We start from the raw sequence: 53,635 nt of genomic DNA on the forward strand, positions 1-53,635 counted from the left end.
CCGCTCCGGCACATCCATCAGGAAGGGGCGAAGATGCGCCGGCTGTTCGTTCGCCGCCGCGGCCACCCGGTGCCCTTCTCCCGCGGCGGCCCGCACCAGTGTCTCGGCCACCTCCTCGGGGCAGGAGAGCATCGGCCAGTGCCCGGTGTCGAGTTCGAAGAAGCTCACCCGCGGGTCGGTGAGCACTTGGAAGCGCGGGTCCCCCAGTCCCACCAGGGCCTTGACCATGGCGATGCTCGAACCGTTGGCGGTGCACAGGACGCCGGTGTTCGGCAGCTCGGAGACCGCTTTCGACAGGCGGAGCGGCTGGGTGAGCGTGCCCACCGGCTGCGGTACGGCGTGTGCCGCCAGCCGAGCCAGCACGGCGGGCGAGAGGCCGGCAACGCTGCCCCAGCGCTGCCACTCCTCAAGCGGCGGTTCCCGCCCTCTCCCGGCGGGACTAGTCTCAAACGAGGGTGCCTACGATGAATCAGCGGCTCCTGGCCAAGACCTTCGTCGAGCTGGCCGACAACCTGGTCGCCGACTTCGACCTCATCGACTTCCTGCGCCTGCTGACCGACCGCTGCGTGGGCATGCTCGACGCGAGCGCCGCCGGGGTGCTGCTCGCCGACCAGGACGACAAACTTCGCGTCATGGCCGCCTCCGACGAACAGGTACGTCTGCTGGAACTCTTCCAGCTCCAGAACGACGAAGGCCCCTGCCTGGACTGCTTCCGCACCGGCACCCCGGTGATCGTCCCCGACCTGACCCGGGAGATCGACCGCTGGCCACGCTTCGTCACGGCGGCCCACCGCAGCGGGTTCGGGGCCGTCCAGGCCCTGCCCATGCGCCTGCGGGACGAGACCGTCGGTGCCCTGAACCTCTTCCGTGCGACCCCCGGCCCCTTCGACCTGGCCGCCACGCCGCTCGCCCAGGCCCTGGCCGACGTCGCCACCATCAGCCTGCTACAACAACGTTCCAGCCAGCGCAGCACCGTCCTCAGCGAACAGCTGCAGACTGCGCTGAACAGCCGCGTACTGATCGAACAGGCCAAGGGAAAACTCTCCGAACGCCAGAGCATCGACATGGAACAGGCCTTCACCGCCCTGCGTGGCTATGCCCGTTCCCACAACCGGCGCCTGTCCGACGTGGCCCGCGCCTTCATCGACGACTCCGAACCCCTCCCCGGCCTGGGCACCTGACCACCCGGGACCGCTACCGTTCTGCGCGGTCGTCGATCAAACGGCTGTGGAGTTCCGTGGTCATGGCATGGATCGCACGGGTCAGCTCGGTGTTGGTCTTGAGCTCCAACTCCTGCTCGACGAAATCGTGATCGGCCTTGATCTGCTGGAAGGCAGCCTGCCGGTTCTGGCCGATCATGACGAACGCCGACAGGAAGATCGCCTCCAGTGACACCACGAGCGTCAACGTGGGCCAGGGGTTGGCCTCGAAGAACAGCATCCACAACGCGAAAGCGACCGCGTGGATATAGACGAACGGCATTGAACCGGCGAACTTGGTGATGGCATCGGCGACACGCAGTTGGACGTCCCCGGCACGGGTCTGGTGGTGCGCGACCACTGCGGGATGGTGTATGGCCTGGTTGTCCTGCTCGCTCATCGCAGCGTGCCTCTCGCAGATAGGAGTGCCCTCGGAGTCAACCGACGGCAACAGTGGCCTCGTGGGGCCCCGTCAACCCGATTGTCGCCCGTGCAGCCGGGACGTCCTCACGATGCCCTCCTGGGATCGTGGGCGTCGGCCGTCACCTGGTCGCGCAGACGTGCACAGGTGCGGGTGATCAGACGGGAGACGTGCATCTGAGAGACGCCGAGCTGTAGGCCGATGCGAGCCTGTGTCATTGCGCAGAAGAACCTCATGTACAGGATCTGCCGCTCGCGTTCGGGCAGCGCCCGCAGCAGGGGTCGGAGCGCCTCACGGTCGACGACCCGGTCGAAGCCGGGCTCCATGCCACCGAGGGTGTCGGCCAGCGGGTGGCTGCCCTCGGAGCGGCCGGGCACGGCGTCCAAGGATCCAGCGTGGACCGTCACCGTGCCGCAGGCCTGGTCGATGACCATGCGACCGGCCGGCGCCCGCCACAGCTGGTCGTTCTCGGCGCGGCCGGCTGGGCTGAACCTGCCCAGGAACCCCTGCTGGACGGCGGGTCATCTCCTCGGTCACCCGTGGTGTTCGTCCCAGCCCCCGTCGTCACCATGGCGACCGTATTGGGCGGCGCCGAACACCAGCACGGCCGCGGCCACCCACCAGATGGGGCGGAGGAAGCCGAAGCTGAAGCCGAACAGGGCCACGAGGAGAATGAGAAGCGAGACGAACACGGCGGGCCTTCCCGGGGCGGAACAACGCATCACTGCCGGGGGCCGGGGCCTGTTCGAACAGCGTATCCCTGCCCAGAGGTTGCGGACAGCACCCCACGACAGCGCCTTCCGCCGGAACTGGATGGCCACTTGGCATCTGTTCAGGGAGTGCGGCGAGGGCTGGCGCGCCTGGTGCGGCCCGTGCCCCCGGCAGCGTCGATCACCTCTCGCGCTCCTTAGAGGGCGCACCTCGCGCATCAGTGTCGGAACCTGCCCCGCCACCAACGGGCCGCTCCCGCACTCGCCGTCGCTACGCGATCCAGACGCAGCCTCGATGCGCCCCATGCGGGTAGCGATCTACTGCCCGCCGCGTCGCACGCATTCCACCGCAGGCGGTACGCATGTACGCGCTGATCGTTCCGGCTTCGACCCCCTTCGTCCTGCTCGCCACCGTCATGGGCCTGTCCTGGTGGGAGGACCATGTTCTGCTGTCGGCCGAACCGGTCGAAGCCCCCGCCGAGGCTCCGTTCACCCCAGCGGCCTCTGCCCAGCCCCCGGAACTCTCGCGTGTCGACGTGACGTTGACAAAGGAAGTGGCCAGGCGTTGACTGACAGCAGGTGTGGGGCTGCATCGCTCCGGATATCTCCGGGCAAAGCCTTCCACCTTCCGCTTCGCCCGGCCCCCGCGGAACGCAGGATCTGTCCCTGTGACCGTGTGGAGGCCCGGCCGTGCCGCTCTGGATCCCTTTCCTTCCGCCGGTCTTCGGGATTGTCGGCTTCGTCGGCGTGGACGCAGCCGTGGCGGCCACCGGCACCATCGACCGTATTCCATATTCGGGGCCCGATCCCACCCCGCGGTTCGCGTGGGTGCCACCCGGCAGGCACCGACGCTCAATGAACCGACAGGAATTGACGGCAACGAGGCGGACCGACCTGCGAACCGAGAGCCGAAGAGGGCAGTCATGATCACCGTCGTAGTCATCGCCGTGCTCGTCATGGGCCTGGCCGCTCTCCTCCACACCGGACGTGGGCGAGCCCGGGGCAGCGGCGGGCGCGGGCTGAAGTGGCGGTTCGGGCCCGAGTACGAGCGTGCCGTCGCCCTTCAAAACGGTGATGTCCGGGCTGCGGAGCGGGAACTGGGCGAGCGCGTGCGGCGCCACGGCTCCCTCCAGGAACAGCCGCTGTCGCCCGAGGTCCGCGAGCAGTACGTGGCTCAGTGGGCCGCCGTCCAGGAACAGTTCGTCGGCTCACCGCAGAAGGCGGTCACCGAGGCGGATGCGCTGTTGGCGCGCCTGGCAAGAGACCGTGGTTTCCCGGACGGTGAGCAGTTCGAGGAGCAGCTGGCCGCCCTCTCGGTTCACCACGCCTACGTCGTCCAGGGCTACCGCAGTATGCACGCGGCAGCCCGCGACCAGAGCGGCACCGAGGAAATGCGGGAGGCCCGGCATCAGCGCTGACCACCCCGATCACCCGCCAGGCGCGGAACTGGTCCCGCAGGGCGAACGGGACAAGCTCACCCCGCGAGCAGCACGTGCTGCTCGCAGTGGACACCTCGCACGCCGCCGGTCCGCTCCGCTCCTGGCGCGACTCCCGTAGACCGCCCGCCGATCGCACCCACCAAGGCGAGACCGTTTGACGGCCCCGCCGCCCACCTCCATCGTCGAAGCCAGTCGAAACCCTACGTAAGCCCCACGTATCCACTGCCCGTGCGACACGCATCCGCTTTCAGCGATGCCGTTCGCATCCACCGTCGAAGAGGCGCAGCCCAAGACCCCGGCCGCACTGTCGTCACCGAGGTCAAGGACCGCCCATGTCTTTCCAGTCCCTCCGTTCCCCGTCCGCAGCCGCGCCGGAAAGCACCCTCCCACCCCCGGAGTACGACGGGATGGCACCCTTCCCGCGAGACGGAACGGCCCCCGAGCGCACCGGCAGCGAGCGGCTGTCCCTGGCGATCACGGCATTGATCGTCTTCCTGCCGTTCCTGGCACTCGGCCTGGCCGGCTGGTTGCTGTGGGGGCGCCTGATCCAACCCGTCGATGTCCTGCTCGCCGTGGTGCTCTACACGGTCACGGGCCTCGGCGTCACGGTCGGCTTTCACCGGGGCCTGACCCACAACAGCTACCGAGCCGTACGGCCGTTGCGCATCGCGCTCGCGGTGGCCGGGTCGATGAGCTTCCAGGGCGACGTGATCGGCTGGGTCGCCATCCACCGTCGCCACCACGCCTTCACCGACCGGCCGGGCGATCCGCACTCTCCGTACCGCTACGGCGCGTCCGTGCGCGGCCAGTTGCGGGGTCTGGTGGATGCCCATGTCGGCTGGCTGTTCCGCAACGCCCCCACGTCCACGGCGCGTTACGCTCCCGATCTCGTCGCCGACCGCGACATCCGGGCCGTGTCCCGGGCCTTCCCGGTCCTGTGTGTGCTCACTGTCGCCCTGCCCTTCGCCGCGGGCCTGCTGATCGGCGGCACCTGGACGTCGGCCCTGACCGCCCTGCTGTGGGCGGGACTTGTCCGCATCGCTCTGCTCCACCATGTCACCTGGAGCGTGAACTCCCTCTGCCATGTGATCGGTGAGCGTCCGTTCCGCACCCGTCGCCACGACCGTGCCACCAACCTGTGGCCCTTGGCTCTGCTCTCCTTCGGCGAGAGCTGGCACAACCTCCACCACGCCGACCCCACCAGCGCCCGGCACGGTGTCGACCGCGGCCAGCTCGACCCGTCCGCCGCCGCCATCCGCCTCTTCGAACGCCTCGGCTGGGTCAGGGACGTGCGCTGGCCGACCCCGGACCGTATCGCCGCCCGCCGCGCGTGAACCCGACCGACCGCGTCCCCTTCAGGAGTTCTCATGACACTCGCCCCGCCGCCCCCGCTCTCCTCATCGTCCGCCGTCCGCCTGCGCCTGGTGGCCCAGCCGGCACAGGGCCACATGCCCCGGCGCATCGACGGCGCCTGGTGGCCCCGTTCGCCCGACCTGACGTCCGAACTCCCCCGGCTGCTGGCCGGACTGCCGCAGGCCTGGGGGCAGGTCAGCAGCGTTCTGGTGGACGGGGCCGTATGGTCCCCGTTCCCGGCGCGGCAGCTCGTCGCGGACCAAGTGGTACGCCTGAGCCGGACGCACACCCAGCAGCGCACCCCGTCCACCGTCTGCCTGCTGGCGCCCGGCCGCGGCCGGTGGGACCTGCTGGTGGTACCGCCCACGGCCACGGAGGCGGAGGCCATGCGGCTCATGGACAGTGTGGACACCGTCGTGAAGGACAGCGGGGGATTGGGAACCGCTGTCCGTTGACGGCGTCTGTCGCACCAGCCCCGGGCGAGCACTCCGAGGTCCTTCCCCAGGAGCAGGACGTCGGCCGCGTCGCCTCGCACCTGCGGCGACTCCTCGACACCTGGAGCGACACACCCGCACCACTTCTACCGTGACTGGGACCGGGCCGCCGAATCGAGTGTGGCCACCCTGCGCCGGGCGGCCGGCATCGACCCCGAAGATCCGCGGTTGCGGGAGCTCGTCGGTGAACTGTCCATGAAGAGCGCCGACTTCCGCGTTCTGTGGGCCCGCCACGACGTACGCGGCAAGACCCGCGAGGCCAAGCTCTTCCACCACGCCCAGGTCGGCGACCTGGAACTGCACTACGAGGCGTTCACCGTCGACAGCGCCCCTACCCAGCAGCTCATCGTCTACCAGGCCGAACCGGGCAGCACGTCCGCCGACGCCCTCGCCCTGCTCGGCTCGCTGAGCGCCGGCCCAGTCCCCGCGCAGGACACCACGATGGGCACCGACTGAGAGGGCGGTACGTGACTTGATGTCTGTATTGCCCTGTCGGCTGGGGTAGGCAGGCTGCTCGGAGGGCCGCCGGGCGGCTATGGCCGCGGCTGGGCGAACAATCCCTGCTCGGTCTCGACCAGGATGCCGCGCTCGGTCAGCCGCTTGAGTTTCAGGCGGGTGTTGTTCATGTTGTTGGGCGCGATCTCCATGTCCATTGCCTCGCAGACCTGCCGTGCCCGCAGCGGGGCGTGATCGCCGGTGTGACCGCGGGCTCACAGGGGCGGGCACAGTGTCGCCGGTCGGGCGCCTGTCCATGGGTGAGTGGGGCTGCCGCATGGACAGGCGTGACCGTGGGCCTCAAGCCGCTTCGAGGAAGGGGTAGTCGGTGTAGCCCTCGGCGCCCGGCCCGTAGAACAGTTCCGGCCGCGGCTCGTTCTCCGGGTGGCCACCCTGCCAGCGCTCGACCAGGTCGGGGTTGGCGATGAGAGCCCGGCCCACGACCACGGCGTCGGCGTGGCCGGCCTCGATCTGCTGGAGCGCCTGCTCGCGGGTGGTCTGCCCCCCGAAGGGGCCGTTGTTGACGATCAGCTTGCCGTCGAAGCGCCGCCGCAGCTCCTGTACAAGGTCGCCGCCCGGCTCGGTGTGCAGTACGGAGAGGTAGGCCAGGCCCAGCGGGCGCAGTTGGTCGAGCAGGGTGCCGTAGGTGGCCAGGACGTCGTCCCGGTCGGTCTCGAAGACGTCCCCGAAGTCGACCTCCGGCGAGATCCGCAGCCCGACCCGATCGGCACCGACGGCCTGGGCGATGGCCGTGACGACCTCGACGACGAAGCGGGCGCGGTTGTTCGGCGAGCCGCCGTATCCATCGGTGCGCTGGTTGGCCGCCGGGGAGAGGAACTGGTGGAGCAGGTAGCCGTTGGCGCCGTGGATTTCCACGCCGTCCGCTCCCGCCTCGATGGCCCGGCGGGCCGCGGTGACGAAGTCCTCCACTGCTGCCCGGATCTCTGCGGTGGTCATCGCTTCCGGTACGGGGTAGGGCTGTTCGCCCTTCTCGGTGAACGTCTTATTGTCGATGGCGATCGCGCTGGGGGCGAGGATGCGGCGGCCGCCGTTGATGTCGGGGTGGGTGCCACGGCCGGCGTGCATGATCTGCAGGACGATGCGGCCGCCCTCGGCGTGCACCGCCTCGAACACCCGCTGCCAGCCGGCCGCCTGCTCGTCGGTGGCGATGCCCGGCTCACCGACATACCCCTGTGACGCGTGGTCGGGGTAGGTGCCCTCGGTGATGATCATTCCGACGCTCGCCCGCTGCCGGTAGTGCTCGACCATGAGGTCCCCGGGGATGCCGGAGGAGCCGGCGCGGACCCGGGTCAGCGGTGCCATGACGATGCGGTTGGTGAGCTCGATCTTCCCGAGTGCGACGGGGGAGAAAAGCGACGGAACGGGCGAAGCTTCTGAAGTGTTGACAGGCATGGGTTTTCTTTCTGTGATACGGAGGGAGAGGGGATGAATGTCTGCGGCGCAGGGGGTCCAGGCTGTCCCGGGGCAGGCGCGGATGCGGTCCTCGGGCAGGCGCGGGCCCGCCGGCGGTGACGCGGTTCCAGGACCGCGATCGGGGTGTGGGTGGTGTTGGCGGCGAACGCGGTGAGAGCCGCATGCCGTCGGCGTCGGTGTCGACGCCGGTCAAGTGCAACTGCCCGCCGGGGTACGGGCGTTCGCTCCTTGCGCACGATCAGCGGCCGGCCAGGTGACGAAGTCTTGGGTGCCGCCGCCGGAGTCGGTACGGATCGGTGTCTGCAGCGCGCGCCGCGGCCGACTCCCTTGACGCGCCCCCGCGATGAGGACCGATACACGGCTTCGCCTGGAACGCGATTGCGGCGGGGGTGGGAACAGCGATCTCAGCGATCCTCATTCTCACCGGCCTGAGGCACGTCCGCCGGCCGATCGCCCATCGGACAGCCTGCTTCACGAAAGCGCGAGGCTAGTTGAGCGGGACGTCCGCGACGGCCTTGAGGTGGCTGAACGTCTCGAGGGAATACCGGCCGTGGTACCGGCCCATGCCGCTTTCGCCGACGCCACCGAACGGCAGGCCGGTCATGAGCAGCTGCATCACCGGCTGGCCCCAGGCGACGCCGCCGGAGGACGTCTCGTTCACCAGGCGCGACTTGGTGGCCTCGGACGTGGTGAAGGCGTAGAGCGCGAGGGGCTTGTCGCGTTCGTTGATGAAGGCGATGGCGGCGTCGAGGTCTTCGACTTCGACGACGGCGAGGATCGGACCGAAGATCTCCTCCTGCATGACCGGCGACGCGGGGTCGACATCGGTGAGTACCGTCGGTGCGATGAACAGGTCGTCGCGGTCGTGCCGGCCTCCCACCGCCGCCCGGCCGGAGTCCAGCAGACGGGTGAGCCGGTCGAAATGCCGCTCGTTGATGATCCGGCCGAAGTCGGCCGCGGTCTGCGGGCTGGTGCCGAACTGGGTGTCGACCGCCGCACGCAGGGCGGGAACCAGTGCGGCGGCGGTGGCAGGATCGGCCAGGACATAGTCGGGGGCTATGCACTGCTGCCCCGCGTTGCCGAACTTGGCGCCCACCAGCCGCTTCGCGGTCTCCTCCACGTCGGCGTCGGGCGCCACGAAGACCGGCGACTTGCCCCCGAGTTCGAGCGTGACGGGGGTGAGGTTCTTGGCGGCCGCGGCCATGACGATCCGGCCGACCGTGCCATTGCCGGTGTAGAAGATGTGGTCGAAGCGCTGTGCCAGGAGGGCCGTGGTCTCCTCGGCGCCTCCCTCGACCACGGTGAGCACATCGGCGTCGAAGTACTCACGCAGGAGTCGTGAAGCGACCGCCGAGGTGTGCACCGACATCTCGCTCGGCTTGGCCACCACGGTGTTCCCGGCGGCCAGCGCGCCGATGATGGGGTCGATGAGAAGGTGCAGCGGGAAGTTCCACGGAGCGATCACCAGGACGACCCCGAGCGGGTCGTACGTGGTGTAGGCCGTGGTCGTGGGACCGAAGTGGGCGGGAACCTCCACCGGGCGGGGCTGAAGCCAGTTTTCGAGGTTCGCCAGTGCCTCGTCGATGTCGGCGACGGTGAAGTCGATCTCCTGCGTCTTGGCCTCGGCGGGGTTCTTCCTCAGATCCGCCCAGAGGGCTTCGATCAGTTCCTGCTCGTTCTCGACCAGCAGGGCCCGTAGCCGCTGCAGCTGGCTGACGCGCCAGTCCAGGCCGCGGGTGACGCCGGTGTTGAACGTCGCACGAAGGCGGCCGACCGCCTCCGCGGCCGTTTCCGTCCGGTGCGTCCTCGACTCGGTCGCCTGTGTTGTGGTCATGGGGTGTGCTCCGTTCTTGATGCAGGCCGCGCCGTCAAAGACGTTCGTGGCATGCCGTAGTACCGGTGATGGGCAACCCGGTGGATGACGGATGAAGGGGCAATCCGTGCCTTCACTGTAACCCATGTACGCGTAGACGCGAACATGAGGTGAGGGTTATTCTTTCCTCATGGCCAGCCGCACCTCATCCCCCCTCGTCCACCCCGACACGGACGACCTCGACCTCTTCAAGATCATGAGCGCGCTGACCGACGAGACCCGGCTCACCATCGTCGTCACCCTCTCCGTCTCCCCTGGCCTGGCCTGCAGCGGCTTCACGCAGGACGTCACCGCGTCCGTACTCACCCGCCACTTCCGCGTCCTGCGCGAGGCCGGTCTCATCCGGCAGCACGATGTCGGCACCCGACGTTTCAACACCCTGCGCAAGGAAGATCTGGACCAGCGCTTCCCCGGACTGCTCGACCTCGTCCTCAAGGAGAGCGTCGGCCGCGTGGAGCCCTACACGAGCACCGAGAGCGCCTAACGCTCCGGGGCGCCCCTCCGCGGCCGCGACGAACCGGACCCACCGCAGCCAGGTGTCCAGCTTGCGGCCGGCTTCGATCACGTCGAACAACACCCCGTGCGCCGAGCGGCAGTAACCGGTGCCCCAGCAAGGCGATACGCCACCGGCCCCGACGTACCCGCTTACACGGAGGCGACGTACTACGCCGAACCCGGTTCCCCGTCGGCGGAGGCACTACGATTGCTGGCCAGCTGGGGCACCGACGCGACAAGGGCGGGAGCCGGGATGCCGCCGGCACGCACGGCTTGATGAACAGTTGATCATCGGTAGTTGGCTGCGCGCCACGCCCAGCGTCCCTTCGCACGCCAGACGCCTCCGGGGGCAGTGCCGGATTCAGGACGGCGCGGGCGTGCTGCGGGTGGGCAGTGGAAGAACGGCGGCGCCGCTGCACAGGGCGTCGTTTTCGAGGGCCGGCTGGCGGATGGCCTCCTCGTACAGGTTCCGGCGGGATGACTTCTCCCCGCACGTCTGCCGCGTCGACATCAGGTACCGCTCCAGGTGACGCACCCGCAGCTCCTCCACCCGTCGCGGCGGTTCCGTGAGCCCGTTGACCGTGGACACCTCCCGGTCCCAGCTCGTGTCCTGCAGACGAGGTCCACGCTCGTCGCGACGACGCCACCACTCGTACGCCGCCCGGTCATCCATGGACGCGTCGCGCCAGTCAACGCCGGCCTCGCGCGAACCACAGAAAGTCGAAGTACGTGCGCAGATCCCGGGCTAACTAGCTGACTACAGCTTTGGCCAGCTGCCCAACGCGAGGTTCGCGACTTGCAGCAGCTCAGGGCGGGAACTACCACTCGCGGCCTGGACGGCAATCCCATTGGCGACTGTTCTCAGGTAGAGCGCAAGAAGATGAGGATCTGTGGAAGGCGGAAGGTCACCGGCGTCCACCGCCTGTTGAAACCGGCGCGTCAAGTGGGCTATCCCCTCCTCGCGCCATGCGATGAGTGCGTCTCGGACTTGGCGGCTCTCATCCCCGGTAGCCAACGCACCCAGCACGCCAAGACAGCCCGTGGGGAGTCCCGGCGTGGTTGCCGCCTCGACCGTTCCGTGGAGCACAGCAGTAGCCACTGCTCCGCTTGTGGGCTCTGCCAGAGCTCGAGCGAAGTAGGAGGTCAAGCCCTCGGTGTACCGCTCCAGCGCCTTGTAGAAGAGGTCTTCTTTGCTGCCGAACGCCCTGTACAGGCTGGGGCGGCTGATACCCATCGCTTCGGTGAGGTCGTCAAGGCTGGCGCCCTCGAAACCCTTTGACCAGAACACCAGGACTGCACGATCGAGTGCCTCGTCGATGTCGAACGCGCGAGGCCTGCCACGAGGGACCGGTGTCGTCGAGAACATGTCTTCATCCTACCCCTTCGATACCGATCGGTACGGATGTGCTAACGTGTTTCGTACCAATCAGTACGGTATACGGAGAGGCAGCGTTATGTCACAGAACGTGCTCATCACGGGCGGAACCTCAGGCATCGGCTTGAGCCTCGCGCAATCCTTCGTGGAGCTCGGGGCGTCTGTCGTCGTTTGCGGGCGTTCGCAGGCTGCGCTTGACCGATTCGCGCAGGCACACCCGCAGGCGCTGGCCGTGCGAGCCGATGTGACGAACGCAGCTGACCGGGCAGCGTTGCTGCGAGCAGTCGCTGATCGCTTCGGGCGTTTGGACGTGTTGGTCAACAACGCCGGCACGTTCGAGGAACGAGACTACGCCGCCGGCAAGAACCCCAATGCGACTCTCGATGACGAGGTGGCGTTGAACCTCACCGCCCCCATCCACTTGACGGGTGAAGTGCTCGAGCGATGGCCATCGCCCGACGCGATCGTATTCATCACCTCGGGGTTCGCTCTGGTCTCGCCCACTCGCGCGCCTACCCACGGCGCGGTGAAGGCCGGCCTGCACGGCTTCGCGGACGGCTTGCGCCGTCAACTCGCCCCGAAAGGCACCCATGTCCTCGAGGTCCTCCCACCGTCCACGGACACGCCCATGAACGCCGAAGCCACGGGGAAGAAACTGACTCCCGCACAGGTGGCGGCGGTCACGATGAAAGCTCTTCGGCGGAGGCGGAACATGGCATTCCCCGGTCAGACGAAAGCCATGCCCGCCATGCTGCGCATCGCGCCGGGCACACTACGACGCGTCGTCGCCGAGCTCTGAACCCCATAGAAATCCTTCCCCCACACCCGAACAAGCCGGGCAGGCCGCCGCCGCGATCGCCGCCGCGGTGTCCGAGACCCGAACCGCCATCGACAGCCTCGACGCCGCTTCGGGCCTCGCCCGCCCCGACTCGCGCTGAAGCGTCCCAGGATGAGCGGCCTGCCGGCGTTCGACACCGTCGTTGCGGACCAGGTCGAATTCCTGACCCGCCACCTCCTGAACAACTGACCGGCCCGTTCCGGATTGAAAGGATTCTCCATGTCCAAATTCCCCCTCCACCTGGTTCCTTCCCGCAGAGCGCTGACGACCGGGCGCTTCATCGTCGCGGCCACCCACTTGTTCACCCCGCGGCTGGCCGCGCGGGTTTTCCAGCTCACGGCCAGCGGTACCCCCGCGATCCCTTATTCGCGGATGTTCGCGATCCGCAACGCTGCTCTCGGGCTTGGACTGCAACGGATGGACAGTTTCACCCGGCCCCAGCAGCAGCAGTTTCTTGCGGTGAACATCGTCATGGACTCGGTCGATGCCGCCGCTTTCCTGGCTGCGGGCCTGCGGCGCGACGTCAGCCGTACCTCGGCCATGCTGTCCGCCGCCGTGGCTCTTTCTGCGGTGGTAGCCGGTACCACGGCCCTCATCGAGCACAAGCAAGCGGCCGCCCAAGAAACGGAGCCAACAGCGACGGCGCCATCGAACAGCGACTGGAAGTGACCGCACCGGCGTGGCACCGCAGCTGATCCACCGCACCGCCTCCATTGGCTGGAGGCCGCAGAGGACGGGTTGGCGGTCTCTGTCGAGTTCAGCATCGGGCGGATGAGGTTCTGGCGAAGACGTGGACGCCGGTGCCCGGTGCCGTCGACGGTGAGGGCGGCCGGCTCCCCCCGACGGGGCAGGCCGGGTCACCGGCTGCTCGCACTGGTGGCGATCGCGGGGAGGACGGCGAGAGCGAGGATGCCGCCGGTGAGGGCGAGGACGGGGCAGCCGGAGGCGGAGACGACGAGGTCGGAGCTGAAGCCCCCGGTGGCGCCGGCGATGGCGATGGAGACGTCGACCATGCCCTGGGTCTTGGCGCGGGTGGCCAGCGGCACGGCATCGGTGATCATCGCGGTGCCGGAGACGAGGCCCAGGTTCCAGCCCAGCCGCGGCAGGCGCCGCGGCGGCGGTGATTCCGGCGACGAGGAGGGTGAGGCCGGAGGCTGCGGCTATCGGCGTACGGCCGTACCGGTCGACGAGCCGGCCGGTCAGTGGGGAGGGGCAAGTGCGCTGGTTGCGGCGTCGCCGGGCGGCTACGGCCGCGGTTGGGTGAACAAGCCTTGCTCGGTCTCGACCAGGATTCCGCGCTCGGCGAGCCGCTTGAGTTTCAGGCGGGTGTTGTTGATGTTGTTGGGTGCGATCTCCATGTCCATCGCCTCGCACACCTGCCGCGCCCGTAGCGGCGCGTCGGCCGTGGCGAACACCGCCATGATCTGCTGGTAGGCCGGATGGTCCGGCAGTTCCGGGGCCGGCGCCGCGGGCGGCTGCGGATCGGGCAGCTCCAGCAGCGTCTTGCGGGTGATCCGGACCTCCTCGGCGGCCCGGCCGAGCTCGTCCAGCCGTGCGGTCAGCTGCGCGATCTGCTCCCTCGTCGCGTCGGCTTGCGCAGTGATCTCCCGTTCCCGCTCCTCCAACCGCACCAGCACCGCCCCGAGGGTCAGCTCTCCGCCGGTCATGCGCGCCAGGCCGCAGCGGTGGCCCCGGTCAGCCGGCGCAGTATCACCGCGGTCATCGCCCAGTACACCCGCGACTCCGAACTGCGCGGCAGGTGCTCGTAGTCGCGCACCAGCCTGCGGTGCAGCATCAAGATCCCGTAGGCGCGCTCCACGATCCACCGCTTGGGGATCGGCACGAACCCGGCCTGGCCCGGGTTGCGCTCGACGATCTCCACCTCGATGCCCACCGTCTGGCCGTGCGCGACGACGGCGTTCTTGAAGCCCTGGTCGACCAGCGCCTTCTGAACGGTGTCGGTGTCGGCGGCGACCTTGTCCAGCAGCGCGATGCCGGCGGCGTTGTCGTGCACGGACGCGGCGAGCACCACCACCGCGATCACCAGGCCCAACACGTCAACGGCCAGGCCGCGCTTGCGGCCCGGTACTTTTTTTGCCGCATCACACCCCGTCGACTCCGCGGGTACCCCGGCCGCCGCGTGCACGCTCTGGGTGTCGAGCACCACCAGGCTCGGGTCCGCCTTCCGCCGGGCTTTCTCCCGCACCTGCCAGCGCAGCAGGTCGTGGATGGTCCGGTCGGTGCCGTCGTCGCGCCACTTGGTGAAGTAGTACATCACCGCGCCGCGCGGCGGCAGGTCGTGCGGAATCAGATCCCACTGGCAGCCGGTGCGGCCCTGGTAGAGGAGCGCGTTGACGATTTCCCGCATCTCGTACCGGCCCTGATGGCCTCTGACCGAGCGGTGCGCGGCCTTCCACGCGGCGATCACCGGTTCAACCAGCGCCCACTGCTCGTCGGACAGGTCGGTCTTGTAGGGCTTGCGCTCGCTCACGGTGGTCAGCCCAGCACGCCCGAGCCCGCCAACCGGCTGGACTGCCGCAGCCCCACACAATCAGGTGACGACAAATCACCTACTAACTCGCATACCGCCCTCTGAGACCGCGTACGAGCCGGCCCGGTGTTTCCTGGGTGTGCCAGGGCCAGGATCACGACTCCCCACCTGGGCGGACGCGAAGGAGAATGAGGCCATGACCCGGATCATGATGAGGTGGGGTTCATGAGCGACGGCACTCCTTTGGGAGAGTTCCTCAGAGCACGGCGTGAAGCGCTCAAGCCGCAGGACGTGGGTCTGCCGGAGCACGGCCGCAGGCGGGTACCGGGGCTGCGCCGCGAGGAGGTCGCCATGCTCGCGGGTGTGAGCTCCGACTACTACATGCGTCTGGAACAGGGCCGCGAGACCAGCCCCTCGCCGCAGGTGATCGACGCGGTCGCCGCCGCCCTCCACCTCGACGACGAGGCACTCGACCACCTGCGCAGACTCACCAGGGCACCTCAGGAGCGCCGTAGTACTTCCGCCGGGCACGACAGGATCAGCCCCCAGCTCCTCCGGCTGCTCGACAGCTGGCCCGACACCCCCGCCTTCGTTCTGGGACCTGCCCTGGACGTCCTGGCGCACAACGCGCTCGCCGCGGTCCTGCACAGCGGATTCCAGCGGTTCGACAACCTGGCCCGCATGGTCTTCCTCGACCCGGCCGGGCGCAGCTTCTACCGGGACTGGGAGAGGGCCGCGAACTCCTGCGTCGCTGAAATCCGCGCGGCCTACGGATACGACCCCGATTCCCCGCGGATCACCGAGGTCGTCGACGCGCTCTGCTCGAAGAGCCCGGAATTCGCCGAGCTGTGGGCGCGGCACGAGGTGAAGGGCAAGACCCAGCAGGCGAAGAACCTCGCACATCCCGAGGTCGGTGCTCTGGAGATCCAGTTCTCGGCATTCACGGTCAACGGTGCTCCGCATCAGCAACTGGTCGTCTACCAGGCCGAGCCCGCCAGTTTCCACCGCGACTGCCTTCGCGGAACTCCGTTCCCGGGCCGACCGCGGGGAATCCGCACGGACTCGGCAGGAAGCATCCGGCCGGGCTCTCAGCGACACCTGACTTCGACGTGGCGCGCACGGATACGGATACGGATACGGATACGGGGACGAGGTAAGCGAACCGCTCAGGTCTGGCCGGCCGTGGGACGGACGATGATCTCGCTGACGTCGACACCGGCAGGCTGGTCCATGGCGAACGCGATCGCCGCCGCGACCGACGAGGCCGGGATGGCGACGCTGCGGTGGGCACGCATCCTCTCGCGGCCCTCCGGGTCGGAGATGGACTCGGCGAGTTCGGACTCGGTCACGCCCGGGGAGAGGGTGGTGACACGGATGTCGCCGCCGACCTCCTGGCGCAGACCTTCCGAGATGGCCCACACGGCGTGCTTGGTGGCGTTGTAGACGGCTGCGGTCGGGGAGACCTGGTGGGCGCCGATCGAGGCGACATTGATGAAGTGCCCGCGGTGCTGGGTCTGTATGAGGGGCAGAGCAGCCGCGATGCCGCTGTCATAGGCATGGGCATGTTCATGGCCAGACCCCTTTCACGGGACAGCAGCCGACGCGGCGAGTCGTTGCTCGAACCGCGTCGGCCGCCAGTCAAGAGGTGAACAAGGTTCGGAGGGTGCAGAGGCCGAACTGTGGATCTCGGTCGTGGTCAGGCTCGCCGCCGGGCGCGCTCGTCGCCCTTGCGGTAGAGCACCAGGTGCTCGTGGAAGAGAACGCCGTCGCGGATGTCGCCGGTCGCGGTGAAGCCGGTGTCGTCGACGTAGTCGAGGTGGTTGCCGGTGACGGCGTAGCTGCCGGTGTAGGCACTCTGACGGTTGCCGCGGGCCTCGTCGTAGCGGCCGTTCGGCAGCAGTTCCTGGCGGATGAAGCCGTCCGCGGTCACCCACATCCCGACATACGGGTGCGGGTCGCGGGGCGTGTCGTTGCTGGTCATGGCTCTACGGTCCGCCCGGCGGCCGGTGACAACCAGGCCGCGGTCTCCCCAGGTGAGGGCTTCCTGGGTGCCGCGCACCCAGTATCGCGAGCATCCGGGCTCTTCGTGCGGTGCGGCAGCGGTGCGGGCCGCCCGAGACCGCCCCAGGCCCTCTCCGCCGCACGCGGCTGGACGGATGGTGGGTGCCTGACACCTGGGGACACGGCGGCCTGGTTCCGATGCCATCGCGAGACGAACCTGGTGGTCAGGCAGCCGCAGTGGCTGCCGAACAGCCGCCGACTCCACTGGGGAGCATGCAATGAGCATCACCGACACCGTCACCGTGAGCTGGAACTCCAACGCCCTCGACGAGATCCTCTCGAACGACGAGGGGCGTCCCGTTCTGTTCACCAACGCCCGCATCCTGACGATGGACCCGCTGATCGGGACCATGACCGGCGCCGACCTGCTGTTCGTCGGCTCCCTGGTCGTAGGGGTCGGCCCCGCCATCGTCACCGCGGCACAGGACGACAACGCGATCGTCGTCGACTGCACCGGCATGACCATCGCCCCCGCGGTCGTGGACACCGTCGCGCTGGCCGGCGGCCGTGGTCACCGCTCGGAGTACGTCGCGACGCTGACCCCGGGCAACACCCCCGACTTCCTGGTGGTGCCCGACGCGCTCGCCGCCGACGTGCCGAGCGCGGTGGCCACACTCATGACCCGGCCGGAGCAGGTCCGCGCACTCGTCGCGTCCGGCCGGCCCGTCCTGTGGGCCGGCACCGACGTCCCCGGCCGGGCCACCGCCCCCGAGGCGGGCATCCCGGCCTCCGGTGACCTGACCGGCAGCCCGCGCGTCGGCGTCTGGATCGACAAGAACGACTTCCTGCACCAGGAGCTCACCGCCGACGGCCGCTACGACGAGACCCGGGGCGGCCGTTCGCACGCCTACCAGGGCCGGTACTGGATCGACGGCGACCGCATCGACTACCTGGACGACCTCGGCTTCTGGGCCTACGGAGAGTTCCAGGGCGACGAACTCCACCACGCGGGTTACGTCATGAAGCTGGGCTGACCCTCCCTCCGGTCGCCCTCCGCGCCCTCTCCGCCTTCCCCCTTCCCCGGCGTACGGCCCACTCTTCCGGCCGCCCACTCTCCCCGCCCCCTTACCGTCCCGGCCCCCTTACCCTCCCGGCCCTCTCACCCTTACGGAGACAAGACCCCTCATGAACGCCAACGTCACCACCAGTGCCGCCGTGCTCGAAGAGCTCCGGCGTCGGCCCGCCGACCGGCGGCGCATCCTGTTCACCGGCGCGACCATCGTCACCATGGACCCCGGCCTCGGTGTCATCGACCAAGGCGACCTTCTTGTCGAGGGCGACACGATCACCGCGGTCGGCCCCGGCCTGAGCGCGGGCGACGCCGTGGTCGTCGACGCCACGGGCACGATCCTCGCCCCCGGCTTCGTCGACACCCACCGGCACGCCTGGGAGGCCCAGCTGCGCCGGATCATGCCAGACGTCGACGACCTCGGCGGCTATGTCATGGCCACCCTGGCCGGCTACGCCACGGTCTACCGGCCCCAGGACATGTACATCGGCACCCGGCTGGCCGCGCTGACCGCGATCGACAGCGGCATCACGACCATGCTCGACTTCTCCCACAACTCCCGCACCCGCGAGCACTCCGACGCCGCCATCCAGGCCCTCCTCGACACCGGCATCCGCGGCGTGCACGCCTCCATGGGACCGCACTTCGGCGCGTGGGACCGGCAGTGGCCCGGCGACCTGACCCGCCTCAAGGACCAGTACTTCAGCAGCGACGACCAGTTGCTCACCCTGCGCCTGGCGACCCTGGCCACCGACGAGATCGCCGGACCGGCCCTCGCCTACGGTCCCGAACTCGCCCGCGTGGCAAAGGACCTGGGCATCGGAGTGAGCGTGGACGCCGTCTTCGGCACCTCCTCCTCCGAAGCGGTCCTGCGCTGGGCCAAGGACGGCATTCTCGGCCCCGACGTCACCCTCATCCACTCCACCGGACTGACCTTTGAGGCATGGAAGGCGATGGGGGAGACCGGCACCACGGTCGCCCTTGCCCCCACGTCCGACGCACAGATCGGCCTCGAGACCGCGATCCCCGCCGTCGACGAGGCCCTGTCCGTCGGCATCCGCCCCGGCCTGAGCATCGACGTCGAAGTCGCCCTGGCCAGCGACATGTTCACGCAGATGCGCGCCCTGCACGCCATCCAGCGGATGCGCGCGGTCAACGCCGTCTACGGCACCGACCAGCAGCCCTCCCGCATCACCACCCACGACGTCCTCGACTTCGCCACCCTCCAGGGCGCCCGCACCAACGGTCTGGCCGGCGTCACCGGCTCACTCACCCCGGGCAAGAAGGCCGACCTGCTGGTCGTCCAGGCCGAGGACCTCAACAACATGCCCCTCAACGACCCCATCGGCACCCTCGTGCTGGGCTCCGACGCCCGCAACATCACCGCCGTCCTCATCAACGGCGAGCCCCGCAAGTGGAACGGACAGGTCCTCGACGTCAACCTGCCCGCCCTGCGCAGCGAGGTGCACGCCTCGCGCGAGTACGTCCTGAACACCCCGGCCGCCTGAGCATCTCCCCGCCACCCGACCGTTCCCCTCCATCGTCCCCCGGCCGTTCCTTCCACGGCCGGGGGCACCCACCCGATCTCGGTGGTGCCATCGGCCGATCGTGCCGCGCGCAAAAACGCGGGGCGGCGACCAGACGCCCCCCTCTGGAGTTCCCATGTCCCACCCCACTCCCACCACTCCCACCACTCCCACCACTCCCACCACTCCCACCACTCCCACCACGTCCCCCCGGCACACAACAGCCGCGCCCAGCACCCCGGACCAGCCGCCCTCCTGGGCGCCCGCCGCCCCGACCATCGCGCTGCTGACCGCACTCGGCGTCCTGATGGTCGGCCAGATGTACACCGTCCTGGCCCTGCTGCATCCCATGGCCACCGCGCTCGGCACCACACCAGAGCAGGTCACCTGGACGGCCACGGCGTTCGGCTTCGCCTACGCCGCCGGGTTTCTGCTGGCCGGTCCGCTGTCGGACCGCTACGGTTCGCGCGCCGTGATCACGGCCGGGCTCGTGGCCTCCACGGCAGCCACCCTGGCGGTCAGCGCCGCCCCCAACCTCCCCACGGCCATCGCCCTGCGCAGCCTGCAGGGACTCACCGCAGCGACCTTCGCGCCCTCCGCGCTCTCCTACGTCGTCCACCACATCGCGCCACAGCGTCGCGGCACGGCTCTGACCTGCATCACCAGTGGCATGTTCGCCGCCGCCGTGCTCCTGCAGATCGGCGCCCAGGCCGTCGCGGAGGGGCTCGGCTGGCGCGCCGTCTTCTGGCTCGGCGCCGCCCTCATGGCCCTGAGCCTGATCCCGGTGCGCCGCGTCCTGCGGCCCACCCTCCGCCACGGCACCGGCGGCGGCCTGAGCCAGGCGTTCGCGGCGATGCCGCGACTACTGCGCCGGCCGCGCATGGTCGCCCTCTACCTGTCGACCGTGGCCCTGATGGCCTCCTTCGTCGCCGTCTACACGGCGGTGGCCATCGCCGGGCCGGCCGGCATCGCCGGGAACTCCTCCGCGATCCTCGCCCTGCGAGCCAGTGCGCTGCCCGCCCTGGTCGCCATCCCCGTGCTCGCCCGTGTGCTCCAGCGCCTGGCCGCACCCCTGCGCGCGGTCCTCGCCCTCGCGCTGGCCGCCCTCACCGTCGCGGCCGGCTCCTTCCTCGGCGGCCACACCGTGCCGCTGGCCCTCGCCCTGCTCCTGTTCGTGGCAGCCGTCGCGGCAGCGGCACCCGCCGTCGTCGAGACCATCAACGCCACGGCCCCGCACGCCCGCGGCGCGGCCGTCGCCCTCTACGGATGCAGCATGTTCATCGGCGCCAGCCTGGGCCCGCAGCTCACTGGCGCGCTGACCGGCCTCGGCTTCGGCGGCATCCTGCGCGTCGTCGCCGCCGCGCTCGTCCTCGGCGTCCTCCTGGCCCTGCCGGCCCTCCGCCACCACCGCACCCAATGACCCGGAGCCGGACCGCCGGCCCACCCCCGATCCCGCACAGCAAGGCCGCCGCCTGGGCATTGCCACCCCCCCCGTGACCCCTCCGCATGGCACAGGGCTTCTACCAACTCCTGTCTGCCCTCGATGAGATGGCCCCGCGCGACGAGCTAGTCTCCTCGCTTGTGACTGAACCCTCCTCTGTGACCGGGCCCTCCTCGCACCTCGGTGCGACAGCGGATGCCTACGACGCCGTCGCAGTCCGTTACGCCGAACTCTTCCGTAATGACCTCGACGCTCTTCCGCTGGATCGCGCGATGCTCGCCGCGTTCGCCGACCTCGTACGGACCACCGGCGCCGGGCCCGTCGCGGAGCTGGGATGCGGCCCGGGACGCATCACCGCACACCTGCGGGACCTGGGACTGGACGTCTTCGGCGTCGACCTGTCGCCGGTGATGATCGATCTCGCCCGCGAGGCATACCCGGACCTGCGGTTCGAGGTCGGCTCCATGGACGCCCTGGACCTGGCCGACGGCAAGCTGAACGGCATCGTGTCCTACTACTCGGTCATCCACACCCCACCGCAGGAGGTGCCCTCGTACTTCGCTGAGTTCCGGCGGATACTCGCGCCTGACGGCCACCTCTCGCTCGCTTTCTTCGAGTCGGAGGGCGAGCCGGTCACGGCGTTCGACCACAAAGTGGTGACGGCGTACCGATGGCCGATCGACGAACTCGCGGGGCTGGCCGGTGAAGCCGGGTTCGTCGAGGTCGGCCGGATGCTGCGTACGCCGCGCGAGGAGGAACGCCAGTTCCGCCATGGCCATCTGCTGATGCGCGCAGGCAAGTAGCTCAGGTGTGGACATGGGTGGCCACGGTCTTGGGGCCAGGGGAGATGAGACGGAATGATCGGGACCGTGTTCCGAAGCGAGGACGTGCCTGCGGAGGACAGGTTCGAGTACTGGCGGGAACTGGTCGGCCGGACGCGATCGAGTGACCTGATCAGTGCCCACACCGCCGACTACTGGGCGGAGTACCGGCTGATGGAGCTGGGGCCGGTGACCGTATGGCCGTCGTCGTTCCTGCCGACCCGCTACCGGCGGAGCGGAAAAATGGTGCGACGGTCCGACCCCGAGTTGTACCACCTGACGCTGCTGCTCGATGGAGGACTGGCTCTCGAACACGCCGGACGGACCGACACGTTCGGCCCGCGTGACCTGCACATGGTCGACGGCTCGCGGCCGTACGACCTCCGGCCGGCGGACGACCGGGATCGCCGAGCCGTCAAGGGGGTCGGTGTGGACTTCCCCAAGGCGTTGCTGCCCCTGCCGCCGCACCGCGTCCGGGAGTTGCTGGGCCGGGGGCTGTCGGGGCGGGAGGGTACCGGCGCTCTGCTGACCGAGTTCCTCGTTGGCCTGGACCGGCAGGCCGAAACCCTTCAGCCCTCCGACGCGCCACGCCTGGGTACGGTCGTACTCGACCTGGTGTCGGCCTGGTTCGCCCAGGTACTGGACGCAGAGGCCGCCCTTCCGCAGGAGACCCGCCAGCGGGCCACAGCACAACGCATCCAGGCGTTCATCCGGCAGAACCTCCACGACCCGGAGCTGACGCCGCCCGCGATCGCCGCCGCGCACCACATCTCCCGCAGCTACCTGTACCGGATCTTTCAGCAGCAGTCGCAGGGCGAGACGGTCGCGGCCTGGATCCGCCGCCGGCGGCTGGAGAGCGCCCGCCGCGACCTGGCCGACTCCTCGCTGCGCACCACGCCGATCCACGCGGTCGCCGCCCGCTGGGGCTTCCCCCGTGCCTCCGAATTCACCCGCGCCTTCCGCACCGCCTACGGGCTCTCCCCCAAGGAATACCGGCTCCAGGCACTCTCCCAGCGGGAGCAGATGCTCAGCCAATCCCCTGTGGACTGACTCCCTCCCCACTCAGCTGACGGGCGGGCGTCGATCGGTCCAGGAGTGTGCCAGTTCGAGGGTGCGAGATACCTGGAGCAGGAGGTCCTCCCGCCACGGTGCGGCGACGATCTGGACGCCGACGGGCAAGCCGGTGGCGTCGTCGTGGTGGACGGGGACGGAGATCGCCGGTTGGCCTGTCACGTTGAACACCGACGTGAACACACCCATCGGGTAGCTGTTCCGCAGTGCCATCAGGGGATCGGCGTCGGTGCCTGCACGCCAGGCTCCGACGAGCGGCGGGAGACACGCCATCGTGGGCGTGACCAGGAGGTCGAAGCCGGCGAGGAAGCCCTCGACGATGCGCCGCGACAACTGCTGGGTCTTCCGCACCCCTTCCGCGTAGGACCACGAGTCGATCGATCGTGCCGCGTCCCGCAGGGCACGGTTGTGGGGCTCGACCCGGTCCGGATCCGCCAGCGCGACTCCGCTGGCGCCGATGTTCCAGATGGTCGTGAAGGCCGCCACCAGCTCGTCGGTCGGGGGGAGCGGAAGGCGAGTGTCGACGATGTCGTGACCGGCCGACTCGAGCGTCCGAAGAGTGACGGTGACGGCTTCCGTACACGCCGGGTGCACGTGTATCCCGTCGATAGGGGAGGCCGTGAGCACACCGATCCGCAGCCCGGTCGGCAGGTCCGTCTGCATCGCGGTGGCGAAGGACCCGTGCGGGGTCGGGGGTGACCACCACGCGGCCGGATCATGGCGCGCCAGCACATCGAGGGCGGCCGCGGTGTCGGCCACCGTGCGGGTGAGCACGCCGCTGGTGCCGAGACCCTCGACGCTGACGGTCGCGTTGGTGACCAGGCCGCGGGTGGGTTTGAGCCCGACGAGACCGTTGCACGACGCGGGGATGCGGATCGACCCGCCGCCGTCTTCGGCGTGGGCGATGGGCGCCATCCCGGCGGCGACGGCAGCGCCCGCTCCGCTCGACGATCCGCCCGGCGTTCGATCCGGGTCCCACGGGCTGCGCGAGATGCCCAGGGCTTCGTTCTCGGTGAAGGGCAGGGCACCGAACTCGGACGTGGTGGTCTTGCCGAGCAGGATGAACCCCGCGTCCACGAACCGTTGCACGACCGGGTCCGATGCCGCGGCCGGCGCCCGACCGGCACCGGCGGACCCATGGGTGGTGGGCCATCCGGCCACGTCGAGCAGGTCCTTGATCGGCAGCGGGACGCCGAGGAACGGCGGGAGGTCTTCGGCCGACGGGGTCCGCGCCACCGCATCGGCCGCGGCAGCCGCGGCTTTGCGGACGTCGTCGTCGGCCCGGTGGCAGAAGGCGTTCAGCCGGGGGTCGAGCTCGTCCATCCGCTCGAGATAGCAGTCGGCCACCTCGACCGGACTCACCTCCTTTCGTCGTATGGCTGCGGCGAGTTCGACGGCCGGCGTGAACGGGTCGAACGGGTCGAACGGGTTGAACGGGTCAATCGGCGAGAGCGTCACGAGCGGTCCCTTCTGGTCCGCGGTGCTTGCAGAAGCCGTCAGTGTCGTCGCGCCTCCGCTATCCCGTCTTGGACGAATGTCGCGTAGCTTGGCGACATGCGATCCGCCGAGTCGGCTCATGACGCTGCGGCGGTGTGGGACATCGCCACCCCGTCCGGGCCCGGCCTGCTGCCAGGGGTCAGCATGGCCGGATTCAGCGCTCGTACCACGGAGTTCTTCGACCTGAGCGTGATTCCGTACCCGGCTGTCACGGTGGCCGTCAGCCTGGGCGACGAGCCGTTCACCGTCGACGACAGCAACGGCCGGCAGCAGAGCGGCAGTGTCGTCGTCGGACTCGTGCCCAGCGGCGTTCGAGGGCGCGGCCGTGACATCGAGTGCCTGCAGGTGCGGCTGTCGCCGGTGATCGCGCACGCCGTGCTGGGCGTCTCTTCGGAGCTGGGCGGGACGGTGGTCTCCCTCGACGACCTCTGGGGCCGCGATGCCGCGCGAACCCAAGAGCAACTGCGCGCTGCCAGGTCATGGGACGACCGGTTCGCGATCGCGCAGGCGGCGCTCGTTCGACGACACGAGGCAGGCCGAGCGATCGAGCCCGAAGTCGCCTTCGTGTGGCGGCAGATGGTGACGAACCTGGGAGGGGTTCGGGTCGAGCGGCTGGCAGCCGAGGTCGGCTGGAGCCGTAAGCGACTGTGGTCCCGGTTCCGGGCCCAGATCGGTCTCCACCCCAAGCGCGCTGCTCAGCTTGTCCGTTTCGACCACGCGGCCCACCGTCTGGCCGCGGGGCACAGCGCCGCACGGGTGGCGGCGGAGATCGGCTACGTCGACCAGTCCCACCTCCATCGGGATGTCATGGCCTTCGCCGGTGTGACGCCCACGGCCGTTGCGGCTGCGCCGTGGCTTGCGGTCGACGACGTCGCGTGGGCCGCCCCCGAGTACCTGTCCAAGTCCTGACCCGACGATCAGCATTCGACGATCTGAACCCGACGGTCTGCATTCGACAGTCTGCGCCCGGCAGGCGCGAGGCCGGTAGCGCCGTCACGGGGGAACATTTCTACAAGCCGCCCGGCAGTTGAGCTTGTGACACTGCGCGTATGTCCAAGAACCGGGATGACTCCCCACCGCCGCGCCTTCAGCCGCCGCGGTACGGCGTTGACGCTCCAGCGTTCCCTGCGACACTCGGCGCCGTCGGCGCGGCCTGCTGCCTCGCCGCCGGCCGGTGGCGGCCAGGACGGAACGCGATGGTGACCGCGGGGACGGTACTGCTTGCCAGCACCGGCATCTACCTGCACACCACACTGCACGGCAAGCTCCGCATCTGGAGGCAGGAGCTGGACCGGGCCGACTTGAAGGGTGACGAGCAGCTGCTGGACCTGGGCTGCGGTCGCGGCGCGGTGTTGATCGAGGCGGCCAGGCGGCTGCCGACGGGACACGCCGTGGGCGTGGACCTGTGGTCCGGGAAGGACCAGAGCGGTAACCGGCCCGAGGCCACGCTCGCCAACGCCGCTGCGGCAGGGGTCGCCGACCGGGTGGAAGTACGTACGGCCGACATGACCGCGTTGCCGTTTGCGGACGACTCCTTCGACGTCGTGACGAGCGCGCTGGCGATCCACAACATCCCGTCCCCCGAGGGGCGATACCGCGCGGTGGACGAGGCCATGCGGGTGCTGCGCCCGGGCGGGCAGTTGCTCGTCGCCGACTTCTGGCCCATGGCCAGGAAGTACGCCGAGCACATCGGCCAGGGCACGCTGCGCGGACTCGGCCCCGGGTACTGGTACGGCGGCCCGTGGCTCGGCATCACACTTCTGCATGCCGTCAAGCGCCGCTGAGCATGTTGCCCACGGAAACGCGACAGGTCAGCCGTCTACTATGGCCCTACGTATTCGATGGCGTGAGGGAGTCGGGCCATGCGGCGGCTGGGGGATCTGGAGGCGGAGATCATGGACCGCCTCTGGACGTGGGACCGTCCGGCAACAGTGCGCGAGGTAGTCGACGACATCAACAGGACCCGCCCCATCGCGTACACCACGGTGATGACCGTCACGAACATCCTTTACACGAAGGGCTGGCTGCTGCGGGGCAAGCAGGGGCGCGCCTGGCTGTACGCCCCGGTCCGCAGCCGTGAGGCCTACGCCGCCGCGCTCATGGAGGACGGCCTGGGGGAGAGCCAGGACCGCTCGGCCGCGCTGCGCCACTTCGTGGAGAACATGTCGCAGGAAGAAGTGGCCGCACTGCGCGGGGCTCTGCGCAACATGGGCCGACAGACGAAGCCGTGAACTCATGCTTCCTGAGTTCTCCGCCGCAGTCGGTCAAGGCTTCGCCATGTGCCACCGGTGGTTGAGCGGGCGGGAGTTGCTCAACGTACTAAGGGAGTAAGTAGTAGGTCCGGCGAAGGGAAACTCCGTGATCCAGCGACGCATCGTCCTCCTCTCGGCCGCAGGGCTCGCCTCCGCGTTCCTTCTGGCGGCGTGCGGCAGCTCGACGGAAAAGACCTCCACCGGTACGAGCCCCGGCAACGCCGTTCCGGTCGCCACGGCCGCCTCGGAGTCCGCGACCTCTGCGCCGACCGCCTCGGAACCCACGCCCTCCGCACCGGCCGCCGGCGGTGACTCCGGCAGCGGGCACACGGCCGCAACCACCATGGTGATGGCCAGGACGGTCAACGGCACGGGCAGCGTGGTGACCGACGACAAGGGGATGACCCTCTACCGCTACGACAAGGACCAGGCGAATCCGTCCAAGTGGACGTGCGCCGGCGAGTGCACGAAGACGTGGATACCCGTCATAGTGCAGGACTCCGTACAGACCACGGGGGTCGAGAAGAGCCTTCTCGGTACGGTCCACCGGAAGGGCATGAAACAGCTCACCCTCGGCGGCTGGCCGCTGTACCGATACGCGGGCGACACACAGGCCGGACAGGCGAACGGCCAGGCCAAGGGCAATACGTGGTACGCCGTCGCCCCGTCCGGCGCGAAGTCCACCATCACGGGCTGAGCCCGGAGACACGACCGAGGGGCCGCTGCCGCGTATCTTCCCCGGATCATCCGGGAACCTGGGGTCCGCGGACGAGTTCGTGCGCCCCAGGACTGACGGCCGTGACGGGTCGTAGGACGGCCCTTCCCGCCCGGTCCCCGCGTGTATCGACATCGACAGCCTAGGCTGCGATCCGGCACCGGCCCCGATCCCACCCAGGAGCGCACACCGTGTTCGACCCCGCACCGGAGTATCCGTACCCCGACGTCCACCGACCGGATGAAGCGCCCACCCCGCACGCGCTTCTCGCACCGGTGATCGGACTCCTGGGCACCTGGCACGGGCGGGGCCACGGCGGGTATCCGACGCTCGCCGGGGATTTCGCGTACGCGCAGGAGGTCACCTTCAGCCACGACGGCCGCCCCTTCCTCCGCTACGAGGCCCGGGCCTGGTTGCTGGACGCCGACGACACACCGCTGCGCCCGTCGGCTCGGGAGAGCGGCTGGTGGCGGCTGCAGCCCGACGGCCGGGTGGAGGCACTGATCACCCAGCCCACCGGCATCGCCGAGATCGCCGTCGGCCGCGCGGCCGACAACACGGTCGACCTCTCCACCCACGAGGTGGCCCTCACGCCCACGGCCAAGGAGGTCAACGCCACGCGTCGGACCTACGACCTGATCGACGACGACACGCTCACGTTCGTCCACGACCTCGCGGCGATGGGGCAGCCGTTGCAGCACCACCTCTCGGCGACGCTACGGCGCAAGGCATAGGTGCGCGGCGAGGTTGTTGAGCGGTACCGCTGGGACGTGGTGCGGGGCGGGTCACTCGGGTTCGGCAAGTGAGCGTCTCCAGGAAGGCATCGGGAAATGCCTGCGTCAGCGCGTTCCTGAACGTCTCCGGGCTTGCCTGCCATGCGGCCGGATTCTCGGCGTCAGTTGTCGGGCGCCTGCGGCGGCGTGGGTCGCAGGCCGTCCAGGGTGAGGTCGAGGAGGCGTTCCGCCTGTTCGCGTTGGTCGGGGCCGGCCGAGGTGAGGGCGATGCCGGCGAGGGCGGCGAACATGTCGGTCGGGCTGATGTCGGTGCGGATCGCGCCGGCGGCGGTTCCGGCGTTCATGAGGGAGGTGAGGGCGGCCTGAATCAGCTCGTGGCTCTCGGCGTAGGGGTTGGTTCCCGAGGCGACGACGGCTCGTAGGGCGTCGGCCATGCCGAGTTTGGCGGTGGCGTAGTCGATGAAGCGACGCGTCCAGGCGCGTAGGGCCTCGCGGGGCGGCATCGTCGCCAGGAGCTCGGGGACGGCCTCGCACAGCCGGGCCACCTCGTTGCAGTACGCGGCCTCGATCAGGGCCTCCCGGGTCGGGAAGTTATGACATGCCCTCGTTCCTCCTGCGAAAGGACTGTCGATCATGTCGGGAATCGAAGGCAAGGTAGTGGCGATCACAGGTGCCGGCAGCGGCATCGGCGAGGCGACCGCGCTCCTGCTCGCCGAGCGCGGCGCCCGAGTCGTCCTCGGGGCGCGCCGTGCGGAGCGTCTCGAGGCCCTGGCCGCCCGTATCGAAAAGGCGGGCGGTGAAGCCGCCTGGGTCCGTACGGACGTGACGCGGCGCGAGGATCTGTCCGGCCTCGTACGGCTGGCCCGCGAGCGGTACGGCAAGCTCGACGTCCTCGTCAGCAACGCCGGAGTCGGTCTGATCTCCCGCCTGGACGACCTCCGTGTCGAGGACTGGGAGGAGATGATCGACGTCAACCTCAGAGGCGTGCTGTACGGGATCGCCGAAGCCCTGCCGGTCTTCCGGGAGCAGGGCTTCGGGCACTTCGTCAACATCGTGTCCACCGCCGGACTGCGCGTCACTCCGCTCCAGGCGGTGTACGCCGCCACGAAGAACGCCGTCCGTACCCTCTCCGAGGGCCTGCGCCAGGAGGCCGGCGAGGGCCTGCGTGTCACCGTCGTCTCGCCGGGGTTCGTCCGCACGGACTTCGCCGACCGCATGGATTCCGAGGTGAAGGTCCAGATCGTCGAAAAAATGGACAGCATCGCGATCCCGCCGGCCGCGGTGGCCCGCGCCGTCGCCTTCGCCGTCGAGCAGCCGGACGGTGTAGACGTGGGTGACATCGTCGTGCGTCCCACCGCGCAGGACTGAGGTCCGTTTCGCCGCCGCGCCACGCCATGCCGCGTCATGGCCTGCCGACGCCCGGTTGTGGGGCGCGTACACGTGATCCGAGTCACGTCAGGTTCCCGTCAGTGAAGTGGCCCGAAGCCGTCAGCCTGCTCCGATCTCATAGGCCCCAGAGCCCCTCTGAGACCCCGCTCCCCGTTCCGGGGGAGCCCCCCACCGAGGAGTGACATGGCTGAGACACTGACTGGAACCGCGAGCGACGCGGCCGAAGAGTTCCCCGAGTTCGTGCCGCCCAGGGCGGCCGCCTGTCCGTTCGCGCCGCCGCCGGCCCTCGCGGAGATCCGCGAGGAGAAGCCGATCAGCAAGGTGCGGATCTGGGACGGCAGTACGCCCTGGCTCATCACCCGCCACGAGGACCTGCGGGCCGTCCTCGGCGACCCCCGCGTCAGCGTCGACGACAAGCGGCCCGGCTTTCCGTTCCCGAAGAAGGCCATGGCGGAGAACGCGCACCACCACCCCGACACGCTCTTCAACACGGACGCCCCCGTCCACACCCGGCTCCGCCGGATGCTGACCTCCTCCTTCACCGCCAAGCGGATGGCGGCCTTGCGCCCCGCCATCCAGAAGGTCACCGACGAGCACATCGACGCGATGCTGGCCGGGCCGAAGCCGGCCGACCTGGTCCAGGTACTGGGTCTGCCCATTCCGACGCTGATGATCTGCGAACTGCTCGGAGTCCCTTACGGGGACCACGAGTTCTTCCAGTACCACGCCACCGTCGCGGTCAGCCAGACGTCATCGGCCGAGCAGGACCGCGAGTCGAGCGTCGCGCTCGGCGAGTACCTGGCCCGGCAGATCCAGGCCAAGACGGAGAACCCCGCCGAGGACGCGCTGTCCGACCTGGCGGCCCTGGTCAAGGCCGGTGAACTGACGATGGGTGAGGCATCCCTCATGGCCGTCATCCTGCTCATCGCCGGGCACGAGACCAGCGCGAACATGATCGCGCTCGGCACCCTCGCGCTGTTGGAGCACCCGGAGCAGCTCGCCCTGCTGCGTGAGACGGACGATCCGAAGGTCGTGGCCGGAGCGGTCGAGGAGCTGCTGCGCTATCTGACCATCGCCCACACCGGCCAGCGCCGGATCGCCCTGGAGGACATCGAGATCGGCGGCGAGGTCATCCGCGCCGGGGACGGCATCATCGTCTCCCTTCCCGCCGCCAACTGGGACCCGGAGGCCTTCCCGGAGCCCGACCGCCTCGACCTGCTCCGCGACGCCCGCCAGCACAACGCGTTCGCCTTCGGCGTGCACCAGTGCCTGGGCCAGCAGCTCGCCCGCGTAGAGCTCCAGGTCGTCTACGGCACGCTCTACCGGCGCGTCCCCACGCTGCGACTGGCCACCACGCTGGAGGAGATCGACTTCAAGGAAGACGCGATGGCCTACGGCGTCGCCGCGCTGCCGGTCACCTGGTAGCCCGTAGCCCGTAGCCCTTCGACACCAGTAGGGCATACGAAGGGACATGCGAAGGGACGCAGGAAGGGGTATACGAAGGGCGAGGGCCCCTGATCATGCCGGGCGCGTGCGTCGAGGACGTCCGTGTTCATGGCCCGGGGCCGTCGGCGTGCCGCTGGATGAACCGTTCCGAGTTCTGGATCTCGTCCCGGACACGCGGCAACCCTGGTGGTGTCAGGCACCGTTCCGGCTGCGCTATGATTGATCTTGAGCAGCCCGCCGGAAGATTTCGGCGGTAGGCCTCGCGTTGGTGGTCCAAGGAAAGACGCCCCGCTTCCTGCGGGGAGATGCAGGTGCAAGGCCTGCCCGGCGCTCCACAGCCCCGCCTCCTGTACTCCGGAGGCGGGGCTTGTTTCATTTCGCCCCAAGCCTCCCTGCCGCCAGCTGTCTCCCTCCTGTCTCTGCCTCCCGCCCCTGCCTCTGACCCCCTGTCCCTGCCCCCGGGAATGCGCCGACCAGGTCCGCTGTTACAGCACACGTAGCTGACATGCGCGAGTCAAGATCGCGTGATGTGGGCGGAAGGAGCACCTCATGGCACGCAACAGCGCGCGACCCGTCGTCACGCTGAGGTCGACAGCCGGGACCGGCGTCACCTACGTGACGCGGAAGAACCGCGGAAACGACCCCGACCGGCTCGTCCTGCGCAAGTACGACCCGGTGGTCGGTGAGCACGTCCCGTTCCGGGAGGAGCGCTGAGCCGAGCCCGGCGCCACCGGGCGAACCGCCACAGGACCGTCGACCGCCACAAGGGAGGAAACCTCATGAAGCCTCGCATCCACCCCGAATCCCGTCCCGTCGTCTTCCGTGACCGGGCCGCGGACGTCGCGTTTCTGACCCGTTCGACCGCGCACTCGTCGAAGACGATCGAGTGGGAGGACGGGAGCACCTACCCGGTGATCGACGTCGAGATCTCGTCGGCGAGCCATCCGTTCTACACCGGGACCTCGCGGGTCCTGGACACAGCAGGCCGTGTGGAGCGCTTCGAGCGTCGTTACGGCCGTACGGCCTCGCCGCGGCACTGACGGCGGGCCGATCGCCGGCACGACCGGCTTCCATCACGACCGGTGTCATGTGTGACGTCAGGCATGACCGGTTCACAGCATGACCGTTCCCCGCACGAGGAGGGCAGATCCATGAAGGTGCGCAAGTCCTTGCGTTCACTGAAGTCCAAGCCGGGGGCTCAGGTGGTCCGTCGGCGAGGCGTGGTCTTCGTCGTCAACAAGAAGAACCCGCGCTTCAAGGCCCGTCAGGGCTGACGGCACACCACCCGGAGGCAGGCGGCGACGAGGAGCGGATTCATCCACCCGGCTAGGTGCTGCGTGGCTGCGTGCCGGACGTCAGGGCACCCCAGATGTCGTCGCTCTCCCGGATCACATAGAGCGGATCCCTACGTGGTTTCCAGCCGCGGGAAACCACGTAGTACCGCCCATCGCGTTCCAGGAGCAGCCGCACCCCGGCCCAGCGCGTCACATCACGAGCGCGCTCCTTGGCGTCCCGCTCTCCGAGCTGCCAGGTGATCTGGGTCAGTGCCCAGAACAGGATGACGGCCGCCGCGAAGAACGGGACCGCCTTGTGCCGGAGACCGGCTCGACGGTCGCTCGTCGTGTCCCGGCGCTGGCCGAGGAGGAGACCGGCCGCGACGGTGAGCGGGGCGACCCAGCCGTACGGTGCGATGGCCGACGACATCACGAGCAGCACCAGCCCGGCGCCGACCACCACCAGGTGGAGACGTGCCGCCGCTGTGCGAAGAGGCGATCGGTCGTGCTCGACATGCTCGCTCACGTGCTGGGAGGCGCCGGTGATGCGTCGGCGTGCGCGTTGTTGTCGGGCGCTGTTCCGGACGGCGGTGCGGGGGGCGGTTCGGCGGTGGTGTCGTCACCGGTGTCCGTGGGCGGCGGCGGCGGTGGTGGGCCGTGGCGTCGCGCTCAGTCCGCGTCCGTCGGGATGCGGAGGGTCACGCGGTAGCCGCCGTCGGGGGTGGGGCCGGACTCGAAGGTGCCGTTCAGGAGTTCGGCGCGCTCCCGGAGACCGACGAGGCCCTGTTGGGAGCCGGGCAGGGGCAGGGAGGGGCGGGTGGGGGCGTTGTTGGTCACTGTGACGCCGAAGCGGTCGCCGGTGTGCCACAGATGGACGGTGGCGGCCGCGCCGGGCGCGTGTTTCCGTACGTTGGTCAGGGATTCCTGCACGGTGCGGTAGAGGGCGCGTTGCGTGGGGGTGGCGATGACGGAGGGGAGTTCACCGGTCAGGGTCGCCTCGATGCCGCTGGTCGACACGAGCTTGTGCAGGTCGGCGAGTGTGGGCTGCGGGGTGAGTTCGCCGACGCGGCCCCCGGAGGCCCGCAACAGCGCGACCATGTGGCGCAGTTCGTCGAGCGTGTCGACGCTCAGCGAACGGATGGTGCGGGCGCCCTCCTTGAAGTCCGGGTCCTTGGCGGCTACTTGAAGCGCACCCGCCTGTACGGCGATCAGGCTCACCTGGTGGGAGACGACGTCGTGCATCTCGCGGGCCAGCTGGGCGCGTTCCCGGGCCAGGACGGCCTGGGAGTGCAGCAGCCGTTCGTGTTCGCGGGCCTTCTCGATCTCCGCGAGCCGGTCGGCCAGGTCCCGCCGGGCCTGGACGAGTTGACCGAGCAGGACGGGGGCGGCGGCCGTGGCCAGCGTGTACAAGAAGTAGATCACCGTCCAGGCGCGTTCGTGCGAGCCGACGTTGCCCAGGGGCCAGGGCACGGCGGAGGCGACGGCGAACAGAAAGGCGGCCGCGACCAGGAGCCGACGGTCGCGGGAGCGCTCGGCGAGGGTGAACAGCGCGGCGAACGAGGCGAAGACGATGTCCACCATCAGGCTGGCCGGGAGCGTGAGCAGGAACACCGTGAGGGGAAAGCGGCGGCGCAGGGCGAGCGCGGCACAGGCGACCGCTGTCGCGGCCGTCGCGAGGCGGCTCGAGTCCCCCAGGTTGATCAGGACGTCCACGGCGGCCACGGCGACGACCACGGCATCGACGACCGGATCCGGGATCCGCGCCCACCACGGCTTGCCCGCGTTCATCCCCGATCCTCCGATCCGTTCCGCTCGTCCAGCAGGCCCGCCCGCTGGGCGAGCAGCGCGGCCCGCACCCGGCTGTTCACGCGCAGCTTGGTCAGGATCGCGCTGACGTGGTCCTTGACGGTGCCCGCGCTCAGGTGGACGCGGCTGCCGATGTCGGCGTTGGACAGCCCCTCCGCGATGAGCACCAGCACGTCGCGCTCCCGCTCGGTGAGCCGTCCGACGCGGGCGGCCTCCTCGTCGTCCGCGGCGGTCGCGCCCGGGTGGCTCTGCCACACGGCACGGGACGCCTTCGGTGACATCACGACACCGCCCGCGCACAATGTCCGTACCAGTTGGGCGAGTTGGTCCGGCTCGGTGTCCTTGAGCAGAAAGCCGGCCGCCCCGGAGCGCAGTGCGGTGAGGATGTACTCGTCGGCGTCGAACGTCGTCAGCATCGCCACCACGGGCGCGTTCGGCAGCGCCCGCAGGTGCCGCAGTACGGTCAGACCGTCGACGTCCGGCATCCGGATGTCCAGCAGTACGACGTCCGGTCCCTCCCGCCGTACCGCGTCCACCGCCTCCGCGCCCGTCGTGGTCGCGACGACGTCGATGTCGTCGGCCGCGCCGAGGATGAGCTCGAAGCCGGACCGCACCAGGGCCTCGTCGTCCACCACCACTACCCGGATCACGCGCGTTCCGCCTCGTCCTTGATGTCATCGATGTCCTCGATGTCTATTGTCGTCACCGTGACCGTAGAACGGGAAAAGCCCGGTGCGGTGCTCCTGCGGGACGGCCCGGCCACGTGGCGGGTCGGTTCCAGTCGTCCGGGGGGTGTGGAGCGGACGCCTGTCGGCCACTGGGCGATTGCCGTTCTCTCCAGCCTGTGAGCCATGACGCGGAGCGCAGACGACACGGCGCTCGTGCCACCGCCTCGACCGGAGCCCGTGGCGCCGCCCCGACCGGAGGCGTCCGAGACCACGCAACAACCCGATACCCGGCCGTCCTGTCGCTGTACCGGCTCGGCGCCCGACCGTTGGCGGTCATCGCCGCGAGCAGTGCGCTGATCCTGCCTCAAGTCCTGTACGTGGTGCAGCAGGCCCTCAACCCGGGCGGCGGCGACGGAGGTGGTCCGGGCGGGATCTGGGCCTGGCCCGCCGACGCGGACGGCATCGTCCCGCTGCTCTTCACCGGCGGCTACCCGGCCCTGGCCCGGATACCGTTCGTCGTCGCGGGCATGGCCGTGGCCCGGCTGGACCTGGCCTCCACCGTCGTCCGTACCCGCCTCGCGATCACCGGTGTCTCGCCGGCCGTCCTCGGCTACGGCGGCTCCTTCCAGGCTCTGCGCCTCGTCCCCGGCGTCGCCTCCGCACTCCGCGCCTTCGGCTGGGGCGAGGGCGGTTCGGTCATGTCGGCCGGGTGGTCCGACACCGCGTGCCACCCGACCGGCACCACCCCGGCCTGGCCGCCGGCGGCCTCGCCGCACAGCGAGACGACCCTCTCGGTCGTGGCCAACACCGGCGTGGCCATCGCGGTCCCGGCCGCCTGCCTCGCCGCCACCGACACCCTCCCGCGCTTTCGCCGACTGGCCGCTCCGGTCATCGCGGTGGGCACGATGTCCCTGACCGCGTACGTCTTCCACATCGTCGCCGGGCGTCGGGAGCCCTGGCTCCCGACGGCGGCCGCGGCGGCCGTCAGGGCATGGGCCGTACGGCCGTCACCTCTCGACCCCGGCTCAGGGCGGCGACTCGGGCCGCCGCCCTGAGCGAGGCTTTCAGTCCGTCGATGTCACTTCTTCAGTGCCACCGCGTCCCCGGCCGAGACGATCCTCGCGGTCGTCGTCGTGCCGGGGAAGTACCAGCGCCAACTGCCCGCCGCGGTGGCGGTCACCTTGGTGCTGAGGTTCCCGTGGGTTCCCGACTTCACGGTCTTGACCGTGCTGTAGTGGGCGGCCCCGGCCTTCCTGAACTGGAGCTTGACCTGTTGCCCGGTGAAACCGTGGTAGGTGAGGTCCTCCCAGTTGGCACGGGACAGCTTGCCGGTGACGGTGAGCTTGGCGCCCTTGGCCACCGGTTCGGGCGACGCGTCGGTGGTCAGCTTCGAGGCGCGCTTCACCTTGTACTCGGCGATGCGGTCGGAGATCCAGTAGTCGCCGTCGTTGGCCTTGACGGTGGCGTCGACCTGCCAGACGCCGGCGATCGTGTTGGCATCGGTGTCACTGGTGTCCGGGATCCAGGCTGGATCGACGGTCATCGTGGCTGTGCACACCGACGTGGTGGAGCTCTTCTTCACGCATGAGGACCCGGTCCAGTCGACGAAACCGCGGCCGTTGGACGTGTTGAAGGTGCTGACGTCCGTGAGTCCCTTCACGCCCGAGTTGTCCTTGACGGTGATGGCGATCGGGAACGTGACGGTCTTCGACGTGCCCACGGTGACGTTCCTGCCGCCGTTGACGACGGTCTTCACGACCCGGACGTCGCCTCTCCCCTCGGCGTGCGCGCCGGTCGCGGTCAGCAGCACCAGGACCGCCGCCCCGCCCGCCGTGGCCCAACTCCTGCCATGTCTGAGGCGTGTTCTTCCCTGCATGGTCCTCCCCTGTTCGTCGGTCCCCTGATTCCGTACGGCATCGGTGAACCAAGATCGCGACACCGTACGCAGAGGCTACACACGGGGGCGGCTCGGCCTGGAGCTGTTGTGCCCGGCCCTGGTGGGTGAGGTCGAGGTCGAGCCGGGGGAGTGGGGAACGTCGTGGTACGTCGTTGCGCAGATGCCTGTCCGATCGACAGATGCAGGAAGCCGGGGATCTCCGTCGCATGTACAGGTCGCAGGCCCGCTCCTCGAACCGGCGGATCCGACGGTGCGTTTCCAGGAGCTGCTCCGCGTGCGTGGAAACGGTGCCGACGACTGCGTGGGTGAACTGCGGTGCCTCAGTCCTGCGCGTCCTCGCATTGCTCGCGCAGACGGCGCGCTTGCGAGACGCCCGGGTCCATCATTTAATGTACCGTTTGGTCTAGCAAACCGGAGTGGCGTCACATCAGGCGGGGAGTGCGTCAATGCCACGACCACCGGGTCATGGGCCGGGCTTCGAAGTCAGACGCCAGAAGATCATCGACATCGCGGCCTCCCTGTTCGCCGAACAGGGCTACGCGGCGACCTCCATCAACGACCTGGGCCGCGCGGTCGGGCTCGCCAAGGGAGCCCTGTACTACTACATCGGCTCCAAGGAGAACCTGCTCATCGAGATCCAGTCGGGTGATGCGGCCGCTGCTGTCGCGAGCGCGGCAGATCGCGGAACTCGACGAGGATCCCCTGCTGCGGCTGCGCCTGCTGTCCGAGTCGCTGCTGACGATCATCTTCCGCAGGCTCGACCACATCTGGGTCTACGAGCACGACTACCGCAGTCTCAGCGGTGACGAGCTGGAGACCCTGCTGAGCCAGCGCTCCGACTTCGAACACCTGGTCTCCGGCCTGCTCGCGGAGGCCGTCGACCAGAGCATCTTCCGTGCGCTCCCACCGCGCCTGGCGACCCGGCAGTTCCTCAACCTGCACAACCACACCTACCAATGGGTGCGCCCGGAGGGGCAGTGGGACGCCGCGTTCCTGTCGCGTGAGTACTGCGCGACCCTGTTCCGCGGCTTCGGCGCGTCCGACAACGCCCTGCCGGACCTGGAGGAGCGGGCCGCCGCGTTCAAGCGCGACCGCCCCGACCTGCCGCTCGACCCCGAGGCGGAGTGGCAGCCTGCCGCTGTCGGCGGCTGACCGGACCCGTGGTGCGCCACGACGCACCACGGGATGCCTCCTCACGCCTGCTTCACCAGGGCTCTGGTGATGACGTTGCGCTGGATCTCGTTCGTGCCCTCGCCGATCTCCAGGATCTTCGCGTCGGCGTAGAACCGGGAGATCTCCGACCCCCGTACGTAGCCGTAACCGCCGTGGATCCGCACCGATGCGGAGGCTGCGTGGTTGGCGACCTCGGAGGCGTACGGCTTCGCCATGGCGGCCTCCGTACTGTGCGGCCCGACCGTCAGGGGCTCGGCCACCGCCGCCGTCTCGTGGCGCCAGTCGGACGGCGGTGTGTTCGCCGCCGTGCGCGGCGACTGACACGGACGCGAGCACGCCAGTTCGGCGCTCACGCCGCACGGCCCCCGGGAGGCGGGCATGCTGGTGCTCGTCGGGATACGGGCGGACGGGCAGACGGGCGGAGGCGCGCGATGCGGTGGTGGGCCGGTTGGACGGCGGTCGCAGGAGGGGTGCTGCTCGCGGCGTGCGGTGGATCGGGAGGCGCAGGCCGGGGACCGTCGCCCGGACCCACAAGTGCCTCCACGAGTGCCTCCTCGACTGCCTCCGCCAGTGCTTCTACGAGTGGGACGGCGGAACCGGGGCGAGGGACACCGTCCGCGTCGGGCCCCGGATCCGCCGCCCCGGTGGCCAGTTGCTTTGCCGGGCGGGTGGAGGTCACCGTCTCGCCCGGGGACGCGGTCGAACGGCGGTTGTGCGTGCGGACCGGGGCGGTGGTCTCGGTCACCCTGCGGCCGCGTGCGGACGACCGGCGCTGGACGGCCGTCCGGAGTGCGGCGCCCGCAGTGGTACTGGTCTCCGGATGGCGCGTCGACGCCGACGGGACCGGCCGTGCCACCTTGCGCTGCGCGAGCGTACGGGGCGGGGCGGCCGGGATCACGGTGACGGCGAAGGCTCCGGACGTGGCGGGCGCGGCGCGCACCGCGTTCACGCTCCGGGTGAGTGTGGTCCCGTACGCGAAGGAGGGGTGAACCCGTCGCTTGCTGCGGCGAGTTCACCCCTCCTCGGTGCGTACGGGTCAGCCGCAGTCGCGCACCTTGATCGTGTAGATGCCGCGGCCGTGGGTGGCCGCGTAGAGCGTGCCGCCGTCCGGGCTCAGCTTCAGCTGGAGCACGGCCACCGCCGGGAGCCGGCCGACGCGCTGCCATGCCGTACGGCCCGGGGCGCGGTAGACCACGCCGAGGTCGGTGGCGACGGCGAGGCCCCCGCCCGCCGTGACGACCGCGGAGTTGGTCGGCACGTCGGGGAGGTTCGCGGAGATGTCGGTCCAGGTGGTGCCGCCGTCCTTGGACTCGAAGACATGGCCCACGCCCGCGCCGGGACCCTCGGTCCAGTGCCGGGAGAAGCCATTGACCTCCAGGTACACGTGGTCGGCGTTCTTCGGGTCGACGGCGAAGCCGCTGAGGTAGCGGTTGGGCACGGTCGCGTCCACCGGCAGTGCCACGTCGTGCCAGCCCGTGCCGTCCTCGTTGCCGACGGAGATGCCGCGCGCGAAGCCCTGATTGTTGCAGGGGCCGCACCAGGCCGCGTACACCTTCCCGCCCGACGCGGCGACGGCGGTCGCGGTGCGGCCCGCGCCGAGGTCGTACAGGCTGGTCCACTCGGAGCCGCTGCGGATGGCGTAGCCGTGCGTCTGCACCCACACGTGCCGGCCGCCCGCGATCCAGGTCGAGCTGTTCTTCATGTCGGCGGCGAGCGGGGCGATGAAGCGGGCCTCGCTGGTGGCGTTGTCGGCCGGGGCGACGTTGTACGAGGTGACCTTGCTCGCGTCGTTGACCCAGGAACCGTCGTTGACGGCGCAGTTCTGGGTGATCTGGACGGCGAGGTAGACGTACTCCTCGGCGATGTCGCAGCCGTTGGCCGGGTCGGTGAGCGTGTCGCCGCCGTCGCCGCCGAAGTTGGAGCCCATCACCTTGTCGTCGCCGCGCAGGATGGACTGGCCGTTGTCCTGCAGGCCACCGGTGACCGAGACGCCGCCGTGGGCGAGGTCCTTGCCGATGCCCACCGAGTAGTACTGGAGCGTGTCGATCGTGCCGTCGTTCAGGGACGTCCAGTCGGTGGCGTGGCCGGAGGAGTCCTGGGCGCCGTCGAGCGGCCGCCGATAGGCTCCGCCGTCGTTGCCGACGTAGACGTAACTCTTGCCGTGGTAGCGGCCGATGGCGACCCCGTGCTGGTCGGAGTGGGTCGTCGCGTTGCAGTCGCCGGTCTGCTTGGCGGGGTCGATGCTCCAGCAGGGGAAGCCGAAGTTCCAGTACGGGCCGACGGTGGACCAGGTTCCTCCACCGTCCTTGGTCTCGTAGACCTCCTCCAGACCGGCGTACACATGCTGCGCGTTCGCCGGGTCGACGGTCAGGAACTGGTTGTACCAGGCCTGGACGCCGGGCATGTAGCCGCTGGAGGTGAGGGCCGAGCCGTCGGCGGCGAGCTGCTTGTAGTCGGCGATCTTCGTCCAAGGGCCGAACGGGGAGCCGGACTTGGCGACGTAGATACCCTCGAGGCCGCTGTCCCGGTTGGTGTTCAGCTGCTTCGGCGACTGGTCGATGGCGTAGTAGCGCGAGCCGTCGGCGGACCGGGCGAAGGTGACGTTGCCGACGTTGTCCGCGTCGGACGGCAGATCGCCCAGACCGCTGGTGATCCGTGTCCAGGCGCCGCGCACCTTGGTGTAGAAGCCGTTGTAGTCGTCACCGCTGCGCCAGCCGACCGCGAGGACCACCTTGGAGGGGTCCTTCGGGTCGATCGCGATGTCGTTGGCGAGGTTCTTGTACGGGGCGGAAGGGTCCTTCGCCAGTGAACCACCGGGGAGGTAGCCGGGGTTGGGGGCGAACTCCAGCTTCCAGGCGCCGCCGAGCGTCTTGGTGGAGTGGCTCCACACGCCCTCGCTGGTCGCCGCCCACACCTTCCCGTCGCCGAAGCGCAGCTGGTGGATGGTGGTGCTCTCCAGCTCGTCGCCGCCGACCCGGCTGCGCGCGGAGAACGTGCCGTGGTGTGAGTCGGTCAGCACGTACACCCCGCTGCCGAGGTATGCGTCCGCGTTGGTGTTCGCCTCACCGGTGCCGAGCCACAGCCGCCCGGACCCGTCCAGGGCCAGTGCGCCGGTGGACTGCGAGGACAGCCGGTCGCTGATGGGCTCCCAGTGTCCGCCGCCGGACCGGGAGCGCCATACGCCGCCGCCCGCGCTGCCCGCGTAGACGTACCCGTCGTCGTCGGCGGCCATCGCCGCCAGGCGGCCGGTGACGTTGCCCGAACCGCCGCTGGAGTTGGAGTCGAAGTCGCGGTAGCGCGCGTCGTCCGAGTTGTACGGAAGATCGGTGACGTTCCGCCAACTCCCGCCGGTGGAAGGCAGGTTGTTCAGACTGCTCCAGGCGGCGCCGTAGGCCCCCGGCGCGACGACACCCGGTGAGGTGCGGGCCTCGGCGTACTGGTCGGCCCCCTCGGCTATCTCGCCGGACTCGTTGCCGCCGTCGGAGTCCTGCGCGGTCACCTTCGGGGTGATGCCGCCCGTCGACTGCGCGCGGCCTGCGGCGAGTTGGGCGAGCGCGCGGGCCCCGAAGGGACGGCCCCCGTCCGGGCCGGGCGCGGCGCCGGCGGGCAGGGCGACGAGCGCGGCCGACGCGGTGACGGCACAGATCGTGAGCCATCGTCTCTTGCGGGTGGTTACTGGCACGTGGTCCTCCCGAACGGCGTTGATGCAGCCTTGGGACAGACAGGACCACGAGGGACGGGTGAGCGTCCCGGGGCTTATCCAATTCTTGTCCAGAACCTGCCACGAATGAGGTGTTGTGCGGCGGGCACCCGGGAACCGGTGCACCCGCGTGCGGGGGCGCGTTGGGCCTCGGCGGGCCGGAGCGGTCCGCGCCGTGCGCTCCCGTTGCCCAAGGGCGCCGCGCCGTGGGCCTGTTGTCCGCCGAGGGTCGGATGGGATCGTGACCCTGATCAGGCGGTGCCGCCGGAGAAGGAGTCACGCGTGTTCGACCACCTCAAGAACCTCAAGGACAAGGCCGAGGAACTCGCCGAGGCCCACGGCGACACGATCTCCGACGGACTGGAGAAGGCCGGCGACATCGTCGACGACAAGACGGACGGCAAATACACCGACAAGATCGAGACCGGTGTGGACAAGGCGCGGGAGTACGTCGAGAAACTGGGCGAGAAGGAGGCCTGACCCGCGGAGCCTGCACGGGTCCCGGGGCGCCCCCGGGGGCGCCCCTTCCCGGCGGGTCTCTCAGAAGGGTTCCGGGAGAGGCACCCGGCCCGACCTGCTGCGCACCTGTTCGATGAGCGCGGCGTACGCGGCGATCATGCGGGTGCGGCTGAACCGTTCGCGGCTGAGGGCCAGGGCCGGTGCGAACTCGGCGCCGCGTGCCACCGCCTCGGACCAGGCCAGGGCGATCGCTTCGGGATCGGGCGGGGTGAGGAAGCCGTGCCCGGTCACGATCGAGGCGCTGTCGCCGACATCGGTGGCGACCGGAACGGCCCCGCACATCATGCCCTCGATCAGGCACAGCGGTGCCGCCTCGCCGCTGGAGGAGGTCAGCGACACCACGTCGCCGGCCGCGTAGACGCTCTCCATGTCGTGCCGTACGCCGAGCAGGGAAAGGCGTTCGGCGAGCGGGGCGTCCTCGCCGAACGCGGAGGCGATGTCCTCACGCAGGCAGCCGTTGGCCCGCGTCATGCCCGCGCCGCACATCAGGACGTGGCCGTCGGGCTGTCGGCGCAGCCAGGCCCGGGCCGCCCGGAGGAACAGCGGAACGTTCTTCATCGTGGCGTAGCGTGCCGCGAAGACGATCACGGGCGCACGCTCCGGGATGCCCAGCGACGTTCGCAGCAGAGCGCGTCTGAACGGGTCGGGGCGGAATCGCAGCAGATCCACGCCGTTCGGGATGACGTGCAGCAGGCCGGCAGGGATCCCGGCCGCGGCGTACGCGGCGCGCGTCGACTCGGCGCAACAGATCCCGGCGGCGATCCGGCCGTCGGCGACCGCCGTCCGCAGCTCGTCCAGGGCCGCCCCCTGGTTCTCGGGGTCGGAGCGGTGCAGACAGACCACGACGGGCCGCCGGGGCAGACCGGCCTGGTTGAGCAGGCCGAGCGGCTGTTCCTTGAGGGACAGGATGACGTCCGCGGCGGCCACGGCCCGCGTGGTGGCGGCCAGCTCCGGCCCGGTGAAGGTCTCGGGGCCGTCGGGTGCCCCGGGGGCGCGGCCCAGCGAGGTGACCGGCACGCCCGCCGCGGTCAGTGACCGGTAGCAGACGTCGTCCTCCATCCGCTGCCGGGTCTCCTCCCGATACATTTCGCCATTCACACTCAGCACCGCATGCCGCTGGCCACCCTCGTGGAGCCCCAGCACCACATCACTGTGCACGATCCGGGCCCCGCCCGAGAAGAATCCTTCATAGATCGACAGCACACGCAGTTCGTCCATCACGCGCACCTCTTGGCCCGTCTCGCAGAAAGGGAGGAAACCTTTTCAACCCCTGTGATCTGCGGGTTCTCCGCTATGGACACAGGAGAAACTTGCGAGCCCGTGAACTCGTCGTTTCGAATTCGGACACGATTGGTTACGGCGTACTGTTCGGTTGATCAGCCGGATGAAGAGGCTGAGGTCGCGGGCCTGGCGGCCGTTCTCACACCAACGGGTTGGTAAAAAACAGGCCAGAAATTTCCTGGCCCGGGGAGGGGCGACACGTACAATCCGCCGACCCCTCCAGGAACCGAGGAGCCCCGTGCCCCGCATGAAGCGAACCGTCCTGGCCGCCTCGGCGTTCTCCGTCGCTCTGCTCGCCGGGCCGGCCGGCTGTGCGAGCGGTGACTCGGATGCGGCGGACGAGCCCACACCCAAGGCTTCCCGGGCCAAGGAACCCGGACCGGCCCGGAGGCTGGCGACGCAGATGATCACCGCGGCCGACCTAGGCCACGGCTACTCCGTGCGGGACTTCTCCGTGGCGAAGGAGAAGTCCGCCTTCGCCGAGACCCCGGACCGGATCACGGTGGACAGGGGCCCGTGCCACCCACTGGCGGCGGCGATGAACCAGCTGCCGCTCGGCAGGCCGCAGGCCTTCCTCACCCGCGTCGTCTCCTCCGAGAAGTCCGTTGGCACCCCGGCCGAGAAGTCCGTCGGCACCCCGGCCGAGGAGACCACCGCCGTCACCTACGTCACGCTCGCCGTGTACGACCGAGGCATGGCGACGGCGGCGATGGACACCCTCCTCGCCAGGGGAGTGGACTCCTGCCGCCTCGGCTTCACCGCCCGCGCGGTGAACGGCGCCACCCGGACGTACCCTCGGTCGCCGTCGAGGAAGCCGGTACGGCGGGCGACGAAGCCCTCGCCTACAGGGCGGCGACCACGGTCGGCGGTGTCACTCGCACGGTCCGCACCACCGTCGTGCGCAGCGGTGATGTCATCGCCGTCTACGTGGCGGTGGACGGTACGGCCCGGGTCGACGGCGAGCCCCGCGGCCCGCGGGTTCCGGCGGTTGTGCTCACGGCGCAGAACGCGAAGCTCGGCTGAAGCGGAAGGGTGAATGTCTGGGTATTTCCGGGTTCCGGGGGAGTGGTGCGTGCCGAGCTTGACGCAGGGGGGAAGCGGCACCGGCGACGTGGGGCCACGCGTCTGATTCCCGTACCGCCGCGCAGAATGTGCTCGGGAGGATCGCTGAAGCATCGGCGGTGGCCCGGTTGCTCCGTGACACGGCGTCCGGGCGCGGTGGCGCGCTGTTCGTCGGAGGAGAACCGGGGCTGGGACGGACCACCCTGCTCCGCAGGATCCTCACCCTCGACGACACCGTCCGGGCGGTGTACCTCGCGGGCGCCGCAGCCGAATCGGGACTGCGCTACGCGGGTCTGCACCAGGTCGTCCAGGCCTACCGGTGCGATCTGCCACGACTGCCCGCACCCCAGCGCGACCTGCTCGGCCATCTGTTGGCCACCGGGCAGCAGCGGCCGGGGGACACCGGGCTCGCGGTCGGCGCGGCGACGCTCGGACTGCTCGGCGCCGCGGCCGCACGGCGTCCTCTCCTGCTGGCGATCGACGACGCGCATCTGCTCGACACCCCGTCGAGGGAGGCACTGCTCTTCGTGGCCCGGCGCATCGCCGAAGAGCCGATCGCCCTGCTCCTCACGGCCGAACACCGCGGCTGTGCCGCAGGATCCGTCCTGCGCCCCGCCGTCACCGGCGTACCGGAGCTGAGGCTCGGACCACTGGACCCGGCCGACGCGCGGACCCTGCTCCAGGGGTCCGCCCCGCACCCGCTGCGCCGATTCGTCGCCGACCGACTGCTCGCCGTCGCCGAGGGCAACCCGCTCGCCCTCACCGAACTGCCGGCCGTCCTCACCCCGGCCAGTGCTCCAGCAGACAGACCGGCCCCACCGCGATCCGTACGGTGTCCACCGCCGGGCCGCCGGCCGTCACGGGCGGCCTCCCGCGCTCGGCCCGACGTCACCGCCCGTGACGGCCGATTCCGTGGTGATGTCGCGGGAGGCCAGATTGACCACCCGCACCTCGTAGTCGAGAGAGAGCCGGTACGGCTGCGAGATCGCCCACCACACCTTGGCCCGCTCGTCGAGCGACAGGGGAGCCAGCCGCAGCTTCAGCGACTCCCCGGCGTCGGCCACGCTGTTGCTCTGCGCGGCCGGCACCAGCAACGGGTCCTGGAGGATGGCGTCGTCGTACAGCGCCGGCATCGCCCGGCCGAGGATCCGCTGCTGGGCGTCGGGGGTGCCGCCGGTCGGGATGAGCAGATAACGCAGCAGCAGGGCCATGTCCGCCCTGCGCCGTTCCTGCCGGACCGCACCGGTGCCCGGATCCTCGACCACGGTGTGGCGGGACGGGCGGTTGCGTGCGCTGGGGTCCTCGGCGACTTCGTACACGAAGAGTTCGAGGCCGAGTGCTCCATGGCCGCCGCCCCGCTGCTGCCCGACGAGTTCGACGAGCCGCACCCGGGCGTGGGCGTCGGATTCGCGCACCGCGGCGGTCAGGACGTGCACCAGGATGTCGGACACATCGGCGATCACATCGGCACTGCCCTCCGCGACCACCCCCCTGTGTCTGCCCGGGGCTTCGCATGCCACCCCGGCCGATCACCTGCGAGGTTAGGGCCGCGCCGTACCCCGGCTCTTCCGGGAAATCCCTGGGTCCCTCCCAAGGAGGAGCTGAGCAGGCGGAGGAGTTGCTTGGCCGGGGCGTCCTGTTCGGGGGCCTTCGGGGGTCAGGAAGCCCGGTCGTCCTCGGCGACGAACAGGCGCGAGAGCAGCCCTTCGAGGGTGGACCGCTCGGCGTCGGTGAGTGAGTCGAGGGCCTGGTGGGTGCCGTGCATGCCGTCACGGATGCTCGACACGGCGGCCGCCCCGTCCTCCGAGAGGACGACGTTCTTGACCCGCCGGTCGGTGGGGCTGGGCTCGCGGTAGACGAGGCCGCGTGCCTCCAGCCGGTCGATGATCCCGGTCATGTTCGAGGCGTCGCAGCGCAGTGTGCCCGCCAGGGCCCGCATCGGAGCCGGGCCCTGGCGCAGCACGTTGAGCGCCTTGGCCTGGCTGTAGGTGAGGCCGTGCGCGGCGGCGGCGCTGGTGAGATCCGCGTAGAGGCTGACCATCGACGCCCACAGGGTGTCGAGAAGCATGACGTTGGAGACGGCGAGGGGTCCTACGTCGGACGCCTCGGTGGAGCGGCTCGTTCCAGATGTCGCGGACATGCATCCAGCGTAACCCGAAACTTGACTACCTCAATCTTCGATGCTTACCTCTAACGAGTTACTTGAGGACATCAAACTTCCAGCCTCTACAGCTTTATGGACTTCAAGTTTCCGTGCAGTAGTCCCTCGCCCCGTCTGACCTACGGAAGAAGCCGTGACACCCACTGATCGCGTGGCGCAGAAGCGTCCCGCCGGCGACCTCACACTCGTCCTGGTCCTCGGCCTCGCGGCCATGATCGTCTCGATGATGCAGACCCTCGTCGTACCGATCCTGAGCATCATCCAGAGCGACCTCGGTACCACCACCGCCAACGTCAGCTGGGTCACCACCGCGACCCTGCTGTCGGCCGCGGTCTTCACCCCGCTGCTCGGCCGGTTCGGCGACATGCACGGCAAGAAGCCCACGCTGATCGGGGTTCTGCTGCTGATGATCGCCGGTTCGGTGCTGGCGGCGACCACCACCTCGCTGCTGTGGCTGATCGTCGGCCGGGTGCTCCAGGGCGCGGCCACCGCGATCTTCCCGCTCGCCCTCTCGGTCCTGCGCGAGGAGATACCCCCGGCGAAGCTGCACGGCGCGATGGCGCTGGTGAGCGGCACGCTCGCGGTCGGCAGCGGACTCGCCCTGGTGGCGGCCGGACTGCTCACACGGGGCTCGGACCCCGACTATCACCGGGTGTTCTGGCTCGCCGTGGGTCTCGCGGCCCTCGCCCTGGTCGGCGTCGTCCTGCGCGTCCCCTCCTCACGCTCGACGACCGGCGGCCGTACCGACTGGCTCGGCGCGGGAACGCTCGCCGCGCTGCTCGTCCTGCTCCTGCTGCCGATCTCGCAGGGACACGAGTGGGGCTGGTCCTCCGCCCGCACCGTCGGACTGTTCGTCGCCGCGGTCGTCATGGCGGGCGTCTGGGTCCTGGTCGAGCGCAAGGTCCGCGCGCCGATGGTGGACATGGGGATGTTCGCCCACCGCCCGGTGCTCTTCACGAACCTCGCCGGCCTCTTCCTCGGCTTCGCGATGTTCTCCCAGTTCATCGGCGTCGCGTACCTGGCGCAGATGCCGAAGGAGCTTACCGGCTACGGATTCGGCGCCTCGGTGCTGCGCGCCTCCGTCGAGTACCTGCTGCCGACCACGCTGATCTCGCTGCTCGCCGCACAGTTCGGCGGGATCCTCGTCGGGCGGATCGGGGCGCGGTTCACCCTCGCCGTGGGCGCCGTGTTCGGTGTCGCCGGCTTCGCGTGGCTGACCCTGGCGCACGACACCTCCGCGTCGATCATCCTGGCGGGCCTGCTGATCGGTGTCGCGATCAGCTTCGGCTACGCGGCCATGCCCGCGCTCATCGTGGCGAGCGTGCCGCACCACCAGACCGGCATCGCCAACGGACTCAACTCCATCTCCCGTTCCGTCGGCAGCGCGATCGCCAGTGCCGTGATCACCTCGCTGCTGGCGTCCAAGACCATCCAGCACCTGCCGGCCGGCGCGCCCGCGCTGCCCGCCGAGAGTCAGTTCACGCTGAGCTTCGCGATCGCCGGAGTCGCGTTCGTGCTGATCGTGGGCGTGGCGCTGGTCGGTCTGACCAGGGGTGCGGCCCAGGAGTACACGGTCGAGAAGAAGGCCTCCGCCACCGACGACGCTGCCACCGACGATGCGGCGGCGGACGAGAGTGTCGTGGAGACGGCGGCCGTCACGTCCTGATCCGGACACGATCAACGGCTCGCCCCGTCCATCGGGGCGAGCCGTTTTCGTGTCCGCCCCTTGCCCCTCCCCGCCCCCTCCCCGCCCCCTCCCCCCTCCCCGCCTCCCGCCTTGCCCTTGGAAACCGATCGGTTTACTCTTCCGATGAAGGGAAACCGATCGGTTTCCCGTGGCTTCGGGAGTTCTCATGACATCCATCGAAGGTTCGGTCGTCCTGGTCACCGGCGGCAGCCGCGGCATCGGCCGGGCACTGGTGCAGGCCCTCTACGAGCGCGGCGCGTCCAAGGTGTACGCCACCGCACGCGACCCGCGGACCGTCACGCACCCCGACGCGGTGCCGCTGGCGCTGGAAGTGAGCGACCCCGCGTCCGTCGCCGCGGCCGCCGAGCGCGCGCAGGACGTCACCGTCCTGATCAACAACGCGGGCGCGTCCGTGAACGCGAACTTCCTGGACTCGCCCGTCGAGGACGTCCGCCGCGAGTTCGAGACGAACTTCTACGGCCCTCTCCTGGTCACGCGCGCCTTTGTGCCGATCATCGAGCGCAACGGCGGCGGCCACATCCTCAACGTCCACTCGGTGCTGTCGTGGGTGGGGCTCCTGGGCTCCTACAGCGCCTCCAAGGCGGCCTTCTGGTCGCAGACCAACTCCCTGCGCCTCGACCTGAAGCCGCGCGGCATCGACGTCACGGGACTCCATGTCGGTTACGTCGACACCGACATGGCAGCGAAGGTGGACGCGCCGAAGTCCTCGCCCGAGAGCGTCGCGGCGCAGGCCCTCGACGGCATCGAGTCCGGTGCCTTCGAGGTGCTGGCCGACGACCTCACCCGGCAGGTGAAGGCCCAGCTGGCCGAGGACCTGGGCGTGATGTACCCGCAGCTGGTTGCGTAAGGGAGACGGGAACACGGGAACACGGGAACACGGGAACACGGGGAGACGGGGAGGTCGGGAGACGGGGACACGGGGAGGTCGGTCCCGTCCCGCCACCCGGCGGTCAGACCGGCAGCAGGCGGCCGATCAGCCCGCTGAGCTGCCGTACGTTGCGGCACTCGTGCATCTCGACGAGCCCGGCGTACTCGGGCGCCGCCGAGTCCCCCGTACCCCACTGGGAGAGCGGCTCGGGGTTCAACCAGTAGACACGGCGGGCCCGTTCGGAGAACCGCCGGACGGCCGGCAGATTCGGGTCGCCCATGTTCGTACGGGCGTCGCCGAGGACGAACACGGTCGTGCGCGGCCCCACCGCGTCGACGTACCGCTCGGCGAACTCGCCGAACGCGACGCCGTAGTCGCTGCTGCCGTGCCAGCCCGTCAGTGTCGCCTCGGAGCGGATCCGGGCACCCAGCCCCTCCGGATCGGCCGCGCCGTGCACGAGCAGGCCGGTCACCTCGTCGATCCGGTTGACGAACGCGAACACCCGCACCTTGCTGAACTGGTCGTGCAGCGCCTGCACCAACAGCATGGTGAAGTCCGAGAAGCCCGCCACCGAGCCCGACACATCGCACAGCATCACCAGTTCGGGCCGGACGGGGCGGCGCCTGCGCAGCACCGGCCGCATCGGCACTCCGCCCGTGGACAGCGAACCGCGCAGGGTCCGCCGCAGGTCGATGGTGCCGCGCGCGGCCCGGCGACGGCGTGCGGCGAGCCGGGTGGCCAGCTTGCGCGCCAGCGGCTGCACCGTCCTGCGCAGCTCGGCGAGCCGGTCCCGCCCCGCGAACAGGAAGTCCACCCGGTCGGCGGTCGGGGCCACCGCCCGCCGCGCCAACTCGTCCCGGCCGCGCCGCTCGGCGACCCGGCGTCGCGCCTCCGTGGCGACCAGCGCGCGGAACATCTCGATACGCCGCCGGATCTCGTCCTCCAGCAGCCGGTCGGCGAACCCCGCCACGCCGTCCTGGCGCGCCCGGACGCTGTCACGCACGCGCGCCATCAGCGTCTGCGGGCGGAGCCGGTCGAGTGTCTGGTACGACGACCAGCCGTCCGACCCCGGCGAGGAGCCGTATCCCCCGAAGCCGTCCACCGCCTCGATCGCCAGCCGTTCCAGGGTCTCGCGGTCGCCGGCGGCGAGCGCGGCCGCGAGCCGGTCGCGCAGCTCCTCCCGGTCGGCGGCGGGAGCCTCGCTCTCCTGCCCTTCGGGCATCGGTGCCCCGACGAGACGCGGGAAGTACAGGTCGAAGACGGGGTCGAACACCCGACGCTGCCCCGTGCCGTGCAACAGGGTGGCGGCGAGGCCCTCACGCAGCAGTTCGCGGTCGGCCAGGCCGAGCGCCGCCACCGCCTGCGCTGCGTCCACGGTCTCGCCGGTGCCGATCCGCACGCCGTGTGCGCGCAACGCGCCGACCAGCCCCGTCAGCCGCTCGGCCACGCCCGTCGGCGCGCTCACATGGCGTCCAGGTCGAGCTTGGCGGCCGCCTTGAGGATGTCGTCCTGGTGCTTGAGGAGCACGCCGAGGCTGTCACGTACGACGGTCTCGTCGAGGGTGTCGGCCCCGAGCGCGAGCAGCGTGCGCGCCCAGTCGATCGTCTCGGCGACCGAGGGGACCTTCCGCAGGTCCATCTCGCGCAGTGCGCCGACCACCCGCACCACCGACTCCGTCAGGGCCGCGTCCAGACCCGGCACCTTCAGCCGTACGATGCGACGCTCCAACTCCTCCTCCGGGAAGCCGATGTGGAGGAAGAGGCAGCGGCGGCGCAGCGCCTCCGACAGCTCACGGCTTGCGTTCGAGGTGAGAACCACGAAGGGTCGGCTGGTCGCGGCGATCGTGCCGAGCTCGGGGACGGTGACCTGGAAGTCGCTGAGCACCTCCAGCAACAGCCCCTCCACCTCGACGTCGGCCTTGTCGGTCTCGTCGATCAGCAGCACCTTGGGATCGTCGCCGCGGATGGCGGTCAACAGGGGGCGCGCCAGCAGGAACTCCTCGCTGAAGATGTCCGTGCGCGCCTCGTCCCACGTCTCGTCGCGGCCCGCGCTGATGCGCAGCAACTGCTTGGCGTGGTTCCACTCGTACAGCGCCCGGGACTCGTCGACGCCCTCGTAGCACTGGAGCCGGACCAGTCGCGCCCCGGCCACCTGGGCGACGGCCTTGGCGAGTTCGGTCTTGCCGACCCCTGCGGGGCCCTCCACCAGCAGCGGCTTGCCCAGGCGGTCGGCCAGGAAGACCGTGGTCGCGACCGCGGGCGAGGCCAGATAGCCGGTCTCGGCGAGACGCGCCGAGACATCGTCGACGGATGTGAACAGCAACGGGGCCTCCAGCGCGGCACGGCGGGGTGGGACACACTGTCCGATCGCCACTATCCAAGCGCTTGTTCAGCCGCTGTGTCACGTGTGATTGCGCCCACGCGGCCTCGGGAGACCGATCGGTTTCCCCATCTTGTCCCGCGCGGTAACCTGCCCTTATGGCCATTACAGACAAGGCGTCCACCAGGGACCGGTTGCTGGACGCGGCGGCCGACCTGGTCTATCGCGAGGGCGTATCCGTCGGCATCGAGGCGCTGTGCCGGTCGGCCGGTGTCTCGAAGCGGTCGATGTACCAGCTCTTCGAGAGCAAGGACGACGTCCTGGCGGCAAGCCTGGAGCGGCAGATTCCGCGGTACGAGAAGCAGCTCGCGCCGGACCCGGAGGATGCCGGGACGCCGCGCGAGCGCATCCTGGGCGTCTTCGAGCGGGTGGAGGCGGCCTCAGTGCGGCCCGAGTATCGCGGCTGCCTGTTCCTCGCCGCGCTCGTCGAACTCAAGGACCCCGAGCACCCGGCGTCGGTGGTCGCGGGCGGTGCGAAGGGGCGCATGAAAGAGGTGTTCCGTGCGCAGGCCGAGCTGGGGGGTGCGCGTGATCCCGAGCTTCTCGCCCGGCAGCTGATGCTGGTCTTCGACGGCGCGAGCGCCCGGGCCGGTGCCGGGATCGAGACGCTGGAAGGGCTGACCACGACGACGGTGACGGCGCTGCTGGATGCGGGCGGGGTGAAGTAGGCGGGCCCGATGCCCGCCTCGTCGGCACGCTCGTCCACCGACTCGCCCGTCAGGCGTCGACGTTCGGACGTTGACCTTCAGGCACAGGGCGCGGTACCGGGGAACGGCTGGCGGAGCCTGCGGACGACGTGGCCCATGAAGGCGGCGTTCGCGAGGGCGGCGAAGGCGATCCCCGCGAGGTAGAGGGCGGTGAACAGGCCGGTGCTCGTGCCGGAGAGGGTGCCGTCGGGCAGGAGGGTGTACAGCAGGCTCAGCGGGGCGGTCAGCAGCCAGGGCACCACGGCGGCCATGGAGGCGTCGGGGTGGTCGACGAAGAGGGCGTCGAAGAGGAAGTAGCCGGTCGCGGCGGTGACGGCGGCCAGGTAGACACGGGAGAGCCAGTTGTCCGTGGCCCGGATGAGCGCGGTACGGCTGCGGCGCGAGATGTTCATGATGTCCTCCGTCGGATGAAGCCGGTGGCGCGGTCCCCCTCTTCGCCTGGGTGTCGGAGGGGCGTTGACATCACGATGGCGGCTGCGTCCGCGAGCGGGCATGAGTACGACTACTCATCCGATCCGACTGATTCACTCAGGTGGCATACGGGTGTCACGGCCGTGGTCCGTTCTGGCAGGGCACCGGCACCGGCACCGGAGCCGGGACTGTGGCCGGGCGGTGCGCGGCGGGGACCGGGAGAGGCCGGTGGACCGGCACCGCGGCCGGCCATGACAGGGCGATGGAACCCCAGGTCAGGCCCCCGCCGAAGGCGGTGAGCAGGCTGCGCTCGCCGGGCCGTACGAGGTCACGTGCGGCGGTGTCCGCGAGGGCGAGGGGGATGGAGGCGGCGGCGGTGTTGCCGACCTCGGCGATGTTCCCGAAGCGGTGCGGGGTGCCGATGCCGAGCCGGTCGCCCACGGCGTCGAGGATCCGCTGGTTGGCCTGGTGGCCGACGAAGGCACGCACCGACTGCGGCGACCAGCCGGCCCGCTCCAGCACGAGCCGAGAGGAGGCGGTCATCCGGTGCACCGCGTGCCGGTACACCGTACGGCCCTGCATCCGGAAGTACCTTTGGGAACGCGGGAGTTCGCCGTCGGCACGGGGACGACGGGAGCCGCCCGCGGCCACCGTGATCAGTTCGCCGCCCGAGCCGTCGCTGCCGAGGTCGACCGCGCGCAGCGCTCCCGGCTCCGCGGCCCCGCCCTCGCGCAGCACGACCGCCCCGGCCCCGTCGCCGAAGATCACCGCGGTGTCCCGGTCGAGCGGGTCGATGATCGATGTGTACACCTCGGCGCCGATCACGAGCGGGCGGGCGCAGGTCCCCGACGCCATCAGGGATCTCGCCACCGTGACCGCGTACACGAATCCGGAGCAGACCGCCGAGACGTCCATCGCCGGTACCTCGCCGAGCCCCAGGCGATGCGCCACCTCGGGCGCGGTCGCGGGGCAGGGACGGTCCGGCGTCGTCGTCGCCAGCAGTACGAAGTCGGCGCCGTGCCCCGCGGAGTCCAGCGCGGCCCGTCCGGCGGCCACCGCGAGATCACCGGTGCTGGTGCCCGGCTCCACGATCCGGCGCCGTGCGATGCCGGTGCGGGAACGGATCCAGGCGTCCGAGGTGTCCAGCCGGGCGGCCAGGTCGTCATTGCTGACGACGCGCTCCGGCAGGCACGTGCCGATCCCACAGACCACAGCAGCTGACATCACAACCACCTCTCTCCGCGTCAGCTGCCGGTCAGCAGCATGGTGCTCACCTAACCCGTTGTGGATCAAAAGGGACAAGTGCGCTCAGGGGGCGTGCACTTCGGCAAAGAAGCACTCCACCGTCGCGCCGCGCATCGGATGGACGGAATGCGGAATGCCTAGCTCCGGGCGCCCGCCGAACACCACACCCGCCCACCGGATGAGGTGTTTGGCATGGG

At 70.0% G+C, this 53,635-nt stretch carries 55 protein-coding genes and 9 pseudogenes (1 of these 64 only partly in view); 36 read left to right on the plus strand and 28 right to left on the minus strand.

The window, feature by feature from the left end; all coding sequences use genetic code 11:
* Positions 1-432, minus strand: a pseudogene (locus tag ACFZDJ_RS23960) (alpha/beta hydrolase family protein) (its annotated part extends 688 nt beyond the left edge of the window); the annotation flags it as partial.
* A gap of 32 nt (positions 433-464) precedes the next feature.
* On the opposite strand from ACFZDJ_RS23960, the gene ACFZDJ_RS23965 reads away from it, so the two are divergent.
* A complete protein-coding gene (locus tag ACFZDJ_RS23965; protein WP_390929640.1) occupies positions 465-1,181 on the plus strand; it encodes an ANTAR domain-containing protein in 717 nt (238 codons plus the stop codon).
* A 13-nt stretch (positions 1,182-1,194) separates the two neighbouring features.
* Here the strand turns inward: ACFZDJ_RS23965 and ACFZDJ_RS23970 are convergent, their stop codons facing one another.
* The 3 genes and pseudogenes from ACFZDJ_RS23970 to ACFZDJ_RS23980 form a co-directional block, all read right to left on the minus strand.
* Complete coding sequence (locus ACFZDJ_RS23970; protein WP_390929638.1) at positions 1,195-1,599, minus strand: DUF1003 domain-containing protein; 405 nt, start codon at positions 1,597-1,599, stop codon at positions 1,195-1,197.
* Positions 1,600-1,706: 107 nt separating this feature from the next.
* Positions 1,707-2,009 (minus strand): annotated as a pseudogene (locus tag ACFZDJ_RS23975) (sigma-70 family RNA polymerase sigma factor); the annotation flags it as partial.
* A gap of 144 nt (positions 2,010-2,153) precedes the next feature.
* The gene (locus ACFZDJ_RS23980; protein ID WP_391061265.1) at positions 2,154-2,312 is read right to left on the minus strand and encodes a hydrophobic protein; all 159 of its coding nucleotides are present in this window, start codon (positions 2,310-2,312) and stop codon (positions 2,154-2,156) included.
* A 380-nt stretch (positions 2,313-2,692) separates the two neighbouring features.
* On the opposite strand from ACFZDJ_RS23980, the gene ACFZDJ_RS23985 reads away from it, so the two are divergent.
* From ACFZDJ_RS23985 to ACFZDJ_RS24005, 5 genes and pseudogenes are all read left to right on the plus strand, one after another.
* A complete protein-coding gene (locus ACFZDJ_RS23985; RefSeq protein WP_390929634.1) occupies positions 2,693-2,899 on the plus strand; it encodes a hypothetical protein in 207 nt (68 codons plus the stop codon).
* 354 nt (positions 2,900-3,253) lie between these two features.
* The gene (locus tag ACFZDJ_RS23990) at positions 3,254-3,748 is read left to right on the plus strand and encodes a hypothetical protein (protein WP_391061268.1); all 495 of its coding nucleotides are present in this window, start codon (positions 3,254-3,256) and stop codon (positions 3,746-3,748) included.
* A 353-nt stretch (positions 3,749-4,101) separates the two neighbouring features.
* Positions 4,102-5,103 carry a fatty acid desaturase gene (locus ACFZDJ_RS23995; RefSeq protein WP_391061271.1) on the plus strand — a complete coding sequence of 334 codons (1,002 nt, stop codon included), beginning with the start codon at positions 4,102-4,104 and terminating at the stop codon, positions 5,101-5,103.
* A gap of 33 nt (positions 5,104-5,136) precedes the next feature.
* Positions 5,137-5,577: a DUF5994 family protein gene (locus ACFZDJ_RS24000; protein WP_390929628.1), complete on the plus strand. Its 441-nt coding sequence runs from the start codon at positions 5,137-5,139 to the stop codon at positions 5,575-5,577.
* A gap of 59 nt (positions 5,578-5,636) precedes the next feature.
* A pseudogene (locus ACFZDJ_RS24005) lies at positions 5,637-6,072 on the plus strand (transcriptional regulator); the annotation flags it as partial.
* Positions 6,073-6,411: 339 nt separating this feature from the next.
* Here ACFZDJ_RS24005 and ACFZDJ_RS24010 read toward each other — a convergent pair.
* Together ACFZDJ_RS24010 and ACFZDJ_RS24015 are read right to left on the minus strand one after the other, a co-directional pair.
* Positions 6,412-7,524 carry an alkene reductase gene (locus tag ACFZDJ_RS24010; protein WP_390929626.1) on the minus strand — a complete coding sequence of 371 codons (1,113 nt, stop codon included), beginning with the start codon at positions 7,522-7,524 and terminating at the stop codon, positions 6,412-6,414.
* A 508-nt stretch (positions 7,525-8,032) separates the two neighbouring features.
* Positions 8,033-9,379, minus strand: a complete 1,347-nt coding sequence (locus ACFZDJ_RS24015) for an aldehyde dehydrogenase family protein (protein WP_391061274.1) — start codon at positions 9,377-9,379, stop codon at positions 8,033-8,035.
* 169 nt (positions 9,380-9,548) lie between these two features.
* On the opposite strand from ACFZDJ_RS24015, the gene ACFZDJ_RS24020 reads away from it, so the two are divergent.
* Both ACFZDJ_RS24020 and ACFZDJ_RS24025 read left to right on the plus strand, forming a co-directional pair.
* Positions 9,549-9,902: a helix-turn-helix transcriptional regulator gene (locus ACFZDJ_RS24020; RefSeq protein ID WP_101416083.1), complete on the plus strand. Its 354-nt coding sequence runs from the start codon at positions 9,549-9,551 to the stop codon at positions 9,900-9,902.
* Positions 9,903-10,076: 174 nt separating this feature from the next.
* Positions 10,077-10,190, plus strand: a pseudogene (locus ACFZDJ_RS24025) (transcriptional regulator); the annotation flags it as partial.
* An 84-nt stretch (positions 10,191-10,274) separates the two neighbouring features.
* Here ACFZDJ_RS24025 and ACFZDJ_RS24030 read toward each other — a convergent pair.
* A complete protein-coding gene (locus tag ACFZDJ_RS24030) occupies positions 10,275-10,586 on the minus strand; it encodes a hypothetical protein (protein ID WP_391061277.1) in 312 nt (103 codons plus the stop codon).
* Between the two features lie 84 nt (positions 10,587-10,670).
* On the minus strand, positions 10,671-11,279 hold the full coding sequence (locus tag ACFZDJ_RS24035) for a TetR/AcrR family transcriptional regulator (RefSeq protein WP_101419474.1): 609 nt from the start codon (positions 11,277-11,279) through the stop codon (positions 10,671-10,673).
* A gap of 88 nt (positions 11,280-11,367) precedes the next feature.
* On the opposite strand from ACFZDJ_RS24035, the gene ACFZDJ_RS24040 reads away from it, so the two are divergent.
* The gene (locus ACFZDJ_RS24040; protein ID WP_391061280.1) at positions 11,368-12,087 is read left to right on the plus strand and encodes an SDR family NAD(P)-dependent oxidoreductase; all 720 of its coding nucleotides are present in this window, start codon (positions 11,368-11,370) and stop codon (positions 12,085-12,087) included.
* A 258-nt stretch (positions 12,088-12,345) separates the two neighbouring features.
* Positions 12,346-12,795 carry a hypothetical protein gene (locus tag ACFZDJ_RS24045; RefSeq protein ID WP_067385658.1) on the plus strand — a complete coding sequence of 150 codons (450 nt, stop codon included), beginning with the start codon at positions 12,346-12,348 and terminating at the stop codon, positions 12,793-12,795.
* Between the two features lie 188 nt (positions 12,796-12,983).
* Here the strand turns inward: ACFZDJ_RS24045 and ACFZDJ_RS24050 are convergent.
* The 3 genes and pseudogenes from ACFZDJ_RS24050 to ACFZDJ_RS24060 all read right to left on the minus strand — a co-directional run.
* Positions 12,984-13,338, minus strand: a pseudogene (locus ACFZDJ_RS24050) (MFS transporter); the annotation flags it as partial.
* A 32-nt stretch (positions 13,339-13,370) separates the two neighbouring features.
* Entirely contained in the window at positions 13,371-13,793 is a 423-nt protein-coding gene (locus ACFZDJ_RS24055; RefSeq protein ID WP_358384484.1) for a hypothetical protein, read from the minus strand.
* Entirely contained in the window at positions 13,790-14,617 is an 828-nt protein-coding gene (locus ACFZDJ_RS24060) for an IS5 family transposase (protein ID WP_391061283.1), read from the minus strand. Before ACFZDJ_RS24060 ends, ACFZDJ_RS24055 begins: the two co-directional genes overlap by 4 nt.
* Before the next feature lie 225 nt (positions 14,618-14,842).
* Here ACFZDJ_RS24060 and ACFZDJ_RS24065 point away from each other — a divergent pair.
* Positions 14,843-15,559, plus strand: a pseudogene (locus ACFZDJ_RS24065) (helix-turn-helix transcriptional regulator); the annotation flags it as partial.
* A 224-nt stretch (positions 15,560-15,783) separates the two neighbouring features.
* Here the strand turns inward: ACFZDJ_RS24065 and ACFZDJ_RS24070 are convergent.
* A pseudogene (locus ACFZDJ_RS24070) lies at positions 15,784-16,161 on the minus strand (SDR family oxidoreductase); the annotation flags it as partial.
* Positions 16,162-16,313: 152 nt separating this feature from the next.
* Positions 16,314-16,598 (minus strand): Atu4866 domain-containing protein, encoded by a 285-nt coding sequence (locus ACFZDJ_RS24075; RefSeq protein ID WP_391061286.1) that lies wholly within the window; start codon positions 16,596-16,598, stop codon positions 16,314-16,316.
* Between the two features lie 298 nt (positions 16,599-16,896).
* On the opposite strand from ACFZDJ_RS24075, the gene ACFZDJ_RS24080 reads away from it, so the two are divergent.
* From ACFZDJ_RS24080 to ACFZDJ_RS24100, 5 genes are all read left to right on the plus strand, one after another.
* Positions 16,897-17,652 carry an Atu4866 domain-containing protein gene (locus ACFZDJ_RS24080; protein WP_391061289.1) on the plus strand — a complete coding sequence of 252 codons (756 nt, stop codon included), beginning with the start codon at positions 16,897-16,899 and terminating at the stop codon, positions 17,650-17,652.
* Positions 17,653-17,803: 151 nt separating this feature from the next.
* Positions 17,804-19,195, plus strand: coding sequence for an amidohydrolase family protein (locus ACFZDJ_RS24085; RefSeq protein ID WP_391061292.1), 1,392 nt, complete (start codon positions 17,804-17,806; stop codon positions 19,193-19,195).
* A 154-nt stretch (positions 19,196-19,349) separates the two neighbouring features.
* The gene (locus tag ACFZDJ_RS24090) at positions 19,350-20,633 is read left to right on the plus strand and encodes an MFS transporter (protein ID WP_391061295.1); all 1,284 of its coding nucleotides are present in this window, start codon (positions 19,350-19,352) and stop codon (positions 20,631-20,633) included.
* Between the two features lie 179 nt (positions 20,634-20,812).
* On the plus strand, positions 20,813-21,457 hold the full coding sequence (locus tag ACFZDJ_RS24095; protein ID WP_391061706.1) for a methyltransferase domain-containing protein: 645 nt from the start codon (positions 20,813-20,815) through the stop codon (positions 21,455-21,457).
* Positions 21,458-21,511: 54 nt separating this feature from the next.
* Positions 21,512-22,525: a helix-turn-helix domain-containing protein gene (locus tag ACFZDJ_RS24100; RefSeq protein WP_391061298.1), complete on the plus strand. Its 1,014-nt coding sequence runs from the start codon at positions 21,512-21,514 to the stop codon at positions 22,523-22,525.
* 12 nt (positions 22,526-22,537) lie between these two features.
* On the opposite strand, the gene ACFZDJ_RS24105 is transcribed toward ACFZDJ_RS24100, so the two are convergent.
* Positions 22,538-24,004, minus strand: a complete 1,467-nt coding sequence (locus ACFZDJ_RS24105; RefSeq protein WP_391061300.1) for an amidase family protein — start codon at positions 24,002-24,004, stop codon at positions 22,538-22,540.
* Positions 24,005-24,100: 96 nt separating this feature from the next.
* On the opposite strand from ACFZDJ_RS24105, the gene ACFZDJ_RS24110 reads away from it, so the two are divergent.
* The 5 genes from ACFZDJ_RS24110 (at position 24,101) to ACFZDJ_RS24130 (ending at position 27,744) form a co-directional block, all read left to right on the plus strand.
* Positions 24,101-24,952 (plus strand): helix-turn-helix domain-containing protein, encoded by an 852-nt coding sequence (locus tag ACFZDJ_RS24110; protein WP_391061303.1) that lies wholly within the window; start codon positions 24,101-24,103, stop codon positions 24,950-24,952.
* A gap of 287 nt (positions 24,953-25,239) precedes the next feature.
* Positions 25,240-25,827 (plus strand): methyltransferase domain-containing protein, encoded by a 588-nt coding sequence (locus tag ACFZDJ_RS24115; protein ID WP_391061305.1) that lies wholly within the window; start codon positions 25,240-25,242, stop codon positions 25,825-25,827.
* Between the two features lie 78 nt (positions 25,828-25,905).
* Entirely contained in the window at positions 25,906-26,274 is a 369-nt protein-coding gene (locus tag ACFZDJ_RS24120; protein WP_390929595.1) for a BlaI/MecI/CopY family transcriptional regulator, read from the plus strand.
* A 127-nt stretch (positions 26,275-26,401) separates the two neighbouring features.
* Positions 26,402-26,992: a hypothetical protein gene (locus ACFZDJ_RS24125; protein ID WP_391061307.1), complete on the plus strand. Its 591-nt coding sequence runs from the start codon at positions 26,402-26,404 to the stop codon at positions 26,990-26,992.
* Between the two features lie 209 nt (positions 26,993-27,201).
* Complete coding sequence (locus tag ACFZDJ_RS24130; RefSeq protein ID WP_390929591.1) at positions 27,202-27,744, plus strand: heme-binding beta-barrel domain-containing protein; 543 nt, start codon at positions 27,202-27,204, stop codon at positions 27,742-27,744.
* A gap of 161 nt (positions 27,745-27,905) precedes the next feature.
* Here the strand turns inward: ACFZDJ_RS24130 and ACFZDJ_RS24135 are convergent, their stop codons facing one another.
* Positions 27,906-28,379 (minus strand): TetR/AcrR family transcriptional regulator, encoded by a 474-nt coding sequence (locus tag ACFZDJ_RS24135; protein ID WP_391061310.1) that lies wholly within the window; start codon positions 28,377-28,379, stop codon positions 27,906-27,908.
* Here ACFZDJ_RS24135 and ACFZDJ_RS24140 point away from each other — a divergent pair.
* From ACFZDJ_RS24140 to ykgO, 5 genes are all read left to right on the plus strand, one after another.
* Complete coding sequence (locus ACFZDJ_RS24140; protein WP_391061313.1) at positions 28,378-29,112, plus strand: SDR family NAD(P)-dependent oxidoreductase; 735 nt, start codon at positions 28,378-28,380, stop codon at positions 29,110-29,112. The two genes, ACFZDJ_RS24135 and ACFZDJ_RS24140, sit on opposite strands and share 2 nt — an antisense overlap.
* A 204-nt stretch (positions 29,113-29,316) precedes the next feature.
* The gene (locus tag ACFZDJ_RS24145) at positions 29,317-30,558 is read left to right on the plus strand and encodes a cytochrome P450 (RefSeq protein ID WP_391061316.1); all 1,242 of its coding nucleotides are present in this window, start codon (positions 29,317-29,319) and stop codon (positions 30,556-30,558) included.
* 570 nt (positions 30,559-31,128) lie between these two features.
* On the plus strand, positions 31,129-31,293 hold the full coding sequence (rpmG, locus tag ACFZDJ_RS24150) for a 50S ribosomal protein L33 (RefSeq protein WP_054230143.1): 165 nt from the start codon (positions 31,129-31,131) through the stop codon (positions 31,291-31,293).
* Positions 31,294-31,358: 65 nt separating this feature from the next.
* Positions 31,359-31,619 carry a type B 50S ribosomal protein L31 gene (locus tag ACFZDJ_RS24155; protein ID WP_360263586.1) on the plus strand — a complete coding sequence of 87 codons (261 nt, stop codon included), beginning with the start codon at positions 31,359-31,361 and terminating at the stop codon, positions 31,617-31,619.
* 111 nt (positions 31,620-31,730) lie between these two features.
* Positions 31,731-31,853 (plus strand): type B 50S ribosomal protein L36, encoded by a 123-nt coding sequence (gene ykgO / locus ACFZDJ_RS24160; protein WP_054244622.1) that lies wholly within the window; start codon positions 31,731-31,733, stop codon positions 31,851-31,853.
* A gap of 52 nt (positions 31,854-31,905) precedes the next feature.
* On the opposite strand, the gene ACFZDJ_RS24165 is transcribed toward ykgO, so the two are convergent.
* From ACFZDJ_RS24165 to ACFZDJ_RS24175, 3 genes are all read right to left on the minus strand, one after another.
* Complete coding sequence (locus tag ACFZDJ_RS24165; RefSeq protein ID WP_391061319.1) at positions 31,906-32,379, minus strand: hypothetical protein; 474 nt, start codon at positions 32,377-32,379, stop codon at positions 31,906-31,908.
* Positions 32,380-32,522: 143 nt separating this feature from the next.
* Positions 32,523-33,641, minus strand: coding sequence for a histidine kinase (locus ACFZDJ_RS24170; RefSeq protein WP_391061322.1), 1,119 nt, complete (start codon positions 33,639-33,641; stop codon positions 32,523-32,525).
* Positions 33,638-34,309: a response regulator gene (locus ACFZDJ_RS24175; RefSeq protein WP_384922179.1), complete on the minus strand. Its 672-nt coding sequence runs from the start codon at positions 34,307-34,309 to the stop codon at positions 33,638-33,640. Before ACFZDJ_RS24175 ends, ACFZDJ_RS24170 begins: the two co-directional genes overlap by 4 nt.
* A 194-nt stretch (positions 34,310-34,503) precedes the next feature.
* Here ACFZDJ_RS24175 and ACFZDJ_RS24180 point away from each other — a divergent pair, with 194 nt between their 5' ends.
* The gene (locus ACFZDJ_RS24180) at positions 34,504-35,382 is read left to right on the plus strand and encodes a hypothetical protein (RefSeq protein ID WP_391061324.1); all 879 of its coding nucleotides are present in this window, start codon (positions 34,504-34,506) and stop codon (positions 35,380-35,382) included.
* Positions 35,383-35,405: 23 nt separating this feature from the next.
* Here ACFZDJ_RS24180 and ACFZDJ_RS24185 read toward each other — a convergent pair whose 3' ends face one another.
* The gene (locus tag ACFZDJ_RS24185; RefSeq protein WP_391061327.1) at positions 35,406-36,203 is read right to left on the minus strand and encodes a hypothetical protein; all 798 of its coding nucleotides are present in this window, start codon (positions 36,201-36,203) and stop codon (positions 35,406-35,408) included.
* Positions 36,204-36,670: 467 nt separating this feature from the next.
* Here ACFZDJ_RS24185 and ACFZDJ_RS24190 point away from each other — a divergent pair.
* Positions 36,671-36,802: pseudogene (locus tag ACFZDJ_RS24190) on the plus strand (TetR/AcrR family transcriptional regulator); the annotation flags it as partial.
* Positions 36,803-36,872: 70 nt separating this feature from the next.
* Complete coding sequence (locus ACFZDJ_RS24195) at positions 36,873-37,376, plus strand: TetR/AcrR family transcriptional regulator (RefSeq protein ID WP_391061330.1); 504 nt, start codon at positions 36,873-36,875, stop codon at positions 37,374-37,376.
* Positions 37,377-37,417: 41 nt separating this feature from the next.
* Here the strand turns inward: ACFZDJ_RS24195 and ACFZDJ_RS24200 are convergent, their stop codons facing one another.
* Positions 37,418-37,612, minus strand: coding sequence for an acyl-CoA dehydrogenase family protein (locus tag ACFZDJ_RS24200; RefSeq protein WP_391061333.1), 195 nt, complete (start codon positions 37,610-37,612; stop codon positions 37,418-37,420).
* Between the two features lie 429 nt (positions 37,613-38,041).
* Here ACFZDJ_RS24200 and ACFZDJ_RS24205 point away from each other — a divergent pair, with 429 nt between their 5' ends.
* On the plus strand, positions 38,042-38,386 hold the full coding sequence (locus ACFZDJ_RS24205; RefSeq protein ID WP_225900569.1) for an acetyl-CoA synthetase: 345 nt from the start codon (positions 38,042-38,044) through the stop codon (positions 38,384-38,386).
* A gap of 47 nt (positions 38,387-38,433) precedes the next feature.
* Here ACFZDJ_RS24205 and ACFZDJ_RS24210 read toward each other — a convergent pair whose 3' ends face one another.
* The gene (locus tag ACFZDJ_RS24210) at positions 38,434-41,079 is read right to left on the minus strand and encodes a glycosyl hydrolase (RefSeq protein ID WP_391061335.1); all 2,646 of its coding nucleotides are present in this window, start codon (positions 41,077-41,079) and stop codon (positions 38,434-38,436) included.
* Positions 41,080-41,379: 300 nt separating this feature from the next.
* Between ACFZDJ_RS24210 and ACFZDJ_RS24215 the strand changes: the two genes are divergently transcribed.
* The gene (locus ACFZDJ_RS24215; RefSeq protein WP_390929571.1) at positions 41,380-41,577 is read left to right on the plus strand and encodes an Rv0909 family putative TA system antitoxin; all 198 of its coding nucleotides are present in this window, start codon (positions 41,380-41,382) and stop codon (positions 41,575-41,577) included.
* A 60-nt stretch (positions 41,578-41,637) separates the two neighbouring features.
* Here ACFZDJ_RS24215 and ACFZDJ_RS24220 read toward each other — a convergent pair whose 3' ends face one another.
* Positions 41,638-42,819, minus strand: coding sequence for a glycosyltransferase (locus tag ACFZDJ_RS24220; protein WP_390929986.1), 1,182 nt, complete (start codon positions 42,817-42,819; stop codon positions 41,638-41,640).
* 325 nt (positions 42,820-43,144) lie between these two features.
* Here ACFZDJ_RS24220 and ACFZDJ_RS24225 point away from each other — a divergent pair, with 325 nt between their 5' ends.
* Together ACFZDJ_RS24225 and ACFZDJ_RS24230 are read left to right on the plus strand one after the other, a co-directional pair.
* Positions 43,145-43,933: a hypothetical protein gene (locus ACFZDJ_RS24225; protein WP_391061337.1), complete on the plus strand. Its 789-nt coding sequence runs from the start codon at positions 43,145-43,147 to the stop codon at positions 43,931-43,933.
* 115 nt (positions 43,934-44,048) lie between these two features.
* Positions 44,049-44,516, plus strand: a pseudogene (locus tag ACFZDJ_RS24230) (ATP-binding protein); the annotation flags it as partial.
* Positions 44,517-44,816: 300 nt separating this feature from the next.
* Here ACFZDJ_RS24230 and ACFZDJ_RS24235 read toward each other — a convergent pair.
* Both ACFZDJ_RS24235 and ACFZDJ_RS24240 read right to left on the minus strand, forming a co-directional pair.
* On the minus strand, positions 44,817-45,446 hold the full coding sequence (locus tag ACFZDJ_RS24235; protein WP_391061340.1) for a Pvc16 family protein: 630 nt from the start codon (positions 45,444-45,446) through the stop codon (positions 44,817-44,819).
* A gap of 170 nt (positions 45,447-45,616) precedes the next feature.
* Positions 45,617-46,099, minus strand: coding sequence for a MarR family transcriptional regulator (locus tag ACFZDJ_RS24240; RefSeq protein ID WP_391061343.1), 483 nt, complete (start codon positions 46,097-46,099; stop codon positions 45,617-45,619).
* A gap of 154 nt (positions 46,100-46,253) precedes the next feature.
* Here ACFZDJ_RS24240 and ACFZDJ_RS24245 point away from each other — a divergent pair, with 154 nt between their 5' ends.
* Together ACFZDJ_RS24245 and ACFZDJ_RS24250 are read left to right on the plus strand one after the other, a co-directional pair.
* On the plus strand, positions 46,254-47,786 hold the full coding sequence (locus ACFZDJ_RS24245) for an MFS transporter (RefSeq protein WP_391061346.1): 1,533 nt from the start codon (positions 46,254-46,256) through the stop codon (positions 47,784-47,786).
* Positions 47,787-47,973: 187 nt separating this feature from the next.
* Positions 47,974-48,675: an SDR family oxidoreductase gene (locus ACFZDJ_RS24250; protein WP_390929563.1), complete on the plus strand. Its 702-nt coding sequence runs from the start codon at positions 47,974-47,976 to the stop codon at positions 48,673-48,675.
* A 103-nt stretch (positions 48,676-48,778) separates the two neighbouring features.
* Here ACFZDJ_RS24250 and ACFZDJ_RS24255 read toward each other — a convergent pair whose 3' ends face one another.
* Together ACFZDJ_RS24255 and ACFZDJ_RS24260 are read right to left on the minus strand one after the other, a co-directional pair.
* Positions 48,779-50,161: a VWA domain-containing protein gene (locus ACFZDJ_RS24255; protein ID WP_391061348.1), complete on the minus strand. Its 1,383-nt coding sequence runs from the start codon at positions 50,159-50,161 to the stop codon at positions 48,779-48,781.
* Positions 50,158-51,015 carry a MoxR family ATPase gene (locus ACFZDJ_RS24260; RefSeq protein ID WP_168518105.1) on the minus strand — a complete coding sequence of 286 codons (858 nt, stop codon included), beginning with the start codon at positions 51,013-51,015 and terminating at the stop codon, positions 50,158-50,160. The genes ACFZDJ_RS24255 and ACFZDJ_RS24260 overlap by 4 nt, the downstream gene beginning before the upstream one ends.
* 158 nt (positions 51,016-51,173) lie before the next feature.
* Here ACFZDJ_RS24260 and ACFZDJ_RS24265 point away from each other — a divergent pair, with 158 nt between their 5' ends.
* Positions 51,174-51,743 (plus strand): TetR family transcriptional regulator, encoded by a 570-nt coding sequence (locus ACFZDJ_RS24265; protein WP_391061351.1) that lies wholly within the window; start codon positions 51,174-51,176, stop codon positions 51,741-51,743.
* A 77-nt stretch (positions 51,744-51,820) separates the two neighbouring features.
* Here the strand turns inward: ACFZDJ_RS24265 and ACFZDJ_RS24270 are convergent, their stop codons facing one another.
* Positions 51,821-52,174 (minus strand): SCO4225 family membrane protein, encoded by a 354-nt coding sequence (locus ACFZDJ_RS24270; RefSeq protein WP_391061353.1) that lies wholly within the window; start codon positions 52,172-52,174, stop codon positions 51,821-51,823.
* 154 nt (positions 52,175-52,328) lie between these two features.
* Positions 52,329-53,417 (minus strand): beta-ketoacyl-ACP synthase 3, encoded by a 1,089-nt coding sequence (locus ACFZDJ_RS24275; RefSeq protein WP_391061356.1) that lies wholly within the window; start codon positions 53,415-53,417, stop codon positions 52,329-52,331.
* Between the last annotated feature and the right edge of the window lie 218 nt (positions 53,418-53,635).

This window comes from Streptomyces sp. NPDC007896 (assembly GCF_042959425.1).
Lineage (GTDB): Bacteria > Actinomycetota > Actinomycetes > Streptomycetales > Streptomycetaceae > Streptomyces.

Coding starts and splice junctions, on each gene's coding strand:
- ACFZDJ_RS24030 (WP_391061277.1), bottom strand. CDS start 10,586: ATGGATGACCGGGCGGCGTACGAGTGGTGGCGTCGTCGCGACGAGCGT.
- ACFZDJ_RS24265 (WP_391061351.1), top strand. CDS start 51,174: ATGGCCATTACAGACAAGGCGTCCACCAGGGACCGGTTGCTGGACGCG.
- ACFZDJ_RS24200 (WP_391061333.1), bottom strand. CDS start 37,612: ATGGCGAAGCCGTACGCCTCCGAGGTCGCCAACCACGCAGCCTCCGCA.
- ACFZDJ_RS24100 (WP_391061298.1), top strand. CDS start 21,512: ATGATCGGGACCGTGTTCCGAAGCGAGGACGTGCCTGCGGAGGACAGG.
- ACFZDJ_RS24170 (WP_391061322.1), bottom strand. CDS start 33,641: ATGAACGCGGGCAAGCCGTGGTGGGCGCGGATCCCGGATCCGGTCGTC.
- ACFZDJ_RS24015 (WP_391061274.1), bottom strand. CDS start 9,379: ATGACCACAACACAGGCGACCGAGTCGAGGACGCACCGGACGGAAACG.
- ACFZDJ_RS24270 (WP_391061353.1), bottom strand. CDS start 52,174: ATGAACATCTCGCGCCGCAGCCGTACCGCGCTCATCCGGGCCACGGAC.
- ACFZDJ_RS24120 (WP_390929595.1), top strand. CDS start 25,906: ATGCGGCGGCTGGGGGATCTGGAGGCGGAGATCATGGACCGCCTCTGG.
- ACFZDJ_RS24115 (WP_391061305.1), top strand. CDS start 25,240: ATGGTGACCGCGGGGACGGTACTGCTTGCCAGCACCGGCATCTACCTG.
- ACFZDJ_RS24000 (WP_390929628.1), top strand. CDS start 5,137: ATGACACTCGCCCCGCCGCCCCCGCTCTCCTCATCGTCCGCCGTCCGC.
- ACFZDJ_RS23970 (WP_390929638.1), bottom strand. CDS start 1,599: ATGAGCGAGCAGGACAACCAGGCCATACACCATCCCGCAGTGGTCGCG.
- ACFZDJ_RS23965 (WP_390929640.1), top strand. CDS start 465: ATGAATCAGCGGCTCCTGGCCAAGACCTTCGTCGAGCTGGCCGACAAC.
- ACFZDJ_RS24240 (WP_391061343.1), bottom strand. CDS start 46,099: ATGTCCGCGACATCTGGAACGAGCCGCTCCACCGAGGCGTCCGACGTA.
- ACFZDJ_RS24155 (WP_360263586.1), top strand. CDS start 31,359: ATGAAGCCTCGCATCCACCCCGAATCCCGTCCCGTCGTCTTCCGTGAC.
- ACFZDJ_RS23985 (WP_390929634.1), top strand. CDS start 2,693: ATGTACGCGCTGATCGTTCCGGCTTCGACCCCCTTCGTCCTGCTCGCC.
- ACFZDJ_RS24250 (WP_390929563.1), top strand. CDS start 47,974: ATGACATCCATCGAAGGTTCGGTCGTCCTGGTCACCGGCGGCAGCCGC.
- ACFZDJ_RS24020 (WP_101416083.1), top strand. CDS start 9,549: ATGGCCAGCCGCACCTCATCCCCCCTCGTCCACCCCGACACGGACGAC.
- ACFZDJ_RS24275 (WP_391061356.1), bottom strand. CDS start 53,417: ATGTCAGCTGCTGTGGTCTGTGGGATCGGCACGTGCCTGCCGGAGCGC.
- ACFZDJ_RS23990 (WP_391061268.1), top strand. CDS start 3,254: ATGATCACCGTCGTAGTCATCGCCGTGCTCGTCATGGGCCTGGCCGCT.
- ACFZDJ_RS24090 (WP_391061295.1), top strand. CDS start 19,350: ATGTCCCACCCCACTCCCACCACTCCCACCACTCCCACCACTCCCACC.
- ACFZDJ_RS24195 (WP_391061330.1), top strand. CDS start 36,873: ATGCGGCCGCTGCTGTCGCGAGCGCGGCAGATCGCGGAACTCGACGAG.
- ACFZDJ_RS24075 (WP_391061286.1), bottom strand. CDS start 16,598: ATGACCAGCAACGACACGCCCCGCGACCCGCACCCGTATGTCGGGATG.
- ACFZDJ_RS24140 (WP_391061313.1), top strand. CDS start 28,378: ATGTCGGGAATCGAAGGCAAGGTAGTGGCGATCACAGGTGCCGGCAGC.
- ACFZDJ_RS24035 (WP_101419474.1), bottom strand. CDS start 11,279: ATGTTCTCGACGACACCGGTCCCTCGTGGCAGGCCTCGCGCGTTCGAC.
- rpmG (WP_054230143.1), top strand. CDS start 31,129: ATGGCACGCAACAGCGCGCGACCCGTCGTCACGCTGAGGTCGACAGCC.
- ykgO (WP_054244622.1), top strand. CDS start 31,731: ATGAAGGTGCGCAAGTCCTTGCGTTCACTGAAGTCCAAGCCGGGGGCT.
- ACFZDJ_RS24185 (WP_391061327.1), bottom strand. CDS start 36,203: ATGCAGGGAAGAACACGCCTCAGACATGGCAGGAGTTGGGCCACGGCG.
- ACFZDJ_RS23995 (WP_391061271.1), top strand. CDS start 4,102: ATGTCTTTCCAGTCCCTCCGTTCCCCGTCCGCAGCCGCGCCGGAAAGC.
- ACFZDJ_RS24010 (WP_390929626.1), bottom strand. CDS start 7,524: ATGCCTGTCAACACTTCAGAAGCTTCGCCCGTTCCGTCGCTTTTCTCC.
- ACFZDJ_RS24225 (WP_391061337.1), top strand. CDS start 43,145: ATGAAGCGAACCGTCCTGGCCGCCTCGGCGTTCTCCGTCGCTCTGCTC.
- ACFZDJ_RS24110 (WP_391061303.1), top strand. CDS start 24,101: ATGCGATCCGCCGAGTCGGCTCATGACGCTGCGGCGGTGTGGGACATC.
- ACFZDJ_RS24040 (WP_391061280.1), top strand. CDS start 11,368: ATGTCACAGAACGTGCTCATCACGGGCGGAACCTCAGGCATCGGCTTG.
- ACFZDJ_RS24055 (WP_358384484.1), bottom strand. CDS start 13,793: ATGACCGGCGGAGAGCTGACCCTCGGGGCGGTGCTGGTGCGGTTGGAG.
- ACFZDJ_RS24135 (WP_391061310.1), bottom strand. CDS start 28,379: ATGATCGACAGTCCTTTCGCAGGAGGAACGAGGGCATGTCATAACTTC.
- ACFZDJ_RS24085 (WP_391061292.1), top strand. CDS start 17,804: ATGAACGCCAACGTCACCACCAGTGCCGCCGTGCTCGAAGAGCTCCGG.
- ACFZDJ_RS24045 (WP_067385658.1), top strand. CDS start 12,346: ATGTCCAAATTCCCCCTCCACCTGGTTCCTTCCCGCAGAGCGCTGACG.
- ACFZDJ_RS24080 (WP_391061289.1), top strand. CDS start 16,897: ATGAGCATCACCGACACCGTCACCGTGAGCTGGAACTCCAACGCCCTC.
- ACFZDJ_RS24145 (WP_391061316.1), top strand. CDS start 29,317: ATGGCTGAGACACTGACTGGAACCGCGAGCGACGCGGCCGAAGAGTTC.